The sequence below is a fragment of the Streptomyces sp. NBC_00358 genome, assembly GCF_036099295.1.
GTDB lineage: Bacteria > Actinomycetota > Actinomycetes > Streptomycetales > Streptomycetaceae > Streptomyces.
Genome location: NZ_CP107976.1, coordinates 400,489 through 458,159 on the forward strand (window position 1 = coordinate 400,489; position 57,671 = coordinate 458,159).

At 73.0% G+C, this 57,671-nt stretch carries 5 protein-coding genes (2 of these 5 only partly in view); all 5 read right to left on the reverse strand.

From position 1 onward, the window contains the following. Positions 1–15,413 carry the 5' portion of a type I polyketide synthase gene (locus OHT01_RS01755; RefSeq protein ID WP_328551292.1) on the reverse strand. It extends 3,082 nt beyond the left edge of the window, so the window shows 15,413 of its 18,495 coding nt (coding positions 1–15,413); its start codon is at positions 15,411–15,413; the stop codon falls past the left edge of the window. A 33-nt stretch (positions 15,414–15,446) separates the two neighbouring features. Then, positions 15,447–20,993 carry an SDR family NAD(P)-dependent oxidoreductase gene (locus OHT01_RS01760; protein WP_443043349.1) on the reverse strand — a complete coding sequence of 1,849 codons (5,547 nt, stop codon included), beginning with the start codon at positions 20,991–20,993 and terminating at the stop codon, positions 15,447–15,449. 36 nt (positions 20,994–21,029) lie between these two features. Next, complete coding sequence (locus OHT01_RS01765; RefSeq protein WP_328551293.1) at positions 21,030–31,748, reverse strand: type I polyketide synthase; 10,719 nt, start codon at positions 31,746–31,748, stop codon at positions 21,030–21,032. Positions 31,749–31,819: 71 nt separating this feature from the next. Next, a complete protein-coding gene (locus OHT01_RS01770) occupies positions 31,820–55,105 on the reverse strand; it encodes a type I polyketide synthase (RefSeq protein ID WP_328551294.1) in 23,286 nt (7,761 codons plus the stop codon). Between the two features lie 683 nt (positions 55,106–55,788). Next, positions 55,789–57,671 carry the 3' portion of a prolyl oligopeptidase family serine peptidase gene (locus OHT01_RS01775; protein WP_328551295.1) on the reverse strand. It continues 181 nt past the right edge of the window, so 1,883 of the gene's 2,064 nt are visible here — the last part of the coding sequence; its start codon lies off the right edge, out of view; it ends in the stop codon at positions 55,789–55,791.

Here is a 57,671-nt window from a genome sequence, read left to right on the forward strand (position 1 = left end):
GCATACAACTCACGCCCCATACCGATCCGCTGCGAACCCTGACCCGAGAACAGGAAACCGACCTTGCCTCCCGGCCGCCCCTGGACGACTCCGGGCGACGGCGTTCCGGCTGCCAGGCGTTCCAGTCCGCGGCGGAAGTCGTCAAAGCTCTCGCCGATGACGGCCGCCCTGTGGCGCAGGGTGCTCCGGGTGGTGGCCAGCGAGAAGCCGACATCGGCCGGTGACGTGCCGTCCTCCACGAAGTCCAGCAGCCGTCGTGCCTGGTCGCGCAGAGCATCGCGGGTCTTGGCGGAGAGGACCCACGGCAGGAGCGCCGGGGCCGGAACGGCTGTGGCCTCTTCGACCGGGGCCGGCGGGGCCTGTTCGATGATGGTGTGGGCGTTGGTGCCGCTGACGCCGAAGGACGAGATCGCGGCACGCCGCGGGCGGTCCGACTCGGGCCAGTCGACGGCCTCGGTCAACAGCCGGACATCACCCGCCGACCAGTCCACGTGCGGCGTCGGCTCATCGGCGTGCAGGGTCCGCGGCAGGATGCCGTGGCGCATCGCCATGACCATCTTGATGATGCCGCCGACGCCCGCCGCGGCCTGTGCGTGACCGATGTTGGACTTCAACGAGCCCAGCCACAAAGGCCGTTCACGCTCTTGCCCATAGGTCGCAAGCAGCGCCTGTGCCTCGATCGGGTCACCCAGCCTCGTGCCCGTGCCGTGCGCCTCCACCGCGTCGACGTCGGCGGTGGTGAGGCCCGCGGAGGTGAGCGCCTGCCGGATGACCCGCTGCTGGGCGGGGCCGTTGGGCGCGGTCAGGCCATTGGACGCGCCGTCCTGGTTCACCGCACTCCCCCGCACGACGGCCAGCACCTGGTGGCCGTTGCGCTCCGCGTCGGACAGCCGCTCCACCAGGAGCATGCCGACGCCCTCGGCCCAGCCCGTGCCGTCCGCCCCGGCACCGAACGCCTTGCACCGTCCGTCGGGCGACAACCCGCGCTGCCGGCTGAACTCCACGAAGGCACGCGGGGTGGACATGACCATCACGCCCCCGGCGAGCGCCATCGTGCACTCGCCGTTACGGAGGGCCTGGGCCGCCCAGTGCAGCGCCACCAGCGACGACGAACACGCCGTGTCGACGGTGACCGCCGGGCCCTCCAGACCGAAGGTGTAGGCGATACGGCCGGACATGATGCTCGCCGAGTTGCCCGTACCGAAGAAGCCCTCGGAATCGTCGATCGCGTTGAAGGCGTGGGCGGCGTAGTCCTGGTAGCCGGAGCCGACGAAGACTCCGGTACGGCTGCCGCGCACCGACTCCGCGTCGATGCCCGCCCGCTCGAACGTCTCCCACGAGGTCTCCAGCAGCAGCCGCTGCTGCGGATCCATCGCCACGGCCTCACGCGGACTGATCCCGAAGAACCCCGGATCGAACTCCCCCGCCTCGTACAGGAATCCACCACGGCGCGCGTACGTCTTGCCGGACACATCCGGGTCCGGATCGTAGATGCCCTCCACGTCCCAGCCCCGGTCCGCCGGAAAATCGCCGACCGCGTCGCCACCGGACACCACCAACTGCCACAGGTCCTCCGGCGAACGCACCCCGCCCGGATACCGGCACGCCATACCCACGATCGCGATGGGGTCGTCGTCCTCGGCGGGCGCGGCGGCGGCTTCCGGCGCGGCCGCGATGGCGAGGCCGGTGAGCTCGGTGCGCAACTGCCGGGCGATTGCCTGGGCGTTGGGGTGGTCGAAGACCAGCGTGGGCGGCAGTGCGAGGCCGGTCTCGACGTTGAGTTTGTTGCGCAGTTCGACGGCGGTGAGAGAGTCGAAGCCCAGGTCCTTGAAGGCCCGGTCGGCCTCGACCTCGCCGACGCTGTTGTGGCCGAGGACGGCCGCCGCATGGGTGCGGACGAGGTCGACCAGCAGCGCGTACTGCTCGGTCTCGGGCATCCCGGTGAGGCGGTCGGCCAAGGCGGAGGCGGCGGCCGTGCCGGGCCCACCGGCGGTGCTGCCCGCGGTGAGGATCCGCTCGGCCTCCGGGAGATCGCCGAGCAGGGCGCTCGGGCGGCCCATGGCGAACGGGGGCAGGAACCGCTCCCAGTCGACGTCGGCCACTATGGCGGTCGCCTCGCCGGAGTCCAGCGCCTGCCGGAGGCCGGCCAGGGCGAGCGTGGCGGGCATCGGAATCAGGCCGCGGCGGCGCAGTCGTTCGTCCGCGCCGTCGGCCTCGGCCATGCCGCCGCCGGCCCACGGGCCCCAGGCCACGGAGGTCGCCGGCAGGCCTTGGGCGCGGCGGCGTTCGGCGAGTCCGTCGAGCATGGCGTTGGCCGCCGCGTAGGCGGCTTGGTGGCCGCTGCCCCACACGCCGGCGATGGACGAGAAGAGGACGAAGGCGTCGAGTTCCCGGTCGGCGAGGAGCGCGTCGAGGTGCAGGGCGCCGGCTGCCTTGGCGGACAGCACGTCGGCGAAGGAGCCCGGTGTCATGGCCTCCAGCGGCTCCAAGTGGTCCGCGCCCGCCGTGTGGACGACGGCGTCCACCGGGTGCTCGGCGAGCAGCGCGGCCAGCGCCTCACGGTCGGCCACGTCGCACGCGGCGACGGTGACACGGACACCGGTCGCCTCCAGCTCTGCGAGGAGACCGGCCGCGCCCGGCGCGTCGGGGCCTCGGCGGCTCGTGAGCAGGAGGTGTTCGGCACCGGCACCGGCGAGCCAGCGGGCCACGTGCCCGCCCAACGCACCCGTACCACCGGTGATCAGCACCGTGCCGCGCGGCGACCACCGCTGCCCGGCCCGGGTGTTCCTGCGGGCGGCGGTGCGGGACAGCCGGCGGCCGAACACGCCGCGGGCGCGGATCGCGATCTGGTCCTCGGCCGACCGGCCGAGCACCGCGGCGAGGCGGTCGGCGACCCGGCCGTCGACCATGTCCGGGAGGTCGATCAGACCGCCCCAGCGCTGCGCGTGCTCCAGCGCGGCGACCCGGCCGAGGCCCCAGACGGCGTTCTGAGCGGCGCTCGGCACCGTGTCCGCACGGCCGGTGGACATGGCGGACCTCGTGAGCACCCACAGCGGGGCGTCGATGCCCGCGTCGCCCAGGGCCTGGACGAGCGCGAGGGACAGCGCGGTGCCGACGGAGAGAGCCGTGTGTCCGGTGTGGGGACGCTCGTCGGTTCCGAGCAGGGAGATCACACCGTCGAACGTGGTCTCGCGCACTGCCTCGCCGAGCTGCCGCAGCAGTGCGCCGCGGTCGGCGGCCGGGTCGACCTCCACCCGGACCAGCCGGGCCCCGCGGGCGGCGAGCCCGTCGGCGACGGCGGCGGTCCACTCGACAGCCTCGTCCTCGGTGTCCTCGGTGTCCTCGGTGACCAGGAACAGCCAGTCGCCCGGCAGTTCGTGCGCCCGGAAGCCGCTGAGCGGTTTCCAGCCCGTGCGGTAGGACCAGCCTTCCACGACGGACTCCCGGCGCTGCTGTCGGCGCCACGCGGACAGCCGGGGCAGCACCGCGTCCAGTTGCTCGGCGGGCAGGTCGAGGGTGGCGGCGAGGGACTGGGCGTCCTCGCGCTCCACCGTCGCCCAGAACCCGGCCTCCACGGCGTCGGTCCCCGCGACGGCGGCGGCCGTGGGCGCGGTGGTCTCCAGCCAGTACCGCCGGTGCTGGAAGGCGTAGGTGGGCAGGTCGGCGCGCCGGGCGCCGCGGCCGGCGAAGAACGCCTGCCAGTCGACGGGGACGCCGTGCACATGGAGTTGCGCGAGGGCGCCGGTGATCGCCTCGGACTCGGGGCTGCCGGACCGTGCGGAGGGAACGGTGACCGCGCCGTCCAGGCAGCCCTGGGCCATGGCGCTCAGCACCGCACCGGGGCCGGTCTCCACGAACGTGGTCACGCCCAGCTCGGCCAGGGTCCGGATGCCGTCGGCGAAGCGCACGGCCTCGCGGACGTGCCGGACCCAGTAGTCCGCCGTGTACGCGTCGACGAGCTCACCGGTGAGGTTCGAGACGACCGGTGTCCGGGGTGTCTCGAAGCGCAGACCGCCGACGACGCGGGCGAAGTCCGCCAGCACGGGGTCCATCAGCGGCGAGTGGAACGCGTGGCTCACGGTGAGCCGGGAGGTCTTGCGGCCCTCCCGGGCGAAGTGGTCCGCGACGGCGGCCACGGCGTCCTCGGCTCCGGAGACCACGACGGACTGCGGGCCATTGACCGCCGCGATGCCGACATCGTCGGTGAGGTGCAACAGCACCTCGTCCTCAGTGGCCTGGACGGCGATCATCGCCCCGCCGGCGGGCAGCGCCTGCATCAGCGCGGCACGAGCCGTCACCAGTGCGGCCGCGTCCTCCAGCGACAGGGCACCGGCCACGTGCGCGGCCGCGATCTCGCCCACGGAGTGCCCGGCCAGGAAGTCCGGCCGCACACCCCACGATTCGAGCAGGCGGTGCACGGCGACCTCGTGCGCGAACAGCGCGGGCTGGGTGAAGACGGTGCGGTTCAGCTCCTCGCCGTCCTCGTGACCGTTCTCGCCGAAGGCCACGTCCCGCAGCGGCCGGTCGAGGTGCCGGTCGAGGTGAGCGCACACCTCGTCGTACGCCTCCGCGAAGACCGGGAACGCCTCGTACAGTTCCCGCCCCATGCCGATGCGCTGCGAGCCCTGCCCGGAGAACAGGAACCCGACCTGACCGGCGTCGGCACGGCCGAGGGCGACGCCGGGAGCGGGCGCCCCCGCGGACAGGGCTCGTAGGCCCTCGACGATCCGGCCGTGGTCGGCGCCGACCACGGCGGCGCGGTGCTCCAGGGCGGTCCGGGTGGTGGCCAGCGAGAAGCCGACGTCGGTGAGGGACGGTTCGGTGCCGTCGGCGGTGAGGGACAGCAGGCTCTCGGCCTGGGCGCGCAGCGCGGCCTCGGACTTGCCGGACAGGACCCACGGCACGGTTGCCGAGGAGACCTCGACCGGTGCGACGGCGGCCGGTTCGGCCGGCGGGGCCTGTTCGATGATGGTGTGGGCGTTGGTGCCGCTGACACCGAAGGACGAGATCGCGGCCCGGCGCGGGTGATCGGTCTCCGGCCACTCCACGGCCTCGGTCAGCAACCGGACATCACCGGCCGACCAGTCCACGTGCGGCGTCGGCTCATCGGCGTGCAGGGTCCGCGGCAGGACACCGTGGCGCATCGCCATCACCATCTTGATCACACCGGCCACGCCGGACGCCGCCTGCGCGTGACCGATGTTGGACTTCAACGAACCGAGCCACAGAGGCCGGTCCTCCGGGCGGTCCTGGCCGTACGTGGCGAGGAGCGCCTGCGCCTCGATCGGGTCACCCAGAGCGGTGCCCGTACCGTGCGCCTCCACCGCGTCGACGTCGGCCTCGGTGAGCCCGGCGGAGGCCAGGGCCTGCCGGATGACCCGCTGCTGCGCCGGACCGTTCGGCGCGGTCAGCCCGTTGGACGCCCCGTCCTGGTTCACGGCACTGCCCCGTACCACCGCCAGGACCTCGTGACCGTTGCGCACGGCGTCGGACAGACGCTCCACGAGCACGACGCCCACGCCCTCCGCCCAGCCCGTGCCGTCAGCACCGGCACCGAACGCCCTGCAACGGCCATCGGGCGACAACCCGCGCTGACGGCTGAACTCCACGAACGCGGCCGGTACGGCCATGACGTTCACCCCGCCCGCGACGGCCATCGTGCTCTCGCCGCTCCGCAGCGACTGCATCGCCAGGTGCAGGGCTACCAAGGACGACGAGCACGCCGTGTCGACGGTGACCGCCGGGCCCTCCAGCCCGAACGAGTAGGCCACGCGCCCGGAGACGACGCTCGCGGCGCTGCCGGTGAGCAGGTGGCCCTCGACGCCTTCCGGGACCTGCTGAAGGCCCGTGCCGTAGCCCTGGTAGGACATGCCGACGAACACGCCGGTGCGGCTGCCCTTCAGGGAGGCCGGGTCGATGCCGGCCCGCTCGAACGCCTCCCACGAGGCCTCCAGCAGCAGTCGCTGCTGGGGGTCCATCGCGAGCGCCTCGCGCGGCGAGATCCCGAACAGCGCGGCGTCGAAGTCACCGGCGTCGTAGAGGAACCCGCCGTCACGCGCGTAGGTCTTGCCGGGGGTGCCCGGGTCGGGGTCGTAGAGGTCCTCGACGTCCCAGCCGCGGTCGGTGGGGAAGCCGGAGATCGCGTCGCCGCCGGACGTCACGAGCTGCCACAGGTCCTCGGGCGAGCCGACGCCACCGGGAAGGCGGCAGCTCATGGCCACGATCGCGACGGGTTCGTCGCCGACGGCGGCCGTGCGCTGCTCCTGCGGCACGGCGCCCCGCGAACCGAGCAGTTCGGCGTGAAGGAACCGGGCCAGGGCCGTGGCGTTCGGGTAGTCGAAGACCAGCGTGGTGGGCAGCTTCAGGCCGGTGTCCGCCGCAAGCTTGTTGCGCAGTTCGACGGCGGTGAGCGAGTCGAAGCCGAGGTCGTTGAACGCCCGGCCGGGCTCCACCGCCGCGGCGCCGCCGTGGCCGAGCACGGCGGCCGCGTGTGTGCGGACGAGGTCCACCAGCGTACGGTCCTGCTCGCCCGCCGACAGCCCGGTCAGCTTCGCGGCGAGCGCGTTGCCTGCTTCGGCGCCGCCGGAGGCCGGCGCCTCCAGGGCGCGGCGCGCTTCGGGCACGTCGGAGAACAGGGCGCTGGGGCGGATGACGGTGAACGGGCCGATAAACCGCTCCCACTCGAAGTCCGCGACGGTGAGGGCGGTCTCGTCGTCGGCCAGCGCCTGCTGGAGCGCGGAGACCGCGAGGGCGGGCTGCATGGGCGGCAGGCCGCGGCGGCGCAGCATCTCCTCCCCGTCGCCGATGGCGGCCATGCCGCCATCGGTCCAGCCGCCCCAGGAGACGGCGAGCGCGGTGCGCCCGTGTGCCCGCCGGTGCTCGGCGAGGGCGTCCAGGTAGGCGTTGGCCGCCGCGTAGGCGCCCTGGCCGGCGCCGCCCCAGATGCCGGCGCCCGAGGAGAACATGACGAACGCGTCGAGCTCCTGACCGGCCAGCAGTTCGTCCAGGTGCATGGCACCCGCGGCCTTGGCCGCCACCGTGCCGGCGAACCCGGCCGGGTCGGAGTCCTCGATCATGACGTGCTCGCCGACGCCTGCGGCGTGGACGACGGCGTTGACGGGGTGTTCGGCCAGCAGAGCCCGCAGGGCGTCACGGTCGGCCGCGTCACAGGCCACGACGGTCGCGGCCGCGCCGAGCTCCTCCAGCTCCGCGACGAGCTCCGCGGCGCCGGGGGCGTCGGGGCCGCGGCGGCCGGCGAGCACCAGGTGCTCGGCACCGGCACCCGCGAGCCAGCGGGCCACGTGCCCGCCCAACGCACCCGTACCACCGGTGATCAGCACCGTGCCGCGCGGCGACCACTTCTGGGCGGGGCCGGTGGCTCGGGAGGCTCGGACCAACCGTCGCCCGAAGACGCCCGAGGCGCGGACCGCCACCTGGTCCTCGGCCGTCTGGCCGAGGACGGCGGCCACGCGGGCCGCGGTGCGGGCGTCCAGCAGATCGGGCAGGTCGAGCAGTCCGCCCCAGCGCTTCGGGTGTTCCAGCGCCACCGCCCGGCCGAAGCCCCACACCTGCGACTGCAGTGGGCGGTCCACGCGGTCGGAGCGGCCGGTGGCCACCGCACCGCGCGTGGCGCACCACAGCGGGACGTCGACGCCCGCGTCGCCGAGCGCCTGCACCAGGCGGAGGGTCGCGGCGAGGCCGTGCGACAGGCCGGGGTGGCCGGCCGAGGCGCTCTCGTCCTCGGCGAGCAGGGACAGCACGCCGGTCACCGGGCCGACGCCGGCCAGCTCGCGGGCCAGCGCCCCGCGGTCGGTGCCGGGCCCGGCGACGAGCGTCATCAGTTCCAGACCGTGCTCGCCGAGCGCGGTGCGGACCGAGGCGGTCCACTCGCTCTCCCCGGCCACGACGAGCAGCCAGGTCCCGGACGCGCCGGGCCGAGGGAGCGCGCCGAGCGGCTTCCAGGTGACGCGGTAGCGCCAGCCGTCGACCACGGACTGCTCGCGGCGCTGACGGCGCCACGCGGACAGCCGGGGCAGCAGCGCGCTCAGCGAGGCGTCCGCGGCGACGCCCAGGGTCGCGGCGAGGGATTCCGCGTCCTCGCGCTCCACGCTGTCCCAGAAGCCGGAGTCCGCCGCGTCGGCCGGGGTGGCCGCGGCCAGATCCTCGTCCCCGTCCCCGTCCAGCCAGAAGCGCTCGCGCTGGAAGGCGTAGGTGGGCAGGGTGACGCGATGAGCGCCGGGGAAGAGGGCCTGCCAGTCCAAGGAGGCGCCGTGCACGTGCAGTTCGGCGAGCGCGGTGAGGAGGGCCTGCCGCTCGGAGCGGTCGGCTCGGAGTACGGGGACGGTGACGACGTCGTCCGCGCAGGCCTGTGCGAGGGCGCTGAGGACTCCGCCGGGGCCGATCTCGACGAACGTGGTCACGCCCAGGCCGTGCAGGGTCCCGACGCCATCGGCGAAGCGGACCGCCTCACCCACGTGCCGCACCCAATATTCAGGGGTGTAGGCCTCGACGAGCCGACCCGTGAGGTTGGAGACCACCGGAATCCTCGGCTGACTGAACGTCAGACCGCTGACGACCTCCGCGAACTCCTCCAGCATCGGGTCCATCAACGGCGAATGGAACGCGTGACTGACCTTCAACCGCGAGGTTTTGCGACCCTGTTGGACGAAGACCTCAGCGATCTCCAGCACGGCGTCCTCGGCACCGGAGACCACGACCGACCGAGGCCCGTTGACCGCCGCGATCCCGACCTCGTCGGTCAGATGCGGCAGCACCTCGTCCTCGGTCGCCTGCACCGCCACCATCGCGCCGCCGACGGGTAACGCCTGCATCAACGCGGCACGCGCCGACACCAGTCGCACGGCGTCGTCCAGCGACAGCACCCCGGCCACATGCGCGGCAGCGATCTCACCGACCGAATGACCGGCCACGTAGTCCGGCCGTACGCCCCACGATTCGAGGAGACGAAACAGCGCCACCTCCACCGCGAAGAGCGCAGGCTGGGCGCACACGGTCTGATGCAGGCTCTCGGCATCGACATCGACCGGCGCGTCCAGACGCGCACACACCTCGTCATACGCATCGGCAAACACAGGGAACGCCGCATACAACTCACGCCCCATACCGATCCGCTGCGAACCCTGACCCGAGAACAGGAAACCGACCTTGTCCTCGGGGCGGGTTCGTCCCAGCGTCACGTTCGCCGCCGGTTGGCCGGTGGCGAGGGCGGTGAGGGCTTGCCGGAGCTTGTCCGGGCCCTCTGCCAGGACCACCGCGCGGTCCTCGAACGTCTCGCGGGAAGCCAGGGAGAGGCCGATGTCGGAAGCCGTCCAGCCGTCGTTCGCGTCGAGGTGGCCGGCCAGCCGGGCCGCCTGGGCACGCAGCGCCGGCTCGCCCTTGCCCGACAGCACCCACGGCACGAGGGCGCCGGAATCGGGCGTGTGAGGCAACTCCGCTGTGGCTGGAGCCTGTTCGATGATGGTGTGGGCGTTGGTGCCGCTGACGCCGAAGGACGAGATCGCGGCACGGCGCGGGCGGTCCGACTCGGGCCAGTCGACGGCCTCGGTCAACAGCCGGACCGCGCCCGCCGACCAGTCCACGTGCGGCGTCGGCTCATCAGCGTGCAGGGTCCGCGGAAGGACACCGTGGCGCATCGCCATCACCATCTTGATCACACCGGCGACACCCGCCGCCGCCTGGGTGTGACCGATGTTGGACTTCAACGAGCCGAGCAGGAGCGGTCGTTCACGCTCCTGGCCATAGGTCGCAAGGAGCGCCTGCGCCTCGATCGGGTCACCCAGCCTCGTGCCCGTACCGTGCGCCTCGACGACATCCACATCGCCCGGAGCGAGCCCGGCGGAGGCCAGGGCCTGCCGGATGACCCGCTGCTGCGCCGGACCGTTCGGCGCGGTCAGCCCGTTGGACGCCCCGTCCTGGTTCACGGCACTGCCCCGAACCACCGCCAGGACCTCGTGACCGTTGCGCACGGCGTCGGACAGACGCTCCACGAGCACCACGCCCACGCCCTCCGCCCAGCCCGTGCCGTCAGCACCGGCACCGAACGCCCTGCAACGGCCATCGGGCGACAGACCGCGCTGACGACTGAACTCCACGAAAACACTCGGACCGGCCATGACGGTGACGCCGCCGGCCAGCGCCATCGTGCTCTCGCCGCTCCGCAGCGACTGCATCGCCAGGTGCAGGGCGACCAGGGACGACGAGCACGCCGTGTCGATCGTGACGGCGGGCCCTTCGAGTCCGAAGGTGTAGGCCACCCGGCCCGAGACGACGCTGGACGCGCCGCCGACGAGCCGGTGTCCTTCGACGCCTTCCGGCGTGCGGCGCACATCGGCTCCGTACCCCTGGTAGGCCATGCCGACGAAGACCCCGGTCCGGCTGCCGCGCAGTTGCGCGGGGGCGATCCCGGCCCGCTCGAAGGCCTCCCACGAGGTCTCCAGCAGCAGTCGCTGTTGCGGGTCCATCGCCAGGGCCTCACGCGGCGAGATCCCGAAGAAGCCGGCGTCGAAGTCGGTGGCACCGTAGAGGAATCCGCCGTCGCGCGCGTACGTCTTGCCGAGGCGGTCGGGGTCGGGGTCGTAGAGGGCCTCGACGTCCCAGCCGCGGTTCGACGGGAAGGCGGAGATGGCGTCGCCGCCGGACGTCACCAGGTCCCACAGCGCCTCGGGCGAGTCGACGCCGCCGGGCAGGTGGCAGCTCATCGCCACGATGGCGATGGGCTCGTCGTCGGCGGACGCGTGACGCTCCTGCTCCCCAGCGACCGTCGATCCGAGCAGCTCGCTCTCCAGGAAGCGGGCGAGCGCCGTCGCGTTGGGGTGGTCGAAGACCAGCGTGGGCGGCAGCGCGAGGCCGGTCGCCGCGTTCACCTTGTTACGGAGTTCGACGGCGGTCAGGGAGTCGAAGCCGAGGTCCTTGAAGGCCCGATCGGGCTCGACCTCCACCGCCGAGGAGTGGCCCAGGACGGCCGCGACGTGCGCGCGGACCAGGTCGATCAGGGTCTCCGTGCGCACGGACTCCGGCAGTCCGGCGAGCCGGGCCGCCAGGGGCGCGGCGCCCGTGGCTGCGTCGGCCGGTACGGCGGTGCCGGCGCGGCGCACTTCGGGCAGCTCGGACAGCAGGGCGCTCGGGCGGCCGAGGGTGAACGGTCCGATGAACCGTTCCCAGTCGATGTCGGCCACGACGACCGCGGTGTCGTCGCGGTCCAGGGCGCGCTGGACCGCGGTCACGGCGAGTGCGGCGGGCAGGGTGACGACGCCGCGGCGGCGCAGGTGCTCCTCGTCGGCGTCGGTGACCATGCCGCCGTCGGCCCAGGGGCCCCAGGCGATCGCGGTGGCGGCCAGGCCCCGGGCCCTCCGCCGCGCGGCGAGCCCGTCGAGGAAGGCGTTACCGGCCGCGTAGGCGGTCTGCAGTCCGCTGCCCCACACGCCGGCGATCGAGGAGAAGAGGACGAAGGCGTCCAGCTCGCGGTCGCCGAGCAGTTCGTCCAGGTGCGCGGCACCGCGGGCCTTCGCCTCCACCGTGTGGGCGAAGTCGGCCGGCGTCAGCTCGTCGAAGGGGGCGAACTGTTCGACGCCCGCGGCGTGGAAGACGGAGGTGAAGGTGTGCTCGGCGAGCAGCGCCGCCACCGCGTCCCGGTCGGTGACATCGCACACGGCGAGGGTGACAAGCGCGCCCAGCGCCTCCAGTTCGGCCTTGAGCGCGGTCGCGCCGGGCGCGTCGGGGCCGCGGCGGCCGGCGAGCACCAGGTGCTCGGCACCGGCACCGGCGAGCCAGCGGGCCACGTGCCCGCCCAACGCACCCGTGCCACCGGTGATCAGCACCGTGCCACGCGGCGACCACGGCCGGCCGACGCCGCTTCGGGCATGGGCGAGCCGGGCGGTGAACACGCCGGTGGCGCGGACGGCGACCTGGTCCTCCTGGCCATCGTCCTCCTGGCCATCAGCAGCGCCGGCTCCCTGGCTCAGTACGGCGGCGATGCGGCCTGCCGCGCGCTCGTCGACGGCCGCGGGCAGATCGATCAGGCCGCCCCAGCGCCGGGCGTGCTCCAGGGCCAGGGCGCGACCGAGGCCCCATACCTGGTTCTGCTCCGCGCTGAGCGGTGCGTCGTCGGAGCGGCCGGTGGCGGCTGCGCCGCGGGTGGCGCACCACAGCGGCGCGTCGACGCCCGCGTCGCCCAGCGCCTGGGCCAGGGCCACGGTCTGCACGAGGCCCTGGGAGAGCGCGGGGTGCTCGGGCGAGGCGGTCTCGTCGGTCGCGAGCAGCGACAGGACGCCGTCGAGCGGTCCGGCTTCGGCTGCGGCCCGGGTCAGCTCCTCGGCCAGGGACGCACGGTCGGCGAAGGCACCGACCGTCAGCGGGACCAGACGCGCGCCGCGTCCGGCGAGGGCGGCTCGGACCGTCCCGGCCCACTCGTCGCCCTCGGGCGCGGCGAACAACCAGGTGCGGCCGGAGAGGTCACCGGCGGACAGGCCGTTGAGCGGCTGCCAGGCCAACTGGTAGCGCCAGCCGTCCACAGCGGACTGCTCGCGCCGCCGGCGCCGCCAGGCGGACAGCTTCGGGACCACGACGTCCAGTTCTTCGGGGCTCAGCCCCAGCGTGGCGGCGAGGGACTGGGCGTCCTCGCGCTCGACGCTCGCCCAGAACTCGGCGTCGACCGCGTCCACGGCGGCCGTCCCGGCCTCGGGGGCCTCCAGCCAATAGCGCTGCTGCTGGAAGGCGTAGGTGGGCAGGTCGACGCGTCGGGCGCCCGGGAAGAAGGCCTGCCAGTCCACTTCGGCGCCGCTGACGTGCAGTTCGGCGAGTGCGGTGACGACGGCCTGCGGCTCGGGACGGTCACCACGCAGCACGGGCACGGCAACCACGTCGTCCACACAGCCCTGCGCCAAGGCGCTGAGGACGCTGCCGGGGCCGATCTCCACGAACGTAGTCACACCCAGCTCGTGCAAGGTCCGCACACCGTCCGCGAAGCGCACCGCCTCACGGACGTGCCGCACCCAGTACTCGGGCGTGTACGCCTCGGCCAGCCGACCGGTGAGGTTCGAAACGACGGGAATCCGCGGCTCCTCGAAGGCCAGACCGCGAACGACCTGCGCGAACTCCTCCAGCATCGGATCCATCAACGGCGAATGGAACGCGTGACTGACCTTCAGGCGGGACGTCCTACGACCCTGCTGCCGGAAGACCTCGGCAATCGCCGTGACCGCGTCCTCGGCTCCGGAGACCACGACGGACTGAGGCCCGTTGACCGCCGCAATCCCGACCTCGTCCGTCACATACGGCAGCACCTCGTCCTCGGTCGCCTGCACAGCAACCATCGCCCCACCCGCGGGCAGCGCCTGCATCAACGCGGCACGCGCCGACACCAGCCTCGCCGCATCCGCGAGCGACAACACACCCGCCACATGCGCAGCCGCGATCTCACCCACCGAATGACCCGCCACATAATCCGGCCGCACACCCCACGACTCCAGCAACCGGAACAGCGCCACCTCCACGGCGAACAACGCCGGCTGCGCCGAACCCGTCCGATTCAACTCCTCCGAGTCGGCATCGACGTCGACACCGACATCGACCGGCGCGTCCAGGAGCGCGCACACCTCGTCGTACGCCGCCGCGAACACCGGATAGGACGCATACAGCTCCCGCCCCATCCCGACCCGCTGCGAACCCTGACCCGAGAACAAGAACCCGGTCTTGTCGCCGTGGCGGGTCGCGTTGTGGACGACGGCCGCGGACGGGGTGCCGGACGCCAGTGCCCGTACGCCTTCGGTGAGTTCGTCCAGGCTCTCGCCGACGACAGCCGCGCGGCGGTCCCAGGCGGTGCGCGTCGTGGCGAGAGAGAAGCCGATGTCGGCCGGGGAACGGCCGGGGCCGCTGCGGCCGTCCTCCAGGAAGGAGAGCAGGCGCTCCGCCTGGGCGCGCAGCGCCGCGTCGCTCTTCGCCGAGAGCACCCACGGCAGCACCGGGTCGGCCGGGGACCCGGCCGACCCGGCGGCGGGCTCCTCGTCGAGGGCCGGGGCCTGCTCGATGATCGTGTGCGCGTTGGTACCGCTGACGCCGAAGGACGAGACCGCGGCGCGGCGGGGGTGGTCCGACTCGGGCCACTGGACGGCCTCGGTCAGCAGCTTGACGCCGCCCGACGACCAGTCGACCTGAGCGGTCGGCTCGTCCACGTGCAGCGTCCGCGGCAGGACGCCGTTGCGGATGGCCATCACCATCTTGATCACACCGGCGACACCGGCGGCGGCCTGCGTGTGGCCGATGTTGGACTTGATGGATCCCAGCCACAGCGGCCGGTCGCCCGAGTGCTCCTGGCCGTACGTGGCGAGCAGCGCCTCCGCCTCGATCGGGTCGCCGAGAGCGGTGGCCGTGCCGTGCGCCTCGACCGCGTCGATCTGGGAGGCGGTCAGGCGTGCGTTCTCCAGCGCCTGCCGGATCACGCGCTCTTGCGACGGGCCGTTCGGGGCCGTGAGGCCGTTGGACGCGCCGTCCTGGTTGACGGCGCTGCCGCGGATGACGGCCAGCACGTCGTGGCCGAGCCGGCGGGCGTCGGACAACCGCTCCAGCAGGAGCACGCCGACGCCTTCGGACATGCCGGTGCCGTCGGCCGTCGAGGAGAACGCGCGGCAGCGCCCGTCGGGCGACAGGCCGCGCTGCGCGCTGAACGCGATGAAGGTGTTCGGCGTGGCCATCACGGTCACGCCGCCGGCCAGGGCGAGCGAGCACTCGCCGCGGCGCAGCGCCTGGGCGGCCAGATGGAGCGCCACCAGCGAGGACGAGCAGGCCGTGTCGACGGTGACCGCCGGGCCTTCGAGGCCGAGGGCGTAGGAGATGCGGCCGGACACCACGGCGGCGGTGTTCGCGGTGACGAGGTGGGCCTCGATGTCACTGTCGCCCCGCCGCTGGAGGTAGGCGTGGTCCTGGCCGTTGGTGCCGACGAACACGCCGGCCCGGGTGCCGCGTGCGGTGACGGGGTCGATGCCCGCGCGTTCGAGGGCCTCCCAGGACGTCTGCAGGAGCAGCCGCTGCTGCGGGTCCATGACCTGGGCCTCGCGGGGGGAGATCCCGAAGAATGCGGGGTCGAACTCGCCGGCGTCGTAGAGGAAGCCGCCCTCGCGCACGTATGTGCGGCCCGTCCGCCCGGGCTCGGGGTCGTAGACCGTGTCCAGGTTCCAGCCGCGATCGGTGGGGAACTCGGACACGCCGTCGCCGCCCGAGGCGACCAGTTGCCACAGGTCCTCGGGCGAGCCGACGCCGCCCGGGTAGCGGCAGGCCATCCCGACGATGGCGATGGGCTCGGTGTCCTTCGCCTCCAGCTCACCCAACTGCCTGCGGGTCTGGCGCAGGTCCACCATCACGCGCTTGAGGTAATCCCGGAGCTTGTCGTCGTTCGACATCTTTACGTCCTCGGTAGCAGTGCGTGAGATGAGTCAGTGGGACCCGAGCTCTTGGTCGATCAGGTCGAACATCTCGTCGTCGGTGACGGCGTCGATCCGGTCGGGGTCGAAGTCGCGGCCGGGGTCGGGGCCGGCGTCGGCGGTGTTCGCCGCGGCGTCCTGGTGGGTGTCGGTCCACTTCCAGAGCAGCGCCTTGAGCCGGGCGGTGACCTTGTCCCGCACCGCGTCCTGTGGGTCGAGCGCGGCGAGCCGCGCCTCCAACCGGTCCAGTTCGCCGAGCACGGGCGGGGCCTCGGCGGTGAGGTCGAGCACCAGGGACTTGTGGAGGAGCCGGGCGATCGCGACGGGGTTGGGGTGATCGAAGACCAGGGTGGGCTTGAGCCGGAGCCCGGTCGCGGCCTTGAGCCGGTTGCGCAGCTCCACGGCGGTCAGGGAGTCGAAGCCGATGTCCCGGAAGGCCGTGGTGGGCTCGATGCGGGCAGCGGTGGCGTGGCCGAGGGCGGCTGCCGCCTGCCGGCGCACCAGGTCCAGCAGTACCTTCTCCTGGTCGGCCTCCGGTATCCCGGCGAGGCGGCGGGCCAGGGCGGGGGTCCGTGCGGCCGCGGTCTCGTCGGCCGCGGCGCCGGTGTCGCCGACGAGGCCGCGGAGGACGGCGGGCAGCATGTCGGCGCGGGCCATGGCGCGCAGTCCTGGAAGGTCCAGCCGGACCGGCACGATCACCGGCCGGTCCACGGTGAGAGCGGCGTCGAACAGGGCCAGCCCCTCCGCCGGAGTGAAGGGCACGACCCCGGCCCGCCCGATCCGGTTGCGGTCGGCGTCGGTGATCCGGTCGCCCATGCCGCCGTTGTCCGTCCACAGGCCCCAGGCCAGCGAGGTGCCGGGCAGGCCCGCGGCCCGGCGCTGCCGCGCCAGCCCGTCGAGGAAGGCGTTCGCGGCGGCGTAACCCGCCGCGCCGGCGCTGCCCAGGACTCCGGCCAGGGAGGAGAAGAGCACGAACGCGGAGAGGTCCAGGTCCCGCGTCAGCTCGTGCAGGTGCAGCGCCCCGTCGGCTTTCGGCCGCAGTACGGTGTCCAGGCGCCCCGGCGTCAGGGCGGTGACCACGCCGTCGTCCAGGGCCGCCGCCGCGTGCACCACGGCCACGAGCGGGTGCTCAGCCGGGACAGAGGCCAGCAGTTCCGCGAGGGCGTCCCGGTCCGCGATGTCGCAGGCGGCCACGTCGACGTGCGCGCCCAGTTCGGAGAGCGCGGCGACGAGTTCGCCGATGCCTTCGGCCGCGGGGCCCCGTCGGCTGGTCAGCAGCAGCCTCCGTGCGCCGCGTTCGGCGACGAGGTGCCGGGCGAGCGACCGTCCGAGGCCACCGGTCGCCCCGGTGAGCAGCACGGTCCCCTCGGGGTCCCACGCGTGAGCGGTGGGCTCCTCGGGCGGGGTGATCCGGGCGAGGCGCGGCACGTACAGCTTTCCGTCGCGCACCGCGGCCTGCGGTTCGTCCAGAGCGGCAAGGGCCGCGGCCAGCGCCGGGGTGAGGCCGCCGTTCGAGACCATGCCGCCGTTCGTGACCGAGTCGTCCGCGTCGACGAGCAGGAGCCGGTCCGGGTGCTCGGACTGGGCCGACTTCACCAGACCGGAGACCGCGACGTGCGCGAGGTCCAGAGCCGTGCCGTCCAGCTCGACGGCTCCGCGCGTCATCACCACGAGCCGCGCGTCGGAGAACCGCTCGTCGGCGACCCACTCCTGGACGGCCGACAACACATCGGCCAGCAGCCCGCGCGTCGCGGCGGCGGCATCACCCTCGCTCGGGGCGCAGGTCAGGAGGACATGGGCAGGCAAGGCCGCGCCGCCGTCGACCGCCCTGCGGAGCCCGTCGAAGTCGGAGTGGGAACCCTCGTTGCCCAGGACCGCCCACGCGGCTTCGGGAGCGGTGGCGGGTGCGGGGGCCAAAGCCTCGGTGTGCTCGACCCAGTCGACCTCGAACATCCGGTCCTGGTGCGCCACGCGCGAGGCCAGCACCTGCTGTGGGGACATCGACCGTGTCCGGAGGGACGCGACCGAGGCGACGGGAGAGCCGTCGGCGTCGGACAGTTCGATCGCCACCGCGTCGTCGGCGACGGGCCGGATGCGTATGCGTACGGCCCCGGGCCCCGGAGCGTGCACGGACATGCCGCTCCAGGCGTGGGGCATGAGCACCTTGCCGGAGTCTTCGGCGCGGCTCGACGCCAGCATGCCGAGTGCGCTGTCCAGCAGTACGGGGTGCAGGACGTAGCGGTCCGCCCGGTCCCGCTCCGCGACAGTCAGTACGGCCTCGGCGTACAGCTCGTCCCCCGCGCGCCAGGCGGCGCGCAGGCCCGGACGGCCCTCGACGTCCACGGGTTCGGCACCCGTCGGCGGCCACATCATCGTGTCGAACTCCGGCGCCGGATCGTTCCGGGTGAGCTCTGCGGTGACGTGGCACACCCACGGCTCGCCGGCACCACCCGCAGTGGCCCGGCTGAAGACGCGCACCGAGCGCCGGTCGGGGTCGTCGCCCGCACCGACCTGCACCTGGACGCGGACGGCGCCCTGTTCGGCCAGAACCAGCGGGGCGCCCACGTCGAGCTGTTCCAGGTGCGGGAACCCGGTCTGCCGTCCCGCGGACAGGGCGAGCTCCACGAACGCGGCGACCGGGAGCACCGGCACGCCGCCGACCGTGTGTTCCGCCATCCAGGGCATGTCGGCCGGGGACAGCCGGCCGGTGAACAGCACGTCCGGCGCCCCGGCGGTCTCCACCATCGCGCCGAGCAGGGCGTGGCCGGAGGAGTCCAGACCCGCCGAGGACACGTCGAGCGCGACCGTGCCTTCGAGCCAGTAGCGCTCGCGCTGGAAGGCGTACGTGGGCAGGTCGACGCGCCGGGCGCCGGGGAAGAGCGCCTGCCAGTCCGGGGAGACACCGTGTGCGTGCAACTGCCCGAGGGCGAGAGTGAGCGCCTGGGGTTCGGGGCGGTCGGTGTGCAGGGCGGGAACGGTGACGACGTCCGCGTCGTCGAGGCAGCTCTGCGTGAGGGCGCTCAGCACGCCGCCGGGGCCGATCTCCACGAACGAGGTCACACCCATCTCGTGCAAGGTCCGCACACCGTCCGCGAAGCGCACCGCCTCACGGACGTGCCGCACCCAGTACTCGGGCGTGTACGCCTCGGCCAGCCGACCGGTGAGGTTGGAGACCACCGGAATCCGCGGCTCCTCGAAGGCCAGACCGCGAACGACCTCCGCGAACTCCTCCAGCATCGGATCCATCAACGGCGAATGGAACGCGTGACTGACCTTCAGGCGGGACGTCCTACGACCCTGCTGCCGGAAGACCTCGGCAATCGCCGTAACCGCGTCCTCGGCTCCGGAGACCACGACGGACTGAGGCCCGTTGACCGCCGCAATCCCGACCTCGTCGGTCACATACGGCAGCACCTCATCCTCGGTCGCCTGCACCGCCACCATGGCGCCACCCGCGGGCAGGGCCTGCATCAACGCGGCACGCGCCGACACCAACCTCGCCGCATCCGCCAGCGACAACACACCCGCCACATGAGCAGCCGCGATCTCACCCACCGAATGACCCGCCACATAATCCGGCCGGATGCCCCACGACTCCAGCAACCGGAACAGGGCTACCTCGACGGCGAACAACGCGGGCTGTGCCGAACCCGTCCGATTCAACTCCTCCGAGTCGACATCGACCGGCATGTCCAGGAGCGCGCACACCTCGTCGTACGCCGCCGCGAACACCGGGTACGCCTCGTACAGCTCACGCCCCATGCCGATCCGCTGCGAACCCTGGCCCGAGAACAGGAACCCGCACTTGCCCCGGTCGGCACCGGCGTGCCCCGTCACCACCTGTGCCGCGGGCTCGCCCGCCGCGAGGGCGGTCAGCCCCGCGCACAGCTCTTCCCCGTCGGCTCCGACGACCGCCGCCCGGTGCTCCAGCGCCGAGCGGGTGGCCGCCAGCGAGAACCCCACGTCGGCCGGGGACACGGCCGCGAGGTCCACGGACGACAGCAGTCGCTGTGCCTGCTCCCGCAGCGCCTCCCCGGTCTTCGCGGAGAGTACCCACGGCACCACCGTGGTCCGGGCCCGCAGCCGTTCCTCGGCCACGCCCTCGTCTTCGCGTTCGCCCTCGTCTTCGCCGTCGGTCCTGTCGTCGGTCCTGTCGTCGGCCGGGTCCTCCGCCTCCGGTTCGGGCGCCTGCTCAAGGATGATGTGCGCGTTGGTGCCGCTGATCCCGAACGACGAGATCCCGGCCCGACGAGGGTGGTCGGTCTCCGGCCACGCGATCGCCTCGGTCAGCAGCTCGACCGAGCCGGCCGACCAGTCGACCTGCGGGGTCGGCCGGTCCACGTGGAGCGTCTTCGGCAGCACGCCGTGCTGCATCGCCAGCACCATCTTCATCACGCCGGCGACGCCCGCCGCCGCCTGCGTGTGACCGATGTTGGACTTCAACGAGCCGAGCAGGAGCGGTCGTTCGCGCTCTTGTCCATAGGTCGCCAGCAGTGCCTGCGCCTCGATCGGGTCGCCGAGGTTCGTGCCCGTGCCGTGTGCTTCGACGGCGTCGACCTCCTCGGCGGACAGCCGGGCTCCGGCCAGCGCTTCGAGGATCACGCGCTGCTGCGAGGGGCCGTTCGGCGCGGTCAGGCCGTTGGACGCGCCGTCCTGGTTGACGGCGCTGCTCCGGACGACGGCGAGCACCCTGTGGCCGAGCCGGCGGGCGTCCCGCAGCCGCTCAACGAGCAGCAGGCCGGCGCCTTCGGACCAGGACGCGCCGTCCGCCGCCGCCGCAAAGGACTTGCACCGGCCGTCGGGGGCGAGCCCACGCTGGCGGCTGAACTCGATGAAGGCGCTCGGGCCCGCCATGACCGTCACGCCGCCGGCAAGCGCCATGGAGCACTCGCCGCCCCGCAGCGCCTGCACGGCGAGGTGCAGGGCGACGAGCGAGGACGAGCAGGCGGTGTCGACGGTGACCGCAGGGCCCTCGAACCCGAAGGTGTAGGCAATGCGTCCGGAGGCGACGCTGCCGGAGTTGCCGGTGCTCATCAGCCCCTCGACCCCCTCGGGGAGGACGCCGGGCGTGAAGCCGTAGTCGTGGTACATCAGGCCGGCGAAGACGCCGGTGCGGCTGCCCTTGAGGCCGGCGGGGTCGATGCCCGCGTGTTCGAAGGCCTCCCAGGCGGTCTCCAGCAGCAGCCGCTGCTGCGGGTCCATGGCCAGCGCCTCGCGCGGCGAGATCCCGAAGAACTCGGCGTCGAAATCAGCCGCGTCGTGCAGGAAGCCGCCCCGCCGGGTGTAGACCTTGCCGGGCCGCTCGGGGTCGGGGTCGTAGAGCGCGTCGACGTCCCAGCCGCGGTCCTCGGGAAACGGCGAGATGGCGTCTTCGCCGTCGGCCAGCAGCCGCCACAGCTCCTCGGGGGAACCGACGTCGCCGGGGAACCGGCAGCTCATGCCCACGATGGCGATGGGCTCCTGGTCGCGGGCCTCCAGCTCGCGCACGCGCCGCCGGACCTGGCGCAGGTCGGTGGTGGCCCGCTTGAGGTAGTCCCGGAGTTTGTCCTCGTTCATCATCGGTGTCGCCCGCCCCCTATTTTTGGCTTGCGCAGTTCAGGAGATGCCGAGTTCGTCGTCGAGGAGCTCGTACAGCTCTTCGTCGCTCGCCGAGCTGAGGTCGTCTTCGTCCTCGGCTCCGCCGGCGCCTCCCGGATCGGCGGGCTCGTCCCCGTTCCAGCGGGCGAGCAGTGCCTGGAGACGCATGTTGATCCTGGTTCGGGTGACGTTGTCGATGCCGTCCGTTCCGGCGCCGTCCAGGGCGGCGGCGAGGCGGTCGAGCTCGTGGAGGACGGGCGCCGTCCCGGCCGTACCACCGGGGAGGTCCTTCAGCACTCGCCGCGCGAGTACCGCGGGCGTCGGGTGGTCGAAGACCAGGGTCGCGGGCAGCCGCAGGCCGGTGGCCTTGTTCATCCGGTTGCGGAGCTCCACGGCGGTCAGCGAGTCGAAGCCCAGGTCGCCGAAGGCCTGGTCGGGCTGGACGGCCTTGGCCGAGCCGTGGCCGAGGACGGCGGCGACCTCGGAGCGGACGAGGTGCAGGACGGCCTCTTCGCGCTCGCTCTCGGGCAGGCCCGCGATCCGTTGCGCCGGCGGTACTTGAGCCGCCCGGTCCGTGCGCCGCGGCCGGCCGCCGACGAGCGCCCTGAGCAGCGGCGGCACCGGTGCGGTCGCGTTCCGCAGGGCGGCGAGGTCCAGCCGTGCCGCGACCACGAGGGGTTCCCGCAGCGAGAGGGCGGCGTCGAGGAGTTCCAGGCCGTCCTCGTCGGACAGCGGCAGCACGCCGCCGCGGGCGAGCCGGGTCCGGTCGGCGGCGCCGAGGGACTCGGTCATGGTGCCGGTGCGCTGCCACAGGCCCCACGGCAGCGACACCGCGGGCAGCCCCTGGGCGCGGCGGCGTCGGGCGAAGGCGTCCAGGAAGGCGTTGGCCGCGGCGTAGCCGGCCTGGCCTGGGGTGCCGAGCGTACCCGCGAGCGAGGAGAAGACCACGAACGCCGACACGTCGCCCGCCAGTTCGTGCAGGTTCAGCACCGCGTCGGCCTTGGGGCGCAGCACCTTGTCCAGGCGCTCCGGTGTGAGCGAACCGATCACGCCGTCGTCGAGGACGCCGGCCGTGTGGACGACGGCCGTCACCGGCGTGCCGGACAGCACCTCGGCGAGGGCGTTCCGGTCGGCCACGTCGCAGGCGGCCCAGAGCACTTCGGCACCCGCGGCGGTCAGTTCCGCCCGGAGCTGCGCCGCACCCTCGGCATCCGCGCCGCGTCGGCTCATCAGCAGCAGGCTGCGCACGCCGTGCTCGGCGACCAGGTGCCGGGCGACGAGTCCGCCCAGGGCGCCGGACGCGCCGGTCAGGAGCACGGTGCCGGTCCCGAAGTCCGGGGTGGCCCGCGGGGCGTCGGCGGCGGCCCTGGCGAGCCGGGGCAGCAGGAGCGCGTCGCCGCGGAGCGCCGCCTGCGGCTCCTCGGAGGCGAGGAGCCGGGGGACGGCTGTCGTCACTGCCCGCTCCAGGTCGGCATTCTCTTCGGTGTCGAGGAGGACGACGCGGTCCGGGTTCTCCGACTGTGCCGACCGGACCAGGCCCCACACGGCCGCCTGCACCGGGTCGCCCGCTTCCGGTTCGTCCCCGGCGGCGACCGCGCCCCGGGTCACCAGCACCAGGCGGGCGGCCCGGTCCTTGGCAGACCACCACTGGACCAGCCGGAGCACTTCGGCGAGGACGCTCCGGACCCGCTCGGCATCGGTACCCGACCCGCCGGGGCAGGGGACGACGACGGCGTCCGTGTCCGCCTGCTCCCCGGTCTCCACCGCGGGGGCGGCCAGGAGGGCGGCGATGTCGTCGTAGGCCCGTACGACCGGTGTTCGTGCGTCGGCCGTGGTGGCGAGCGGTGCCCACTCCACGGCGAACAGGGAGTCCCGGGAGCTCGTGCGCAGTTGCTCGGCCGACACCGGGCGCAGCGTCAGCGACTCGACCGACATGACGGGACGGCCCGTGTCGTCGGCGGCCTCCAGCCGTACCGTGTCCCCGCCGGCCGGGGAGAGCCGTACCCGCAGGCTCGCCGCTCCGGTTCCGTGCAGCGTGACGCGGGACCATGCGAAGGGCAGCAGGGGCCCGTCGGCGGCCGGTACGAGACCGCCCGCGCCCAGCGCGTGCAGCGCGGAGTCGAGCAGGGCCGGGTGCACACCGAACGCGTCCGCGTCCGCCTGCGCCTCGTCGGTGACGGCGAGTTCGGCGTAGACCGCGTCGTGGCCGCGCCACGCGGCACGCAGCCCCTGGAACAGCGGACCGTAGCTCAGGCCGAGGTCCGCCAGGCGGTCGTAGAAGCCGTCCAGGTCCACCGGCTGGGCATCGGCCGGGGGCCAGTTGCTCAGGTCGGTCCCGGAGGGGGTCGCGCCGGTGGTGAGGACGCCGGTGGCGTTGCGTGTCCAGGGGCCGTCCCCGGCTCGCGAGTGCACGCTCAGCGGGCGGCGACCGGAGTCGTCCTGGGCTCCCACGAGGACCTGGAGAGCGACGCCGCCGTGCTCGGGCAACACCAGCGGTGCCTGCAGGGTGAGTTCCTCGACCTGGTCGCAGCCGGTCTCGGCCGCGGCGTGGGCGGCCAGTTCCACGAAGGCCGTGCCCGGTAGCAGCACCGTGCCCAGCACCACGTGGTCGGCCAGCCAGGGCTGGGCCCGCAGGGACAGCAGCCCGGTCAGCAGGTGGCCGCCGGCGTCCGGCAGCTCCACCGCCGCGCCGAGGAACGGGTGATCGGTGGCGTCCAGTCCGGCCGCTCGTACGTCACCGGCCGGAGCGCCCGCCTCCAGCCAGTACCTCTCGTGCTGGAACGCGTAGGTCGGGAGGTCGACACGGCGCGCACCCGGCAGGACGGCGTCCCAGTCGATGGCGACACCGTGCACCTGGGCCTGGGCCAGGGCGAGCATCAGCCGGTTCCGTCCGCCGTCGCGGCGGCGCAGCGTCGGTACGACCGCGGCGTCCGCGTCCGCGGCCTCGATGGTGTCCTGGATGCCCGCCGACTGGACGGGGTGCGGGCTGACTTCGACGAACACGTCGTGCCCGTCGGCGAGTGCGGACCGGATCGCGTCGTGGAACCGTACCGTCTGCCGCATGTTGCGGTACCAGTAGCCGGAGCCGAGCTCGTCCGCGGTCAGCTTCCCGCCCGTCACCGTGGAGTAGAAGGGCACGGAGCCGGGGAGCGGGCTGATGCCGGCGAACCCCTCGCTCGCCTGTGCTGCGACGTGTTCGATCTGCGGCGAGTGTGCGGCGTAGTCGACGGCGACCTTGCGAGCCTGGATGCCCTCCTGTCGGCAGTGCGCGAGGAGTTCGTCGAGGGCGTCGGTGTCCCCGGAGACCACGACGGTGGCGGGCCCGTTCACGGCGGCGATGCCGAGGCGGCCGGTCCACCGGACGACCAGTTCCCGTGCCTTCTCGTCCGGAAGCGTCAACGAGGCCATGGCGCCGCGTCCCTGGAGTTCGCGGACCGCGAGACTGCGCCGCACCACGATGCGCGCTCCGTCCTCCAGAGAGATCGCTCCGGCGATCACCGCCGCGGAGACCTCGCCCTGGGAGTGCCCGACGACCGCGTCGGGGGTCACTCCGAAGGAGCGCCACACCTCGGCGAGGGCGACCGTCATCGCCCAGAGCACGGGCTGCAGCACGTCGACCCGGTCCTGTTCGACCTCGGAGGTGCCGCGCAGCACCGAGGCCAGCGACCAGTCCACGTGCGGCGCGAGGGCGCGTTCGCAGGCGTCGATCCGGTCGCGGAAGACCGAGGAGGTCTCCAGCAGTTCGGCGGCCATGCCCACCCACTGCGACCCCTGCCCGGGGAAGACGAAGACGGTCTTGCCGCCGGTGCGTGCGGTCCCGGTCACCACACCGGGTGGCGTGGTGCCGCCGACGACACCGGCCAGTCCCCGCCGGAGCTCCTGGAGAGTCTGCCCGACCACCACGGCACGGTGTTCGAAGGCCGCCCTGGTCGTGGCCAGCGAGTAGGCCACGTCCGCCGCCAGGGCCGCCTCGCCTTCGCCGTCCCTGTCACCGCCGTTGTCACGGTTGTTGTCGTTGTCGTCCAGGAAGGACGCGAGGCGGGCGGCCTGCGCCCGCAGCGCTGCTTCGGTCCTGCCGGAGAGCACCCACGGCACTGCCGCGCCTGAGCCGGTCGCCGACGGCGGTTCCTCGACCGCCGGAACCTGCTCGATGATGGTGTGGGCGTTGGTACCGCTGACGCCGAAGGACGAGATCGCGGCGCGGCGCGGGCGGTCCGACTCGGGCCAGTCGACGGCCTCGGTCAGCAGCCGCACATCACCGGCCGACCAGTCCACGTGCGGTGTGGGTTCGTCGACGTGCAGGGTCCGCGGGAGCACTCCGTGGCGCATCGCCATGACCATCTTGATCACACCGGCGACACCCGCGGCGGCCTGCGTGTGACCGATGTTGGACTTCAACGAGCCCAGCCACAAAGGCCGGTCGCCGTCCCGTCCCTGGCCGTACGTGGCGAGCAGCGCCTGCGCCTCGATCGGGTCACCCAGCCTCGTACCCGTGCCGTGGGCCTCGACGGCGTCCACGTCGGCGGTGGTGAGCCCGGCGGACGCCAGCGCCTGCCGGATCACCCGCTGCTGCGCAGGACCGTTCGGAGCCGTCAGACCATTGGACGCACCGTCCTGGTTCACCGCACTCCCCCGCACGACAGCCAGCACCCGATGACCGTTGCGCTCCGCGTCGGACAACCGCTCCACCAGCAGCACCCCGACGCCCTCACCCCAGCCCGTGCCGTCCGCCCCAGCACCGAACGCCTTGCACCGCCCGTCGGGCGACAACCCGCGCTGCCGACTGAACTCCACGAAGACCGCCGGGCCGGCCATGACCGTGACGCCGCCGGCCAGGGCCATCGTGCACTCACCGCTCCGCAGTGCCTGGACGGCCAGATGCAGGGCCACGAGCGACGACGAGCACGCCGTGTCGACCGTGACGGCGGGGCCCTCCAGACCGAACGTGTAGGACACGCGCCCGGAGGCGACGCTCCCGGAGACTCCGGTGGTGAGCAGGCCCTCGACGCCCTCGGGCAGTTCACGCGGGCCTTGGCCGTAGTCGTGGTACATCAGGCCTGTGAAGACGCCGGTACGGCTGCCCCGGACCGTCGTCGGGTCGATCCCGGCGCGTTCGAACGCCTCCCAGGACGCCTCGAGCAGCAGCCGCTGTTGCGGGTCCGTCGCCAGGGCCTCGCGCGGGCTGATGCCGAAGAAGCCGGCGTCGAACTCGCCCGCCTCGTGCAGGAAGCCTCCGTCGCGCGCGTAGGTCTTGCCGAGGCGCTCGGGGTCGGGGTCGTAGAGCCCGTCGACGTCCCAGCCGCGGTTGTCCGGGAACCGGGAGATGCCGTCCCGGCCGGAGGCCACCAGCCGCCACAGGTCCTCCGGCGAGCGGACCCCGCCCGGGAGGCGGCAGCTCATACCGACGATGGCGATCGGCTCGTCGGCGACGGCCGCAGCCTGTCGCGCCGAGGTCGCGGCCGGGGCGGCCGGGGCCTCGCCGAGGAGTTCGGTGCCGATGTACCGGGCGAGGGCGGCGGGGGTGGGGTGGTCGAAGACGAGGGTGGCGGGCAGGCGCAGACCGATGGCGGGGGACAGCCGGTTGCGCAGCTCCACGGCCGTCAGCGAGTCGAAGCCCAGGTCCTGGAAGGCGTGCGCGGGCTGGACGGCCCGGGGCGAGGAGTGACCGAGCACGGCGGCGACTTCGGCCCGGACCAGTTCCAGGAGGGCCTCGTCGCGCTCGTCGGCGGCCAGACCGGCGAGGCGTTCGGCCAGGGATCCGGTGGTGGCGCGCCGGGCCGTGCCGCGTATGGAGAGGCGGACGAGTCCGCGCAGCAGGGCCGGTACGTTTTCTGCTCCCCGGTTGTGCAGGGCGGCGGTGTCGAGGCGGACGGGGACGAGCACGGGCTCGTCGGAGGCGAGCGCCGCGTCGAACAACCGCAGGCCGTCCTCGGTGGACAGCGGCAGGACGCCGGAGCGTGCCATCCGCGACCTGCCCGTCCCGTCGAGGGCGTCGGCCATGGCACCCTCCTGCTCCCACAGGCCCCACGCCAGCGAGACCGTGGGCCGCCCCTGGGCGTGGCGGCGCCGGGCGAAGGCGTCGAGGAAGGCGTTGGCCGCGGCGTAGTTGCCCTGGCCGGGGTTGCCGAAGACGCCCGCTGCGGAGGAGAACAGCACGAACGTCGTGCTGTCGTCGGTGAGCTCGTCCAGGTTGAGTGCGGCGTCGGCCTTGGGCGCGAGGACGGCGCCCACACGCTCCGGGGTCAGCGCGGCGATCACGCCGTCGTCGAGCACGCCGGCGGTGTGCACGACGGAGTGGACCGGGACGGCGGCCAGCAGCCGGGCGAGGGCGTCACGGTCGGCGAGGTCGCAGGCGGCCCACGTCGCTTCGGCGCCGAGCGCCGCGAGTTCGGCCTTCAGGTCCGTGGCGCCCGGGGCGTCCGCGCCCCGGCGGCTGACGAGCAGCAGCCGGCGTACGCCGTGTCCGGTCACCAGGTGACGGGCGAGGGTTTTGCCCAGCGCGCCGGAGGCGCCGGTGAGCAGCACGGTGCCGAGGCCGAAGGCAGGGCCCTCGGCGAGGGCGGAGGCCGCTTCGTCCGCAGGGCCGGTGGCCGTGTCCTCCATCGCCGGGGAGGCTGCGCGGGCTAGGCGCGGTGCGCTGACCTCCCCTTCGCGGACGACGACGTGGGGCTCGCCGGACAGCACGACGCCGGGCACGAACGCGGCCGCCTCGTCCGGGCGGTCGGTTTCGAGCAGCACGATCCGGCCGGGGTTCTCCGCCTGGGCCGAGCGCACCAGTCCGCCTGCCGCGGCGTGCGCGAGGTCGTCGCAGCGCGCGACCAGCACGAGGCGCGGTGTCCGGTCCTCGGCGAACCAGCGCTGAACCAGCCGCAGCACGTCGGTGGTGACCGCACGGACCCGCTCGGCCCCGGTCGCCCCTTCCGGACCGTCGGGGCACGGGACCACGACCACGTCCGGCTGCGACGGCCCGTCGGCATCGGCCAGTGCGGCGATGTCCGGGACGTACACGACCGCCGTCCCGTCCGCGTCGTCGGAGGGCAGGGTCAGCGGCGCCCGCTCGACGGTGAACAACGCGTCACCGGAGCGCCTGCGGAGCTGCCCGGCCGACACCGCGCGCAGTGTCAGCGACTCGACGGACGCCACCGGCGCGCCGGTGGCGTCGGCCACCAGCAGGGAGACCGCGTTCGTACCGGCCGGGGCCAGCCTGACCCGTACGGTGGACGCGCCCATGGCACGCACGGACACCCCGGACCAGGCGAACGGCAGAAGCGGCCCGTGCGCCTCGGTCACGAAGGAGCCGCCCGCACCGCCCGCACCGCTCACGCCGATCGCGTGCAGCGCCGCGTCCAGCAGAGCCGGGTGCAGGAGGAAGGAACCGGTGTCCGTGCCGTCGGGGAGGGAGACCTCCGCGAAGACCTCCTCGCCCGCGCGCCAGGCGCTCCGCAGTCCACGGAACGTCGGTCCGTAGGCCAGGCCGAGGGCGCCCAACCGGTCGTAGAAACCGTCCAGGTCGACCGACTCGGCACCCGTCGGCGGCCACGCCGTGAGCGTCCGGTCGGCACCCGCGGCGCCCGTCTCCTCGGTCCCATCGGTGATGAAGCCGGTCGCGTGGCGGACCCACGGCAGGTCGGTGTCGTCCTCGGGACGCGAGTGCACGGTCAGCGGCCTGCGGCCGGTGCCGTCGGCCACGCCGACCCACACCTGAACCGCGACGCCGCCCTGCTCGGGCACCACCAGCGGCGCTTCGAGGGTGAGGTCCTCCAGCAGGTCGCAGCCGGCTTCGTCGGCGGCGCGCACCGCCAGTTCGACGAACGCGGTGCCCGGCAGCAGCACGGTTCCGAGCACGGCGTGGTCGCTCAGCCACGGGTGCGTGCGCAGGGACAGCCGACCGGTCAGCAGCCGCTCGTCGCCCCCGGCGAGGGAGACGGCGGCGCCCAGCAGCGGGTGGTCGGCCGAGCCCAGTCCGGCGGCGCGGACGTCACCGGGTGCGGCCGGTGAGGCGTCGAGCCAGTAGCGCTCGCGCTGGAAGGCGTAGGTGGGCAGGTCGACGCGGCGGGCGCCGGGGAAGAAGGCGTGCCAGTCCGGGGAGACACCGTGCGCGTGCAGTTCGGAGACGGCGGCGACGAGTGCGGCCCGCTCGGGGCGGTCGGCGCGCAGGGCGGGCACGGTGACCACGTCGCCGTCCAGGCAGCCTTGGGCCAGGGCACTCAGCACGCCCCCCGGTCCGATCTCGACGAACGTCGTCACGCCCAGGTCGTGCAGGGTCCGCACGCCGTCGGCGAAACGGACCGCCTCGCGGACGTGCCGGACCCAGTACTCCGGGGTGTACGGCTCGGCGAGGCGGCCGGTGAGGTTGGAGACCACCGGAATGTTCGGCTTCTCGAAGGCCAGCCCGCGGACGGCCTGAGCGAACTCCTCCAGCATGGGGTCCATCAGAGGCGAGTGGAACGCGTGGCTGACCTTCAGCCGGGAGGTCTTGCGGCCCTGCTGCCGGAAGGCCTCGGCGATCGCGGTGACGGCGTCCTCGGTCCCGGACACCACGACGGACCGCGGACCGTTGATCGCGGCGATGCCGACGCCGTCGGTGAGATGCGGAAGGACTTCGTCCTCGGTGGCCTGGGCGGCGATCATCGCTCCGCCGGCGGGCAACGCCTGCATGAGGCGAGCCCGGGCGGACACCAGCTTCGCGGCGGCGTCGAGCGACAGCACCCCGGCCACGTGTGCGGCGGCGATCTCGCCCACGGAGTGACCGGCCACGTAGTCCGCCCGGATCCCCCACGATTCCAGGAGCCGGAACAGCGCCACCTCGACCGCGAAAAGTGCGGGCTGGGCGGCGCCGGTACGGTGCAGTTCTTCCGAGTCGACGTCGACCGCGGTGCCGAGGTGCGCGCGGACCTCGTCGTACGCGGCGGCGAACGCCGGGTAGGCCGCGTACAGTTCGCGCCCCATGCCCAGGTGTTGCGATCCCTGGCCGGAGAAGAGGAACCCGACGCGCCCGCCGGTGCCGGAGAGGCCGCGCGCGACGCCCGGGGCCGGGGAGCCGGAGGCCACGGCCCGCAGCCCCTCGGCGAGTTCCGCCGTCGTCCCGCCCTGGACCACGGCGCGGTGCTCCAGGGCCGTGCGCGTCGTGGCGAGCGAGAACGCGACGTCGAGCGGGGGGACTTCGGCGTCCGTACGGGACAGCAGGCGTTCGGCCTGCGCGCGCAGGGCCTCCTCGGTCCTGCCGGAGATCACCCATGGCACCGGTCCGCCCTCGGCCGGGCGCGCCGCCTCCGGGACGACGGTCTCAGCGCTCCGCGCGCCTTCCTCCGGCTCTTCCGGGACCTCGGTTTCCTGTACGAACGCTTCGGCCGACGGGGCTTCCTCGATGATGGTGTGCGCGTTGGTGCCGCTGATCCCGAAGGAGGAGATGCCGGCCCGGCGCGGCTGGTCCGACGCCGGCCAGGGTGTGCGGTCGGTGAGCAGCCGTACGGCGCCCGCCGACCAGTCGACGTGCGGGGACGGCGCGTCGACGTGCAGCGTGCGCGGCAGTTCGCCGTGGCGCATGGCCATGACCATCTTGATGATGCCCGCCACCCCGGCCGCGGCCTGGGTGTGACCGATGTTGGACTTGATCGAGCCCAGCCACAGCGGCTTGTCGTCGGGACGGCCCTGCCCGTACGTCGAGAGGAGCGCCTGCGCCTCGATCGGGTCGCCGAGCCGGGTGCCCGTGCCGTGCGCCTCCACCGCGTCGACCTGTGCGGTGGTCAGCCGGGCGGCGGCCAGGGCCTGGCGGATCACGCGCTGCTGGGAGGGGCCGTTGGGGGCGGTCAGGCCGTTGGACGCGCCGTCCTGGTTGACGGCGGAGCCCCGGACGACCGCGAGGACCTCGTGTCCGTTGCGTCGGGCGTCCGAGAGTCGCTCCACGAGCAGCAGGCCGGCGCCCTCGCCCCAGCCGGTGCCGTCGGCACCGGCCGCGAACGCCTTGCAACGGCCGTCGGGCGACAGGCCGCGCTGGCGGCTGAAGCCGACGAAGGTGGCGGGGCCGACCATCGCGGTGACACCGCCCGCCACGGCCAGCGAGCACTCGCCGTTGCGCAGCGACTGGACGGCCAGGTGCAGCGCCACCAGCGAGGACGAGCACGCCGTGTCGACCGTGACAGCCGGGCCTTCGAGGCCGAAGGTGTAGGCCACACGGCCGGAGGCGACGCTGCCCGAGGTACCCGTCCCCAGGTAACCCTCAAGGTCCTGCGGGGAGTTCTGGAGGGCGGCGAGGAACTCGTGGTTCATCACGCCGGCGAACACACCGGTCCTGCTCCCCGCCAGCGAGGCGGCATCGATACCGGCCCGCTCGAAGAGCTCCCACGACGTCTCCAGCAGCAGCCGCTGCTGGGGGTCCATGGCGAGCGCCTCGCGGGGCGAGATCCCGAAGAGACCGGCGTCGAACCGCGCCAGGTCGCGCAGGAACGCGCCCTCACGGGCGTAGCTGGTCCCGCGGGCCTCCGGGTCCGGATCGTAGAGCGCGTCCAGGTCCCAGCCGCGGTCGGCGGGGAACTCCGATACGGCGTCGCGGCCGCCTGCGACCAACTCCCACAGGTCCTCCGGCGAGTCGACCCCTCCCGGGTAGCGGCAGCTCATCCCGATGATGGCCACCGGCTCCCCGGCGGCGTCCTCGTAGTCCCGAAGGCGCCGCCGGGTCTCCTGGAGATCTGCGGTGACTCGCTTCAGGAAATAGCGGAGCTTGTCTTCGTTCGCCACCGAAATCGTCCCTCACCCCTGCGAAGACTTGCCGGAATTCGGCAAGAGGTCACCCGACCGCGCGGAAGCGGTCAGGAAATCCCGAATTCCTTGCCGAGCAGATCGAATACTTCGTCGTCCGTGGCCGATTCCAGATTGCTGCCGCCCGTACCAGGGTCTTCCTGGACCGGCGCCTTGCCGGATTCACCGGCAATCGCCAATACGGTCCGGAGCTTTGACAGGATCCGGTCGCGAGCTTCACTCGCCGACAACTTCGTGACCAATTCTTGTTCGACCCTGTCCAAGTCGGCAAGTAGGGAATTCACTAGGGCTGGTTCGGCGGCCCCCGCCGTCTCCGTGAGCATGTGACGGACCAGAAGAGCGGGTGTCGGGTGGTCGAAGACCAGCGTCGCGGGGAGCCGCAACCCGGTGGCCTTGTTCAGCCGGTTGCGCAGTTCGACGGCCGTGAGGGAGTCGAAGCCCAGGTCCTGGAAGGCGTGTTCCGGCCGGACCGTACGGTCCGACGCGTGCCCAAGAACCGCGGCCGTCTCGGCCCGGACCAGGTCCAACACGGTCCTTTCCCGCTCGGCCTCCGGCAGTCCCTCCAGGCGCTCGGCCAGCGAGGACGCGGGGGGAGCGGCGGCCTGCGCGGTCCTTCGGGCGGCCGCGGCCGGCACCAGGGCGCGCAGCACCGGCGGTACCTCACCGGCGCGCAGCGCGCCGGTGTCGATGCGGACCGGGGCGAGTACCGCCTCGCCCGAAACCAGTGCCGCGTCGAACAGCCGCAGCCCCTCCTCCGGCGACAGCGGCAGCACGCCGCTGCGCGCCATCCGCGCCCGGTCGGCCTCGGCGAGGCCGTCCGTCATCGCGCCGGACTGTTCCCACACACCCCATGCCAGCGATGTGGCGGGCAGCCCCTCGCGGCGCCGGTGTGCGGAGAAGGCGTCGAGGAAGGAATTCGCCGCCGCGTAGCTCGCCTGACCGGCGCTGCCGACCATGCCGGCGACGGACGAGAACACCACGAAGGCGGTCAGGCCCATTTCCCGGGTGCACTCGTGCAGGTTCAGCACGGCGTCCACCTTGGGGCGGAAGACCTCCTTCATCCTCTCCGGTGTGATCGAGGCGACGACCCCGTCGTCGAGAACACCCGCGGTGTGCACGACGGCCGACAGCGCATGCTCGCCGAGCCCGTCCAGCATTTCGGAGACGGCCTCCCTGTCCGCGACGTCGCAGGCCGCCCAGGTGACCTCGGCGCCCCATGCGACCAGTTCGGCCTCCAGTTCGGCCGCACCGGGCGCGTCCGCGCCCCGGCGGCTCGCCAGCAGGAGGCGGCGCACCTTGTGCTCGGACACCAGGTGCCGCGCGACGAGCGTGCCCAGCGCCCCGGCGGCACCGGTCACGAGGACGGTGCCGCCGGCGAGGCCCGGCCGGTCAGCGGCGGTGGCAGTGGCAGTGCCGGTGGCGGTGGCGATCCCGGTGGCCTTCACCAGGCGCGGTACGAACACCTCCCCGCCACGGACCGCGAACTGCGGCTCACCGGAAGCGAGCACGGCAGGCAGCACACGGACCACTGCCTCCGTCTCCTCGGCCTCCGCCAGCACGATCCGGTCCGGATTCTCCGACTGCGCCGAACGCACCAGCCCCCACACCGCAGCATGAGCCAGATCACCCGGACGCGTCACCAACACCAGACGCCCCACACGCTCCTGCGCCAACCACCACTGCACCAGCGCCAGAACCTCACCCACGACACCGTGCACCCGATCGGCGGTCTCCGTACCGGACCCCGCCCGGCACGCAACGACGGTGACCACCGCGACATCGGGAAGGACCGGCTCGGCGGACAGAGCGGCCAGGTCCGCGTAGCTCCGTACGTCGAGGCCGGCGGCAGCGTCGACCTCGGTGAGGGCCGCGGGCTGCCATGCGAGTCCGAACAGCGAGTCTTCGGCACGCCTGCCGGAGCCGCCCGCCATGAGCAGTTGCTCGCGCGACACCGGCCGCAGCGACAGTGAGCCGACCGTGGCCACGAGACCACCCGAGGCGTCGGCCACGGTCAGCGACACCGCGTCCGTACCCGTGCGAGAGACCTTGACCCGCAGCGCCGTCGCCCCCGCGGCACGCACACCCACTTCGGACCAGGCGAAGGGCAGCAGCGGCCCGTCGACGACGGGGCCGAGCCCGCCTGCGCCGATCGCGTGGAGCGCCGCGTCCAGCAGCGCCGGATGAACGGCGAACGCGCCCGCCTCCGTGCCCTCGGGGAGGGCGACCTCGGCGAGAACGTCGTTCCCGCTGCGCCACACCGACCGCAGCCCCCGGAAGACCGGGCCGTAGCCCAGGCCAAGTCCGTCCAGGCCCTCGTAGAACCCGGTCAGGTCGACGGCCTCGGCACCCGCCGGCGGCCAGGCGCCGAGGTCCGCGCCGTGCGGCGGCTCGGGCAGCGCATCCGTCAGGAAGCCGACCGCATGCCGCACCCACGGCGCGTCGTCCGGGGCGTCCTCCCGTCGCGAGTGCACGCTCAGCGCGCGCCTGCCCGGCTCCTCCTCGGCCCCGACCCACACCTGCACGGCCACACCACCGCGCTCCGGGACGACCAGCGGTGCTTCCAGCGTCAGGTCCTCGACCTGCGCGCAACCGGCCTCGTCGCCCGCACGCACCGCCAGTTCCACGAGCGCGGTGCCCGGCAGCAGCACGCTGCCCATGACCGTGTGGTCGGCGAGCCAGGGGTGCGTCCTGAGCGAGAGCCGCCCGGTGACCAGGAACCCGTCGGCGCCGGGCAGCGCGACCACCGCACCGGCCAACGGGTGCTCCGCCGCTCCCAGCCCGAGTCCAGTGGCGGCGGCGCTGCCGGTGAACTCCTCGGACGCATCCAGCCAGTAGCGCTCGTACTGGAAGGCGTAGGTCGGCAGGTCGACGCGCCGGGCGCCGGGGAAGATCGCCTGCCAGTCCGGGGACACGCCATGGGTGTGCAGTTCGGCGAGCGCGGTGACGACGGCCTGCGGCTCGGGGCGGTCGGTCCGTACGACCGGGACAGTGACGATGTCTGAGCCGTCGAGGCAGCCTTCGGCAAGGGCGGTGAGGACGCCGCCGGGACCGATCTCCACGAAGGTCGTCACGCCCAGCTCGTGGAGAGTCCGGACGCCGTCGGCGAAGCGGACCGCTTCACGGACGTGCCGGACCCAGTACTCGGGCGTGTACGCCTCGGCCGGCCGGCCGGTGAGGTTCGAAACGACGGGAATCCGCGGCTCGTTGAAGGCCAGACCGCGAACGACCTCCGCGAACTCCTCCAGCATCGGGTCCATCAGCGGCGAATGGAACGCGTGGCTCACCTTCAGGCGGGACGTCTTACGACCCTGCTCCCGAAAGGCCTCGCTGATGGCGGCGACCACGTCTTCGGCCCCGGAGACAACGACCGACCTCGGGCCGTTGACCGCCGCGATCCCGACCTCGTCGGTCAGGTACGGCAGCACCTCGTCCTCGGTCGCCTGGACCGCCACCATCGCCCCGCCCGCGGGCAGGGCCTGCATCAACGCGGCACGCGCCGACACCAGCTTCACCGCATCCGCGAGCGACAACACCCCCGCCACATGAGCGGCAGCGATCTCACCGACCGAATGACCGGCCACGTAGTCCGGCCGGATGCCCCACGATTCGAGGAGCCGGAACAGGGCGACCTCAAGGGCGAAGAGCGCGGGCTGTGCCGACCCCGTCTGGTTCAACTCCTCCGAGTCGACATCGACCGGCACCTCCAGGAGCGCGCACACCTCGTCGTACGCCGCCGCGAACACCGGGAACGTGTCATGGAGTCCGCGCCCCATCCCGATCCGCTGCGAACCCTGACCCGAGAACAAGAACCCCACCTTGCCGCCGGTGCCCGGTTCGCCCAGGACGAGCCGGGCGGACGGTGACCCTGCGGCCAACGCGCCGAGTCCTTCGAGGAGTTCGTCCCGGTTCTCCCCCACCACAGCGGCCCGGTGCTCCATGGGAGAGCGTGTGGTGGCGAGCGAGAACCCGAGGTCGGCCGGCCGCAGGTCCGTGGCCATGGCCGTCGCCAGGGACAGCAGACGCTCCGCCTGTGCCCGAAGCGCCGCCTCCGTCCTGCCCGACAGCACCCACGGTACGACCGCACCGCTGTCGGGCCCGGGCGTCAACTCCGCGGAGGCGGGGGCCTGTTCGACGATCACGTGGGCGTTGGTGCCACTGATGCCGAAGGACGACACGGCGGCACGGCGCGGGCGGTCGGTCTCCGGCCAGTCGACGGCCTCGGTCAGCAGTTGTACGTCACCCGCCGACCAGTCCACGTGTGGGGTCGGCTCATCGACGTGCAGGGTCCGCGGCAGCACACCGTGCCGCATCGCCATCACCATCTTGATCACACCGGCGACGCCCGCGGCGGCCTGCGTGTGACCGATGTTGGACTTCAACGAGCCCAGCAGGAGCGGCCGTTCACGCTCCTGGCCATAGGTCGCAAGGAGCGCCTGCGCCTCGATCGGGTCACCCAGCCTCGTACCCGTACCGTGCGCCTCCACCGCATCGACCTGCTCCGAGGACACACCTGCGTTGGCCAGCGCCTGCCGGATCACCCGCTGCTGCGACGGCCCGTTCGGAGCCGTCAGACCGTTCGACGCGCCGTCCTGGTTCACCGCCGTACCACGGACCACCGCCAGCACCCGGTGCCCGTTGCGACGGGCATCGGACAACCGCTCCACCAGCAGCATGCCCGCACCCTCCGCCCACCCGGTGCCGTCCGCACCGGCCGCGAACGCCTTGCACCGGCCGTCCGCCGACAGACCACGCTGCCGACTGAACTCCACGAACGTCGAGGGAGTCGCCATCACCGTGACACCGCCGACAAGCGCCATCGAGCACTCACCACTGCGCAGCGACTGGGCCGCCAGGTGCAGCGCCACCAGCGAAGACGAACACGCCGTGTCCACCGTGACCGCCGGGCCCTCAAGCCCGAACGTGTACGAGACCCGGCCGGAGGCGATGCTGCCCGCGCTGCCACTGCCCAGGTAGGCCTCCATGCCCTCCGAAGTCGTTTTCACGCGCCCGCCGTAGTCGTGGTACATCACGCCGGCGAAGACACCCGTCCTGCTGCCCCGCACCGTCGCCGGGTCGATCCCGGCCCGCTCGAACGCCTCCCAGGACGTCTCCAGCAGCAACCGCTGCTGCGGGTCCATCGCCAGCGCCTCACGCGGCGAGATCCCGAAGAAGGCCGGGTCGAACTCGGCAGCCTCGTGGAGGAAGCCGCCGTGGCGCACGGAGGACTTGCCGGAGCGGTCGGGGTCCGGGTCGTAGAGGTTCTCGACGTCCCAGCCGCGGTCCTCGGGGAATCCCGAGATCGCGTCGCCGCCGGAGGCGACGAGGCGCCACAGCTCCTCGGGCGACCGCACGTCACCGGGGAACCGGCAGGCCATGCCCACGATCGCGATCGGCTCGTCCGTCCCGGTCACCGCGGCGACCGCTGCCTCGGCCCGTTCCTGGACGCCCAGCGTCTCGGTCAGCAGGAAGCGGGAGAGCGCGACGGGCGTGGGGTGGTCGAAGACCATGGTGGCGGGGAGCCGCAGCCCGGTCGCCGTGTTCAGCCGGTTACGCAGTTCCACCGAGGTGAGCGAGTCGAAACCGGCGTCCTGGAACGCGTGTTCCGGCTGGACGGCCTGGGCCGAGGCATGGCCGAGCACGGCGGCCACCTCGGTGCGCACCAGGTCCAGCACCACCTGCTCGCGCTCGGCCTCCGGCAGCCCGGCCAGCCGTCGGCCCAGCGATCCCTTCGGCGCGGTCCGCACCGTGCGCCGCGCGGTGCCCCGTACAGGCCCGCGCAGTCCTCGCAGGACCGGCGGCACCGTGCCCCGCAGCCCTCCCAGGTCGAGCCGGAGCGGGGCGACGGCGGCCCGGCCCAGAGCCAGCGCCGCGTCGAACAGTCGCAGTCCTTCGTCGACGGCCATCGGGGCCAGGCCCACCCGCTTGAGCCGGGCGTGGTCCGTCCGGTCGAGCCGGTCGGCCATGCCACTGCCCTGCTCCCACAGGCCCCACGCCAGCGACGTGGCGGGAAGCCCCCGGGCGTGGCGGGCTTCGGCGAAGGCGTCGAGGAAGGTGTTCGCCGCCGCGTAGTTGCCCTGTCCCGCGCTGCCCAGGATTCCGGACACCGAGGAGAAGACGACGAACGCCGACAGGCCGCTCGTCAGCTCATGGAGGTTGAGCACCGCGTCGACCTTCGGGCGCAGCACCTTCTCCATGCGCTCCGGGGTGAGCGCGGTGATCACGCCGTCGTCGAGTACGCCGGCTGCGTGCACCACGGCAGTCACCGGCGTGCCGGACAGGACCTCGGCGAGGGCGTCCCGGTCGGCGGCGTCGCAGGCCCCCCAGGTGACCTCGGCGCCCCATGCGACCAGTTCCGCCTCCAGCTCGACCGCGCCGGGAGCCTCCGCGCCACGCCGGCTGAGCAGCAGCAGGCTGCGCACTGCGTGCTCGGCGACCAGGTGCCGGGCTACGAGCCCGCCCAGCGCACCGGACGCACCGGTCAGCAGGACTGTGCCGGAGCCGAAGTCGGGCGTGCCGGTGGCCGTCCCGGTGGCCTTCACCAGGCGCGGTACGAACACCTCCCCGTCACGAACCGCGAACTGCGGCTCACCGGAAGCGAGCACGGCAGGCAGCACACGGACCACTGCCTCCGTCTCCTCGGCCTCCACCAGCACGATCCGGTCCGGATTCTCCGACTGCGCCGACCGCACCAGCCCCCACACCGCGGCATGAGCCAGATCACCCGGACGCGTCACCAACACCAGACGCCCCACACGCTCCTGCGCCAACCACCACTGCACCAGCGCCAGAACCTCACCCACGACACCGTGCACCCGATCGGCGGTCTCCGTACCGGACCCCGCCCGGCACGCAACGACGACGACGTCCGGTGCCCCTTCCGACTCCCGCAGTGCGTCGAAGTCCGCGACAGTCTCGATCTCCAGCGCGTCGGTGGCGGAGGGAAGGGTGAACGGCGTCCACTCCAGCGCGAACAACTGATCGCCGCCACCGACACCGCGCAATTGCTCCGCCGAGACGGCCCGCAACGACAGCGACTCGACCGAGGCCACCGGGGCACCGGTGCCATCGGCCACGGCCAGCGTCACCGAACCGGTGGCCGTCCGCGACAGTTTCACCCGCACCATCGCCGCACCGGCAGCGTGCACGACGACGCCGGACCACGCGAACGGCAGGACCGGGCCCTCGTCCAGCGCCACCAGCCCACCGGCGGCCAGAGCGTGCAGGGCGGCGTCCAGCAGCGCCGGGTGCAGGGCGAACTCCGCCGCCTCCGGCGCGGACTCGTCCGGCAGCTCGACCTCGGCGAAGACGTCGTCCCCGCCGCGCCACACCGAGCGCAGGCCCTGGAAGACCGGACCGTAGTCCAGGCCCGCAGCGGCCATGCCCTCGTAGAACGCCGTCAGGTCGACAGCCTCCGCGCCCGTCGGCGGCCACGCGCCGAGGTCCGCGGCGTGCGGTGCCTCTGCCGAGGACAGCACACCCGTCGCGTGCCGCAGCCATGAACCGTCGTCGACGCGCGAGTGCACGCTCAGCTGCCGTCGGCCGGACTCGTCCTCCGGGCCGGCAGCCACCTGAAGGGTGACGCCACCGCGCTCGGGCACCACCAGGGGAAGTTCAAGGGTGAGGTCTTCGATCGATCCGCACCCCGTCTCGTCGCCCGCCCGGATCGCCAACTCGACGAACGCGGTGCCGGGCAGCAGAACGGTCCCGCTCACGGCGTGGTCGGCGAGCCAGGGATGGGTTTCGAGGGAAAGCAGTCCGGTGAGCAGGACCCCGTCGCTGTCGGCCGTCGCAATCGCGGCACCGAGGAACGGATGGTCCGCCGCCCCCAGGCCGGCGGCCCGGACGTCACCGGACGCCTGGGGAACGTCGAGCCAGTAGCGCTCACGCTGGAAGGCGTACGTGGGCAGGTCGATGCGCCGGGCACCCGGGAAGATCGCCTGCCAGTCGGGCGAGATGCCGCGGGTGTGCAACTGCCCGATTGCGGCAGTGATCGCATACCGCTCGGGGCGGTCGGCACGCAGGGCAGGAACCGTGACGATGCCTGGAACGTCGTCGACGCAACCCTGGACGAGCGCGCTGAGGACACCGCCCGGGCCGATCTCGACGAACGTGGTCACGCCCAGATCGCCGAGGGTCCTGACGCCGTCGGCAAAGCGGACCGCTTCGCGTACGTGCCGGACCCAGTACTCGGGTGTGTACGACTCGGCCAGGCGACCGGTGAGGTTCGAAACGACGGGAATCCGCGGCTCGTCGAAGGCCAGACCGCGAACGACCTCGGCGAACTCCTCCAGCATCGGGTCCATCAGCGGCGAGTGGAACGCGTGACTGACCTTCAGCCGGGACGTCTTACGACCCTGCTCCCGGAAGACCTCGGCAATCGCCGTGACCGCGTCCTCGGCTCCGGAGACCACGACGGCCTGAGGCCCGTTGAGCGCCGCGATCCCGACCTCGTCGGTCAGATGCGGCAGCACCTCGTCCTCGGTCGCCTGCACCGCCACCATCGCCCCACCCGCGGGCAGCGCCTGCATCAACGCGGCACGCGCCGACACCAACCGCGCCGCATCCGCCAGCGACAACACACCCGCCACATGAGCAGCCGCGATCTCACCCACCGAATGACCCGCCACATAGTCCGGCCGGATGCCCCACGATTCGACAAGCCGGAACAGCGCCACCTCGACCGCGAACAACGCCGGCTGCGCCCAACCCGTCTGGTTCAACCCCTCCGAGTCGACATCGACCGGCACCTCCAGGAGCGCGCACACCTCGTCGTACGCCGCCGCGAACACCGGATAGGACGCATACAACTCCCGCCCCATCCCGACCCGCTGCGAACCCTGACCCGAGAACAAGAACCCCACCTTGCCCCCGACGTCACCGCCCACCGGAGCAGCACCGGAAGCAAGCGCCTCCAGCCCCTGCCGGAACTCTCCGAGCTCCTCCCCCACGACCACAGCACGGCGATCCAGCACCGCACGCGACGTCGCCAGCGAGAACGCCACGTCCTCCGCCCGAACCTCGACGCCCCCGACACCCCCGACACCCCCGACACCCGCAGCGTCCAGGAAGGACAGCAGCCGACCCGCCTGCTCCCGCAGCGCCGCATCGCTCCTCGCCGACAGCACCCACGGCACGACCGCCCCTGAGGCCGAAGTCGAGGCCGAAGCAGGGGACTTCTCCGCCACGCCGGGCGCCTGCTCGACGATCACGTGGGCGTTGGTGCCGCTCACGCCGAAGGACGACACGGCGGCACGCCGCGGCGCGTCCCTCGCAGGCCACTCCACCGCCTCGGTCAGCAGCCGGACGTCACCGGCCGACCAGTCCACGTGCGGCGTCGGCTCGTCCACGTGCAGGGTCCGCGGCAGCACACCGTGCCGCATCGCCATCACCATCTTGATGATGCCGCCGACGCCCGCCGCGGCCTGGGCGTGGCCGATGTTCGATTTCAGCGAGCCCAGCCACAACGGCCGGTCCTCCGACCGCTCCTGGCCGTACGTGGCGATCAGCGCCTGCGCCTCGATCGGGTCACCCAGCCTCGTACCCGTACCGTGCGCCTCCACCGCATCGACCTGCTCCGAGGACACACCCGCGTTGGCCAGCGCCTGCCGGATCACCCGCTGCTGCGACGGCCCGTTCGGAGCCGTCAGACCGTTCGACGCGCCGTCCTGGTTCACCGCCGTACCACGGACCACCGCCAGCACCTGATGCCCGTTGCGACGGGCATCGGACAACCGCTCCACCAGCAGCATGCCCGCACCCTCCGCCCACCCGGTGCCGTCCGCACCGGCCGCGAACGCCTTGCACCGGCCGTCCGCCGACAGACCACGCTGCCGACTGAACTCCACGAACACGGACGGGCCTGCCATCACCGTGACGCCGCCGACCAGCGCCATCGAGCACTCGCCACTGCGCAGCGACTGGGTGGCCAGGTGCAGCGCCACCAGCGAGGACGAACACGCCGTGTCCACCGTGACCGCCGGACCCTCAAGCCCGAACGTGTACGAAACGCGCCCCGAAGCCACGCTGCCCGCGCTGCCGTTGACGAGATAGCCCTCCAGTCCGGCCGGCGAGGTGCGCACGCGCCCGCCGTAGTCGTGGTACATCACGCCGGCGAAGACACCCGTCCTGCTGCCCCGCACCGTCGCCGGGTCGATCCCGGCCCGCTCGAACGCCTCCCACGACGTCTCCAGCAGCAACCGCTGCTGCGGGTCCATCGCCAGCGCCTCACGCGGCGAGATCCCGAAGAACTCGGCGTCGAAGTCCGCCGCGTCGTGGAGGAAGCCGCCCTCCCGGGTGTAGCTGGTACCCCACTGGTCGGGGTTCGGGTCGTAGAGCTTCTCCACGTCCCAGCCTCGGTCCTCGGGGAATCCCGACACGGCGTCGCGGCCGGAGAACACCAACTGCCACAGGTCTTCGGGCGACTGCACGCCGCCGGGATAGCGGCAGGCCATGCCCACGATCGCGATGGGCTCGTCCGTCGTTCCGGTGACTGTGGAGAAGGTCGCCGGCACGGCTGCCGCCGCCTCGCCGGAGCCTGCGGCTTCGGCGGTGAGGAAGCGGGCGAGCGCAAGCGGGTTCGGGTGGTCGAAGATCAGGGTGGCGGGCAGGCGCATGCCGACGGCCGAGTTGAGCCGGTTGCGCAGTTCGACGGCGGTGAGCGAGCCGAACCCGATGTCCTTGAACGAGTCGTCCGCTCCGACCGACTGGGCCCCGGCGTGCCCGAGCACGGCAGCGACCTCGGTGCGCACCAGGTCCAGCACCACCTGCTCGCGCTCGGCCTCCGGCAGCCCGGCCAGCCGCCGGCCGAGGAAGGACGATGCCGCCTCGGCCGCTGCTGCCGCGCGCCGCACCGGCGCGACCCGCACCAGTCCGCGCAGGACCGGCGGCACGGGCTGCCCCTGTCCGTCGCGGAAGGCGGACGTGTCGAGCCGGATCGGGGCGATCGCCGCCCGATCGGTGGCCAGTGCCGCGTCGAACATCCGCAGGCCGTCCGCCGACGGGATTGCGGCGATGCCCATGCGTCTGATGCGCGTGAGATCGGTGTGGTCGAGGCTGCCGGTCATGGCGCTCTTGCTGTCCTGCGTCCATAGGCCCCAGGCAAGCGACGTGGCCCGCAGGCCCGCCGATCGGCGGTGCTCGGCGAGGGCGTCGAGGAAGGTGTTGGCAGCGGCGTAGTTCCCCTGGCCCGGCGTGCCGAGGGTGCCCGCCACCGAGGAGAAGAGCACGAACGCGGACAGGTCGCCGGACAGCTCACCCGCCAGGTCGTGCAGATTCAGCGCCGCGTCCACCTTCGGTCGGAACACGGCGTCCAGCCGCTCGGGGGTCAGCGAACCGATGATTCCGTCGTCGAGGACACCGGCGGTGTGAACGATCGCGGACAGACTCTGCCCGGGCCCGGCCAGGAGTGCGCGGACGGCGTCGCGGTCGGCCACGTCACACGCGGCCCATGTGACGTCGGCGCCCTGGGCGGTCAGCTCGGCGGCGAGCTCGGCCACGCCGGGTGCGTCCCCGCCGCGGCGGCTGACCAGCAGCAGACTGCGGACGCCGTGCTCGGCGACCAGGTGCCGGGCGAACAGCCCGCCCAGCCCGCCCGACGCTCCGGTCAGCAGGACGGTGCCGGAGCCGAGGCCGGCAAGCTCCGACTCCGCGTCCGGCGCGGCGACGCGGACCAGCCTCGGCACCCGGACTTCGTCGTCCGCGTGCACCGCGGCCTGCGGCTCACCCGACGCGATCAGGCCGGGCAGCACCCGGGCAAGACCGGCGCCGTCAACTCCGCTGCCGATGTCGACATGGGCATCGCGGGAGGTCTCCACCAGCACGATGCGGTCGGGGTTCTCGGTCTGCGCCGAGCGGACCAGTCCGCTGACCGCCGACTGGGCGAGGTCTCCCGTACGCATCACCAGCACCAGGCGCGCCGGGCGTTCCTCGGTCAGCCACCACTGCACCAGCTCCAGCACTGCGTGGGTGACCTCACGGACCCGTGTGGCAAGGTCCGCGTCGGCCCCGGTCGGGCAGGGCACGACCACGGCATCGGCTCCGGTGCCCGCCAGCGGGTCGGCGGCCCGAAGAGCGGCGAGATCCTCATACGTCTCGATCCTCATGCCGTCCGGCGCGGACGGCATGCTGACCGGCGTCCACTCCAGGCCGAAGACCGCGTCGTCGCGGCCGGAACCTGCGCGCAACTGGTCGGCCGGCACCGGGCGCAACGTCAGCGTGTCGACCTGCGCGATCGGCTCACCGGTGCCGTCGGCCAGCATCAGCGACACAGTGGAGGTGCCGGTGCCGACGCGCGAGACCTTCACCCGCAGGCCGGAGGCTCCGGCAGCCGCCAGGCGCACGCCGCTCCAGGCGAACGGCAGCAGCCCGTTCCCCGTCCCGGCCTCCGGCTCGACCGCGCCCAGCCAGACGGTGTGCAGGGCGGCATCGAACAGCGCGGGATGCAGGCCGTACGCGCCCGCGTCCCTCCGCTCCGCGCCCGACAGCTCCACCTCGGCGAAGAAGTCGTCCCCGCTCCGCCACGCGGCGCGCAGCCCCTGGAAGACGGGGCCGTAGTCGAGCGCCATGCCGGCGAGGCGGTCGTAGAACCCGTCGACGTCGACCGGCTCCGCACCCACGGGCGGCCACGCGGCGAGCGAGCCGTCCAGGGGCCCTCCCGCGGCGACGGCCAGCGAGCCGGAGGCGTGCCGGACCCATGCCCGCTCGGAAACGTCCTCGTGGGCATACGCGTCCCCGCCGTCGATCCGAGAGTGCACGGTCAGCGGCCGACGGCCCGAGCCGTCGTCGGCGCCGACGCGCACCTGCAGGGCGACGCCGCCGCGCTCCGGCACGAGCAGCGGTGTCTCCAGCGTCAGCTCTTCCAGCAGGTCGCAGCCCACGGCGTCGGCAGCGGTGATCGCCAGCTCGACGAACGCGGTTCCCGGCAGGAGCGCGACTCCACTGACGGCGTGGTCCATCAGCCACGGGTGCGTATGCGTCGAGAGCCGCCCGGTGAGCAGGTGTCCGTCGCCGTCTGCCAGCGGCACGGCGGCGCCGAGGAGCGGGTGACCGGCCTCGGCCTGTCCCACTGCGCGCATGTCACCGGCGAAGGCGCGGGCGTCGAGCCAGTAGCGCTCGCGCTGGAAGGCGTACGTGGGCAGGTCGACGCGCCGGGCGCCCGGGAAGAAAGCCTGCCAGTCCACTTCGGCGCCGCTGACGTGCAGTTCGGCGAGTGCGGTGACGACGGCCTGGGGTTCGGGGCGGTCGGTACGCAGGGCGGGAACGGTGACGACTTCCGCGTCGTCGAGGCAGCTCTGGGTGAGCGCGCTCAGCACGCCGCCGGGGCCGATCTCCACGAACGAGGTCACACCCAGCTCGTACAAGGTCCGCACACCGTCCGCGAAGCGCACCGCCTCACGGACGTGCCGCACCCAGTACTCGGGCGTGTACGACTCGGCCAGCCGGCCGGTGAGATTGGAGACCACCGGAATCCGCGGCTCCTCGAAGGCCAGACCGCGAACGACCCGCGCGAACTCCTCCAGCATCGGATCCATCAACGGCGAATGGAACGCGTGACTGACCTTCAGACGGGACGTCCTACGACCCTGTCCGGCGAAGACCTCACCGATGGCGGTGACCACGTCCTCAGCACCGGAAACCACCACCGACCGCGGGCCGTTGAGCGCCGCGATGCCGACGCCGCCGGTCAGATGCGGCAGTATCTCGTCCTCGGTCGCCTGCACAGCAACCATCGCTCCGCCCGCGGGCAGCGCCTGCATCAGCGCGGCACGCGCCGACACCAACTTCGCCGCATCCGCCAGCGACAACACACCTGCCACATGAGCAGCCGCGATCTCACCCACCGAATGACCGGCCACATAATCCGGCCGCACACCCCACGACTCCAGCAGCCGAAACAGCGCCACCTCCACAGCGAACAACGCCGGCTGCGCCGAACCCGTCCGATCGAGCTCCTCCGCGTCCACGTCGAGCGTCACGTCGAGGTGAGCACGGATCTCGTCGTAGGCGGCGGCGAACGCCGGGAAGGCGCCGTAGAGGTCGCGGCCCATGCCGAGCCGCTGCGAACCCTGACCCGAGAACAAGAACCCGACCTTGCCCGCCGAGTAGGCGCGCCCGGCGACGACGTTCGCCGCCGGTTCGCCTGCCACGAGGGCCTCAAGACCTGCCCTCAGCTCGGCCGGGTCGGTGCCGATGACCGCGGCCCGGTGCTCCAGCGCCGACCGCGTCGTGGCCGACGAGAATCCGGCGTCGACAGGCGACACGTCGTCGGTCATGAAGGCCAGTAGACGCTCCGCCTGGGCCCGCAGCGCCACTTCACTCTTTGCCGACAGCACCCACGGAACGGGCACCGGGCGGTGTTCCCGGGCCGGCTCGGCCACGGCCGCGGCGGGCGCCTGCTCGATGATGGTGTGGGCGTTGGTGCCGCCGATGCCGAAGGACGACACCGCGGCCCGGCGGGGCCCGGCGGTCTCGGGCCATCGCACCGGCTCGGTCAGCAGCCGCACGGCGCCCGCCGACCAGTCGACGTGCGCGGTCGGCTCGTCCACATGAAGCGTCTGCGGCAGCACGCCGTGCTGCATCGCCAACACCATCTTGATCACACCGGCGACACCCGCAGCGGCCTGCGTATGACCGATGTTGGACTTGACCGAGCCCAGCCACACGGGCCGGTCGTCGGAGTGTTCCTGGCCGTACGTGGCGAGCAGCGCCTGCGCCTCGATCGGGTCACCCAGCCTCGTACCCGTACCGTGCGCCTCCACCGCGTCCACGTCGGCCGGCGTGAGCCCGGCGGACGCCAGCGCCTGCCGGATCACCCGCTGCTGCGCAGGACCGTTCGGAGCCGTCAGACCATTGGACGCACCGTCCTGATTGACCGCACTCCCCCGCACGACAGCCAGCACCCGATGACCGTTGCGCTCCGCGTCGGACAGCCGCTCCACCAGCAGCATCCCGACGCCCTCACCCCAGCCCGTGCCGTCTGCACCGGCCGCGAACGCCTTGCACCGTCCGTCGGCGGCCAACCCGCGCTGCCGGCTGAACTCCACGAACAGGTCCGGCGTGGTCATGACGGTGACGCCCCCGACCAGCGCCATCGTGCACTCGCCGTTACGCAGCGACTGCATCGCCAGGTGCAGGGCCACGAGCGACGACGAGCAGGCCGTGTCGACCGTGACGGCGGGGCCCTCCAGACCGAACGTGTAGGAGATGCGTCCGGAGACGACCGAGGCCGCCTTGCCGGTGAGCGCGTACCCCTCGATCTCCTCGGGCGCGTTGCGCAGCCCGTTGGCGTAGTCCTGGCCGTTGGTGCCGATGAAGACACCGGTGCGGCCGGCGCGGACGGACGCGGGTGCGATACCGGCCCGTTCGAAGGCCTCCCACGCGGTCTCCAGCAGCAGCCGCTGCTGAGGGTCCATGGCCAGCGCCTCGCGCGGCGAGATCCCGAAGAGACCGGCGTCGAAGCGGTCGGCGCCCTGGACGAAGCCGCCCTCGCGCGAGTACGTCTTGCCGGGCCGGTCGGGGTCGGGGTCGTAGAGCGCGTCGATGTCCCAGCCGCGGTCGGTGGGAAAACCGGACATCGCGTCCCGGCCGGAGCTCACCAGCTCCCACAGGTCCTCCGGCGACTGGACGCCACCGGGGAAGCGGCAGCTCATGCTGACGATCGCGAGGGGCTCGTCGGCCGCGGTGGCGGCCGACGTCTGCGCGGCGTCCGTCGCCGGCCCGTGCCGGCCGAGGAGTTCCTCGCCCAGGTGACGGGCGAGGGCGGTGGGGGTCGGGTGGTCGAAGACCAGGGTGGTGGGCAGCTTGAGGCCGGTGACCGTATGGAGCCTGTGGCGCAGTTCGACGGCGGTGAGCGAGTCGAAGCCGGTCTCGCGGAACGTCCGGTCGGCTTCGAAGGCGCCCTTGCCCGTGTAGCCGAGCACCGTGGCGGCCTGCTCGCGGACCAGGTCCAGCAGGATGCGGTCCTGTTCCCCCGGCGTGGCGCCGAGGAGACGCTGGACCAGCGCGGACGCGGGCGCTTCGGCGCTCCGCGCGGCCTGGGCGCGGGCTTCGAGGGCCTTGCGAGCCTCGGGCACACCGTGCAGCAACGGGGAGGGGCGCGTGCCGGCGAAGGCCGGGACGAAGCGGTCCCAATCCACGTCCGCGACGGTCACGGAGGTCTCGCCGCGGGTCAGCGCACCGTGCAGTACGGAGATCGCGGAAAGGGCCGCGATCTCCCGTACGCCGCGCCGTCGCAGATGGTCACCGGCGGCGCCGTCGGCCATGCCTCCGTCCGCCCAGGATCCCCACGCGACGGCCAGCGCGGGCACGCCCTGTGCCCGGCGCTGCTCGGCGAGGGCGTCGAGGAAGGCGTTCGCGGCACCGTAGGCGCCCTGGCCGCCGTTGCCCCAGACACCGGTCATCGAGGAGAAGAGCACGAAGGCGTCGAGGTCCTGGCGGTCCCGGGTCAACTCGTGCAGGTGGAGCGCCGCGTCCACCTTGGGGCGCAGCACGTGGTCGAGGCGCTCGGGCGTGAGCGATTCGACCAGGCCGTCGTCCAGTACGCCCGCGGTGTGCACCACGGCATTCACGATGTGCCGACCGAACAACTCGGCGAGCGCGTCGCGGTCGGCCGCATCGCACGCGGCGACGGTGACCTGAGTGCCCAACTCCTCCAGCTCCGCCTTGAGTTCGGCGGCGCCCGGGGCGTCGGGTCCCCGGCGGCTGGTGAGCACCAGGTGCTCGGCACCGGCACCGGCGAGCCAGCGGGCCACGTGCCCGCCCAGCGCACCCGTACCACCGGTCACGAGCACGGTGCCGCGCGGCGACCAGGGTGCGTCCGCCGGTGCCGCGCTCTGCGGCGCACGCACGAGGCGGCGGGCGGACACACCGGAGGCGCGTACGGCGAGCTGGTCCTCGTCTGCCTGGGTCAGCACGCCGGCCAGTCGCTCCAGCGCGCGGGAGTCGAGCTCGGCGGGCAGGTCGACGAGCCCGCCCCAGCGCTGCGGCTGTTCCAGGGCGACGATCCTGCCCATGCCCCAGAGCTGGGCGGAGACGGGGTCGGTCAGCGGGTCCGTCATGCCGGTCGACACTGCGCCGCTGGTCAGGCACCACAGCGGGGCCTCGATCCCGGCGTCACCGAGAGCCTGGACGAGCAGGACGAGCCGCTGGAGGGCACCAGCCCCCGCTTCTCCCTGTGCCGCGGCGAACAGGATGCCGTCGGCCTGCTCGTGCCCGGCGTCGGCGAAGGCCCGGGCGAGCACGTCGCGGTCGGTGTCCTCACCCACGGCGAACGGTACGAGCGCGACGCCGAGTTCCATGAGCCCGGCGCGGATCGCCTCGGTCCACGCGGTCTCCTCGGAGACCACGTAGAGCCAGGTCCCCGACGGAGCGGCCCCGGCAATGTCACCGAGCGGCTGCCAGGTGATCCGGTAGCGCCAGCCGTCGGCGGTGGACTGCTCGCGCCGCTGCCGGCGCCAGGCGGCCAACTTGGGTGCGACCACGCCCAGTTCGGCGGGCTCCAGTCCCAGGAGCGAACCGAGAGATGTCCGGTCCTCGCTTTCGACGGAGTCCCAGAACTCGGCGTCCATCGCCTCCGGGGCGTCGGCGGTCGCCGCTCGGGGCGCGTCGAGCCAGTAGCGCTCGCGCTGGAAGGCGTAAGTGGGCAGGTCGATGCGCCGGGCACCCGGGAAGATCGCCTGCCAGTCGGGCGAGATGCCGTGGGTGTGCAACTGTCCGACGGCGGTGACGAGCGCGTACGGCTCGGGCCGGTCGGTACGCAGGACGGGAACGGTGACGACGTCCGTACCGTCGTCGAAGCAGCCCTGGACGAGCGCGCTGAGGACACCGCCCGGACCGATCTCGACGAACGTGGTCACGCCCAGGTCGCCGAGGGTCCTGACGCCGTCGGCGAAGCGCACCGCTTCGCGCACGTGCCGGACCCAGTGCTCGGGTGTGTACGGCTCGGCCAGGCGACCGGTGAGGTTCGAAATGACGGGAATCTGCGGCTCGTTGAAGGCCAGACCGCGAACGACCTGCGCGAACTCCTCCAGCATCGGGTCCATCAACGGCGAATGGAACGCGTGACTGACCTTCAGCCGGGACGTCTTACGACCCCGGGCAGCGAACGATTCGGCAATGGCCGCAACTGCGTCCTCGGTACCCGAAATGACCACCGAACGGGGGCCGTTGACCGCCGCGATACCGACGCCGCCGGTCAGATGCGGCAGCACCTCGTCCTCGGTCGCCTGCACAGCAACCATCGCCCCACCCGCGGGCAGCGCCTGCATCAACGCGGCACGCGCCGACACCAACCTCGCCGCATCCGCCAGCGACAACACCCCCACCACATGAGCGGCAGCGATCTCACCCACCGAATGACCGGCCACGTAGTCCGGCCGGATGCCCCACGATTCGAGAAGCCGGAACAGCGCCACCTCGACCGCGAACAACGCCGGCTGCGCCGAACCCGTCTGGTTCAACTCCTCCGAGTCGACATCGACCGGCGTATCCAGGAGCGCGCACACTTCGTCGTACGCCGCCGCGAACACCGGATAGGACGCATACAGCTCCCGCCCCATCCCGACCCGCTGCGAACCCTGACCCGAGAACAAGAACCCCACCTTGCCCCCGACACCACCACCCACCGGAGCAGCACCGGAAGCAAGCGCCTCCAGCCCCTGCCGGAACTCTCCGAGCTCCTCCCCCACGACCACAGCACGGCGATCCAGCACCGCACGCGACGTCGCCAGCGAGAACGCCACGTCCTCCGCCCGAACCTCGACGCCCCCGACACCCCCGACACCCCCGACACCCGCAGCGTCCAGGAAGGACAGCAGCCGACCCGCCTGCTCCCGCAGCGCCGCATCGCTCCTCGCCGACAGCACCCACGGGACCGGTCCCGTATCGGCCGTCTCGCGGGCGGGCTCGTCGCTCGTCGCGGCCTGCTCGACGATGACGTGCGCGTTGGTGCCGCTGATGCCGAAGGACGACACGGCGGCACGGCGCGGGTGGTCCGACTCGGGCCAGTCGACGGCCTCGGTCAGCAGTTGTACGTCACCCGCCGACCAGTCCACGTGCGGCGTCGGCTCGTCCACGTGCAGGGTCCGTGGCAGCACACCATGCCGCATCGCCATGACCATCTTGATCACACCGGCCACGCCCGCCGCGGCCTGGGCGTGACCGATGTTCGACTTCAGCGAACCCAGCCACAACGGCCGGTCGCCGTCCCGTCCCTGGCCGTAGGCGGCGATGAGGGCTTCCGCCTCGATCGGGTCGCCGAGCCGCGTGCCCGTACCGTGCGCCTCGACGGCGTCGACGTCCGCGGGCGCGAGTCCGGCGGCCGCCAGGGCCTGGCGGATGACACGCTGCTGGGAGGGGCCGTTCGGCGCCGCGAGTCCGTTCGACGCGCCGTCCTGGTTGACCGCGCTGCCCCGCACGACGGCCAGCACCCGGTGGCCGTTGCGCCGGGCGTCGCTGAGCCGCTCCACCAGGAGCATGCCCACGCCTTCGGCCCAGCCCGTACCGTCGGCACCGGCGCCGAACGCCTTGCACCGGCCGTCCGCCGACAGGCCGCGCTGCCGACTGAACTCCACGAACATGCCGGGCGTGGACATCACGGTGACGCCGCCGGCCAGGGCCATCGTGCACTCGCCGCGGCGCAGCGACTGGACGGCCAGGTGCAGCGCCACCAGCGAGGACGAACACGCCGTGTCCACCGTGACCGCCGGGCCCTCCAGACCGAACGAGTAGGCCACGCGGCCCGAGGCGACGCTGGTCGTCGTGCCGGTCAGCAGGTAGCCCTCGGTGCCGTCGACCGGCTCGTGCAGCCGGGGGCCGTAGTCCTGTGCCGTCGCGCCGATGAACACGCCCGCCCGGCTCCCGCGTAGCGTGGACGGGTCGATGCCGGCCCGTTCGAAGGCCTCCCACGCGGTCTCCAGGACCAGCCTCTGCTGAGGGTCGATCGCGGTGGCCTCGCGGGGGCTGATGCCGAAGAAGCCGGCGTCGAACTCGGCCGCCTCGTGCAGGAAGCCGCCGTGCCGCGTCGAGGACTTGCCGAGCGTGCCGGGCTCCGGGTCGTAGAGCGCTTCGACGTCCCAGCCGCGGTCCGCCGGGAATCCGGAGATGGCGTCGCCGCCGGAGGCGACCAACCGCCACAGGTCCTCGGGGGAGCTCACCCCGCCGGGCAGACGGCAGCTCATGGACACGATGGCGATGGGCTCGTCGGGGTCGGCCGACGTCGCGGGCGCGAAGGCCGCAGTGTCCTCGCCGCCCAGGGACCGGGCGGCGAGGTGGCGGGCGAGCGCGGCAGGGGTCGGGTGGTCGAACAGCAGCCCGCTGGGCAGGCGCAGGCCGGTGGCCTCGCCCAGTTGGTCGCGCAGTTCCACCGAGCTGAGCGAGTCGAAGCCGAGGTCCTTGAACGTCCACCCGGTCTCGACCTGGCGGGCGTCGGCGTGGCCCAGGACGGCGGCGATGTGTGCGCGGACCAGGTCGAGCACGGCCTCGTCGCGTTCGGACCGGGGCAGTCCGGTCAGCCGTCGGCCCAGGGTTCCGAGGGGTGCGCCGTCGGTCCGGGCGACGGCGTCCGGCCGCGGGGCCGCAGGAGCCCGGCCGGTGATGGCGACGGACGACGTGGTGTCGCCGTCCAGCCAGTACCGCTGCCGTTCGAACGCGTAGGTGGGGAGCGCGACCTTGCGGCGTGCGCCTCGCCCGCCGCCGAACAGGGCGTCCCAGTCCGGCTCCACGCCGTGGACGTGCAGCGAGGCGACCGCCGCCAGCAGGGCCTGCGCCTCGGGGCGACGGGCGCGCAGGGCCGGGACGAACAAGGACTCGCTGTCGGCGCCCGCGCGGGCCATGGAGGTGAGCACGCCGCCGGGGCCGAGCTCCAGGTACGTGCGGACGCCGTGCTCGTCGAGGCGGGCGACGCCGTCGGCGAAGCGGACCGCGTCGCGCACGTGGCGGACCCAGTACGCGGCCGTGCACCCTTCGTACCCCGAGGGCTCCTCGGACAGCCGGCCCGTCACGTTGGACACGATCGGGATACGCGGGGCGTGGAAGGTCAGGCCCTCGGCCACGTCGCGGAACTCCGCCAGCATGGGCTCCATGTGCGGGGAGTGGAAGGCGTGGCTGACCCGCAGCCGACCGGTCTTGCGACCCAGGGCGGCGAAGGCGTCGGCGATCTCGGTGACGAGTTCCTCGTCACCGGAGACGACGACGGAGTCCGGGCCGTTCAGGGCGGCGATGCTCACGCGGTCCGTGCGGCCGCCGATGCGGGCGCGGACCTCGTCCTCCGCCGCCTGGACGGCGATCATGGCGCCGCCGACGGGCAGCGCCTGCATCAGGCGGCCGCGCGCGGCCACGAGGGCGCAGGCGTCGGCGAGCGAGAGGACGTCGGCCACGTGCGCGGCGGCGAGTTCGCCGATGGAGTGGCCCATCAGCACGCCGGGGGTGATGCCCCAGCTCTCCAGCAGCCGGAACAGGGCGACCTCGAAGGCGAACAGCGAGGTCTGTGTGTAGAGGGTCCGGTCGAGTTCGGCCGCTTCCTCGGTGCCTTCGGGGGCGAACATGACCTCGCGCAGCGGCCGCGGCAGCAAGGCGTCGAGGTGGGCGCACACCTCGTCCAGCGCGGTGGCGAACGCCGGGAAGGCCTCGGCCAGTTCGCGGCCCATGCCGGCTCGCTGGCTGCCCTGGCCCGAGAAGAGGAAGGCGAACTCGCCGCGCGGACCGGTGCGGCCCGTGGTCAGGGCGGCGTCGATGCCGCCGGTGGACAGCTCGCGCAGGGCGCGCAGGACGTCGTCGCGGTCCTCGCCCACGACGACGGCCCGGTGTTCGAAAGCGGTGCGGCCGTTGGCCAGCGACCAGCCGACGTCGGGCAGGGCGAGACCGGGGTGCGCCTCGGCGTGTGCGAGCAGGGCGGCGGCCTGGGCGCGCAGTCCGGATGCGGTCTTGGCGGACAGCGGCCAAGGGGTCGGCGCCGCGCTCGTACCCGCCTCCGCAGCCGCGGCCGCCGCGGTCGCCCGGTGTTCCGCCAGCACGATGTGGCAGTTGGTGCCGCCCATGCCGAACGAGCTGACGCCGGCGAGCAGCGGGCGGTCCTCCTGCCCCTCCCACGCCGTGTGCTCGGTCTGCACCCGCAGGTTCAGCCGGTTCAGGGGGATCGCCGGGTTCGGCGTCTCGAAGTTGAGGCTGGCGGGCAGTTCGCGGTGGCTGAGCGACAGAGCGGCCTTCAGCAGGCCGGTGATGCCGGCGGCACCCTCCAGGTGGCCGACGTTGGTCTTGGCCGAGCCGACCCGCAGTGGGCGGCCGGGCTCACGTCCCGCACCGAGCACTGCGCCGAGCGCGGCTGCCTCGACGGGGTCGCCGACCTTGGTGCCGGTGCCGTGCAACTCCACGTAGCCGACGTGAGCGGGGTCGATCCCGGCCCGCTCGTAGGCGAGACGCAGCACCTGTTCCTGCCCCGCCTGCAGCGGCACGGTCAGCCCGTCGCCACCACCGTCGTTGTTGACCGCGCTACCGCGGATCACGCAGTAGACGGGGTCGCCGTCCGCGACGGCCCGGGCGAGAGGTTTGAGCACGACGATGCCGCCGCCCTCGCCGCGGACGTAGCCGTTCGCGCGGGCGTCGAAGGTGTAGCAGCGGCCGTCGGGGGACAGGCCGCCGAACTTGGCGGCGCCCATGGTGCTTTCGGGGACGATGTTGAGGTTCACCCCGCCCGCGAGGGCGATCGTCGATTCGCCCTCGCGGAGGCTCTCGCAGGCGAGGTGGATCGAGACCAGGGAGGAGGACTGGCCGGAGTCCACGGTCAGGCTGGGACCGTTGAGCCCGAGGAAGTACGAGACCCGGTTGGCGATGATGCTGCGGTGCAGGCCGGTGACGGTGTGCGGGGAGATGGCGGTGAGCCCGGAGCGGTGGTGCAAGGTCGCGTAGTCGTCCCAGATGGCGCCGACGAATACCCCGGTCCGGGTGGAGCGCAGCGTCCCGGCACGCACGTGCGCGTCCTCCAGCGCTTCCCAGGCCAGCTCCAGCACGAGCCGCTGTTGCGGGTCCATGGCGGCGGCCTCCTTGGGGGAGACTCCGAAGAACCCGGCGTCGAAGTGGCCGATGCGGTCGAGGAATCCGCCCCGTCGGATGTCGGTCCTGCCGGGTGCGGACGGGTCGGCGTCACCCGCCGCGACCGCGTCCCACCGGTCCGGAGGGACGTCGGTGACGGCGTCCGCGCCCTCGCTGAGCAACCGCCAGAAGTCGGCTGGTCCGGCGGCCCCCGGGAGCCGGCACGCCAGGCCGATCACGGCTATGCCATCGGCCGAATCCGCCGAATCCGAACCGGACCGATTCACCATTCCGCTGAGCTCGGACTCGACCATATCGCGCTCCACCCACCCACACAGAGAATGAAAAGGCACAGCACCGTGCCGGCCACGGCACAGGCGATCGGCTCGACCGGGCAGCAACAAGTTGCGGTGTGAGCCCAGTTTCGGCCCCACAGCCGCGCTCCGCCGCTGCAGCGGATCAGTTTTAGGGGAATCCCCAATGGTCGACGTGCACGCGAATTGACAGCCGGGGATCTCTAAAGAAAACCCTAGGGACAGTCGTGGGAGAATTGCGGGTCGTGCAACCGCCCCCAATTCTTCTCTGCCGATGAGGCCCCAGGTCTGGGTCTGTCGACGAGCGCTTCAACTGGGGTGGTTGGGGTCAGTGGCGGGCTGCTGAGAGGCGGCCGTCGAAGTGGTTCGCCGCCGTGAACCAGGCCCTCGTCGTGGTCACCCATCGCTCGTCCGGCGTCCGTCCCGCCGACCGCATCCACCTCCTTCACGACAGGCGAATCGTCGAGCACAGGACCACGACTCATGGCCGCCAAGGGGCGCTACGCCTCGATGGCCGGCGCGCGGGCCGCCCAGTACGCGCCTTGTCGGCACCATCCCGGCACCCGCTTCCCCGCCCTCGTTTCCGCACCGTCAGCGCGGCCGCGACTCCCCCGCCCCCTCCGAGAGACCCTCGGTCACTCGTACGGCCGGGGACGCACAGGGCGTCGCCCGGCCGTTCCGGATCACAGGGCGTCGGCGTCCAGGGAGACGTCTGGGGCGATGTGGGCGCCGAGGACCTCGCGGTAGAGGGCGACTTCGGCCAGCAGGGAGCGGCGGACGGTGTCGGCGCGGCGGAAGCCGTGTCCCTCGCCCTCGAAGAGCAGGAAGCGGTGCCAGACTCCGCGTTCGCCCAGGTTGTCCACGATGCAAGTGGCCTGGTCGGGGCGGCAGATGAAATCGTCCGCGCCCTGGAGCATCACCAGCGGCACGGTGATGCGGTCGGCGTTCGCGGCGGGTGAGATCTTGTCGAATCGAGCCTGGTCCTGCGGGAGGGCGCCGACGAGGGTGTCCACGTAGCGGGACTCGAAGTCGTGGGTCTGGTCGGCCCGCCATCGTTCCGGGTCGCTGATCGGGTAGAGGACCGTGCCCGCGCAGAAGACGTCGGTGTGGACCAGACAGGCCAGGGTCGTCCAGCCGCCGGCCGAGCCGCCGCGCACGGCCGTACGCGCGGGATCCGCCAGGCCTTCGGCGGCCAGGGCGTGGGCGACGGTGACGCAGTCGTCGACGTCCACCACTCCCCACTGGCCGCGCAGCCGGTCGCGGTAGGCCCTGCCGTAGCCGGTGGAGCCGCCGTAGTCGACGTCCGCGACGGTGAAGCCGCGACTGGTGAAGAAGGAGTACTCCAGGTCGGCGGTGACGCCGGTGGAACTCGTCGGGCCGCCGTGGACCTGCACGAGCAGGGGCGGCAGTTCGCCCTCGGGTGCGGTGACGGTGGGGTGGGTGGGACGGTGCAGCAGGAAGTGGACGGGGCGGCCCTGCGCGTCGTGGACGGTGCGGCGTTCGGGCCGGGGCTGCCAAGGGGCCAGCGGGTCCTCGGACTTGGGCCTGGTACGTCGGGCCGGGCCGGAGCCGGGGGCCAGGGACACCGACAGCAGGGCGGAGCCGAGGGCCGGGTCGGCGGCGCGGACCAGGATCCGTTCGCCGTCCGACCAGAGGTCGCCCTGGAAGCTGCTCCAGCCGTCGGCGAGTTCGGTCAGTTCGCCGTCCTCGGGCGACCAACGGGACAGCCGTTGCGAGCCGTTGCCGTGCGGCAGCACGACGCCGTACGGCGTCACGGCGAACCAGCTCGCGCCGACGCGCCAGATGGGTCCGGCGCAATCCTGCTGGAGGGGAAGGACGTTGGTGATCGCGGTGGGTGTCGGCCGGTCGGTGGCCAGGTCGACGCGGTGCAGGTTCCACCAGCCGTCCGGGTCCGCCATGGCGTAGAGGGTGTCGGGGCCCGCCCATGCGGCCTGGGAGACGGAGACCTCGGTGCCGTCGTGGCTGCCGCCGAGCAGCCGGACGGGCTCGCCCGCGACGCCGTCGTGCAGCTCGGCGACCATCAACTCTGAGCTGTCCCAGGGCATATGGGGGTGGTCCCAGCCGATCCAGGCGAGCCGCCCGCCGTCCGGGGAGAGCCGGTGACCGCAGAGGAAGTGGTGCGAGCGGGCCACCACGCGCAGCGCGCCGGGGTCGTCGGCGGCGGCGCCGGACAGCGGTACGGCGACGATCTCGCGCACGGTGCGGACGGCCGGGTCGGCGTCGTGCGGTCCGGTGGCGGAGCGGGTGGTCTCCCGCACGCACCACACCTCGGTACCGTCCGGGCCGGTCACCGGGTCGGCCCAGCAGGTCTCCCGGTCGGGCGGGTCGGCCGGGGTGAGCGGCACGGGCACCGGGAACGCGTCGTCCTCGGCGACCCCGAGGCGGGGCACCTCGGCGCGGTACAGCCGCTGGTCGCGGTGGTCGGTGAAGACCAGCAGGTGGCTGCCTGTGGCCGGATCGGCGGCGCGGACCCAGTACGGCTTGCCGCCGTAGCCGAGGGAGCGGTTGCGCACGGAGACGCCGGGGGCGAGGACGGGGACGGGCT

Coding starts and splice junctions, on each gene's coding strand:
- OHT01_RS01760 (WP_443043349.1), bottom strand. CDS start 20,993: ATGATGAACGAGGACAAACTCCGGGACTACCTCAAGCGGGCCACCACC.
- OHT01_RS01770 (WP_328551294.1), bottom strand. CDS start 55,105: ATGGTCGAGTCCGAGCTCAGCGGAATGGTGAATCGGTCCGGTTCGGAT.